Source organism: Leeuwenhoekiella obamensis (assembly GCF_055391795.1).
Genome location: NZ_AP029251.1, coordinates 3,062,165 through 3,119,835, shown reverse-complemented (window position 1 = coordinate 3,119,835; position 57,671 = coordinate 3,062,165). Strand labels below are relative to the sequence as shown.

The following is a 57,671-nucleotide window of genomic DNA, read 5'->3' as shown; positions in this document are numbered from 1 at the left end:
TCATTCTACCAGAATCAAAACCTAGACCAACAAGTTGTTCTGTAATACCAGTTGCAGCTCTCTCTCCTGCTCTACCACCACCAAATTGCTTCTCACCTATATGGATCAAACCATTTAAAAAAGTACCGTTTGTAAGTACAACAGTTTTACCGCGTACTTCAAGACCAAGAGCAGTTCTTACCCCTACAACAGCATCTCCTTCTACCAATAATCCATTAACCATCTCTTGATAAAAATCAAGATTAGGAGTATTCTCTAACATCAATCGCCACTCTTCCGCAAAGCGCATTCTATCACTTTGCACTCTAGGACTCCACATTGCCGGACCCTTAGATTTGTTTAGCATCTTGAATTGGATTGCGGTTTTGTCAGAAACGATTCCGCTGTAGCCACCAAGGGCATCAATTTCACGAACGATCTGTCCTTTTGCAATTCCTCCCATAGCAGGGTTACAAGACATCTGAGCAATGGTTTGTAGATTCATAGTAACCAACAGCGTCTTGCTTCCCATATTCGCAGCAGCAGCAGCAGCCTCGCAACCAGCGTGACCCGCACCTACCACAATCACATCATATGTATCTTTAAAAAAACTCATTGTTCCACGTGAAACATTAAAAGAATTATACAATCATTTTCTTGAAAACGGGCGCAAAGATAAAATAATGTAAGCGCCTTAAAAAACTAAGATTGAATACTTAAATATTCATTCTCTTTAGCACGCATTAACTGCGCTTCTTCTTCAGATTTGTCTTTGTATCCACACAAATGCAAAACGCCGTGAACTAAAACTCTCTTCAATTCATGAAGAAAATCTACAGAAAATTCAGCCGCATTTTCCTCTACTCTATCTGTACTGATATAAATTTCACCGGCGATTATATTGTCTTGACTGTAGTCAAAAGTTATAATATCTGTGTAAGTATCATGATCTAAAAACTTCTGATTTATATCCAGAAGATATTCGTCAGAACAAAAAACATAACCTAATTCACCTACTTGAAAACCTTCTGCAGAAGCTACCTTCTCCAACCAATCTGAAATAATTGCTTCGTTAGGAACCTCAAAGTCATTCTGACTACTAAACTCAATCATCTTTTTTACTAAAATACTGTTGAACCTTAAGTTTAAAATTACTCTGTAAAGGAAGATTATCTCGATTCAGAATTTCTTTATTATTGAAATACTCGGCGGCTTGTGGACTGAAATCTACAGGCTCATCTTCATAAACGTCATAATTAGTTCTCGCAGTTCTATTATTATCTTCTCCTTGTTCGTTTTCGGCATCTTTTAATTTCATTAATTGATGCTGAATATTATTCAATCTATTTCTACTCTCAGAATTAAGCCCATTCTCTAAAAGATCATTTTCCGCCTGTTCCATTTCTTGTAACAAATTACCAGCCTCTTCTCTTAGATCATTATCCTCAATATAATCTTCTAATTGCTTTCTGATCTCTTGTTGCTGCTTATATATTTCAAACAGTTCTTCCATTTGTTGTTCAGAGATTCCGTCGCCACTATTACCTGCAGAACCTTGACCATCTTTACCTTGTTGACCAGTTTTGTTTCCGGGAGAATCTCCTCCTTCTTTATCACCTTTTCCTTTACCAGAATTGTTCTCATCTGATTCCTTTTCGGCTTGAGCGCCTTTACCTAATTTATCATTAATTTCTTGTTGGGACATTATGATATCACTCAACTGCTGACCTTGACCTTGGCCAGACTGACCCGGTGTAGGTTTACCAGAACCACTCTTACCCATCTGCATCATCTGGTTGTTCATGTTGTCTAAAACATCAGACAATAATTCTGCCAACGTGTTTGCGCCGGTGACCACATATTGCTGTCTCCCAACACCCGGTCCAACACGATTTTCAGAAAGATCTTCGATGGCCTTGTTAATATAGAAATCAACATTAGTCAACTGTGAATTTATGATCTCTTCTATGTCGGGTTGGCGTAAAGAAAGCGCAAATAAACTATCGTCTATATGCTCAAAATTCTCTTTAAGTTCACCTTGCTGAATTAAATTTGAAGAATACTTAGGATTGCGATTGTCCATCGTTTTGAACTTATCCATAAGTTTCTCTTCTTGAAAAGAAAACTCTAAAAGATTATCCAAAATCTGACGAAGCATATTCGCATCTTCCTGCAATTTCTTACCACTAGATTGCATCATTTGAGCAGACATCTGACTGCTAAGTTTCTTCATTTTTGCGCCAGCCTGCTTTTGCTTTTTCTGTGCGTCCTGCTGTTGCTGTTGAGAAGAATCTTGTTGTTCACTATCCTCAAGCATTTCTTCAGCATCACGTTGATCCTCTTTAATTGATTCTTGTAACGGAACATCTTCTGGAATTTCCATAGGTGCTGAAAGATCCTCGCTCTCTTTCTTAAGTTCGTTTAATTCCTTTTCTAACTTCTTAAATTCTTCATTGATCATCTTCTGCTCTAATGAAGAATTTTTCTCTTTATCATTTGCAAGATCCTCTTGCTTCTGACCTAAATCTTTCATGTCTTTACCTATGCGCTCAATTTTTTTCTGTAGGTAAAAACGCTTAGTCAATTCTACAAGTTGTTTTAAACTGCGTTTAGAATTACTGTTCTGTTTTGACAATTCATCAAGCTTCTCACTAAGCTCTTCTTTGTTCATTTTATCTTGTAATTCCTTCAAATCTTCTAACAACTCTTCACGTTGTTTTAAAACATCTTCATTTTCTATAAGACGTTCTTGAAGAATATCATTTGTGATATCCTTTTGATCTGGTTGTTTATTAAAATCTTCTAGATTCTTACGCAAGTTTTGAGAAAACTCACGCATCATTTTATCTTGTTGTTTTTGTCTTTCGAGAAAAGATTTCAGCCTTTGTCTATCGTTATAATTAAGGTCTGACTTCTCCTTCTGAAGATCCTTGAGTTTATCAAGTTCTAGAGATTGTTTGTCAAACTTCTTTACAGATTGATCTAGGCCAGAAATAGATTTTTGTTGTTGCTGCAATTGCTGTTGCTGCAACTCATCTTGCGATAATTTCTTGTAATTAAATGTCTCACTCCTACTCGTCTTAAATCCATGAATAGCATCATTATCTGCAACCTGAAAATAATACGAATAAGAAACACCTTCTTGAAGCGGTAAATTGCCAGGAAATGCGTTTACAAAATTATAAACAGTTGATTTAGTGATATCTATACTCTCTGATATAGTATTTTGTTTATCATTTTCAGGGAAATAAACCAACTTTAAACTTCTAAGTCCGTAATCGTCATATACTTTGCCATAGTGATAGTTTTGTAAACCATCCACGGTATCCTTTTTCATTTCGATTTCTATCTCAGGAAATGCATCGGCAATAGTTCTTACTTCATAATTCAGCGATTCGTAACGCTGCAAAGATTCGTTGCTTGTAGTAATACTGTATGGCGTGTTTTTGTAAACATTTCGCGAAAGCGTAAAACCAATATTTTCTTTTGTAAAAGCCAGCGTTGTATCTCTAGAGATCCACTCAATATTTGAAGTTTCGAGAGCTTCTAATTCCCAACTGATTTTCGTGCCTTCGGGTACAATGATATTACCAGAATTTTCAACAGTCTCATTCAATTTACCAGTGTGCGCAGGATAATTTAAATGCATTAAAAAACTAGAAACAAACGGCGTCTTGATTACCTTAAGCGTATACGGTCTGGAAGTTACATCATTTGCAGTGAAATAAAATTCCATGTCATTTTCAGGACGCTCAATGGTGTATGTAAATCTCCCGGTGCTATTCTTTTTCATAAAGAATTGGCTTTCGCCAAAATGAATCTGAGCACCATCAGGAATTTGTGAACCTTCAGTATTTACTTCTATGGTAAACTTCTGCCCTTCTAAAGCGGTTAAACTATCTGTAACCACAAAAAACGAAAATGGCGCTGGTAGTTCATAAGCCGTTTTATAATTCACAACGCGATCATAACTGTTACCAAAAGCAGTAGAATCTGTCGAAAAATTAACGATCAAAAAAATAATTACTGGGATCAACAACCATTTTAAATACTTACCATTCTTCTTATAATTTACAGCCAGAGAAAATGGGATAGGCTCTAGTTCTTTGCTTCGCTGTTTAATACTTGCAAGAGCAAGATCAGAATTGGCATTGCTTTGCAATTGCAGCGTGTTGATCAATTTATCACTCACCTCAGGAAAATGATCACCTATCATCACAGATGCCTGATTGATGTCAATACCTTTAGTAAGTTTAAAAAGTCTGGCAAGCGGCAAGCAAATAAATCGCACAAAAAGCAAAGTCTCTACAGCCACATAAGACCAGAACAAAACAGCGCGGCCAGCAGGATTAAGCCAAAGAAAATATTCAATAACAAGTGTTATCAAAAAGTAACTAACACCTATTGCAACAAAAAATATGAGACCACGCAACAATTCGTTAGTGTAATACTTGCGTATAAATCCCTCAATTTTTTGCTCCAGCCTACTCATTTATAATAACTTCTATGTACGATTACAGTTACAGAACTAAAACTACAAATTAATAGTATACCACTGCACTGCAAATTTAGTCTTAACAAACCACCTATTTATTACAAGCTTACCACAAAACTTTATCTTTGCACTCTTAATAAAAACAAGATTATGGCTCAGGATGTAAGAGTGCGATTTGCCCCCAGCCCTACGGGACCACTTCACATAGGTGGCGTACGTACTGCTTTATACAACTACCTTTTTGCAAAAAAACTAGGCGGAACATTTGTGTTGCGTATAGAAGATACAGATCAAAATAGATATGTAGAAGGTGCAGAACAATACATAATTGATGCACTAAACTGGTGCAACATTCCTTATGACGAGGGTCCTGGTAAAGAAGGTGGTTATGGTCCTTATCGCCAGAGTGAGCGCAAGAATAAGTATAAGGCTTTCGCCGAAAAGCTGATAGAAACAAACAATGCTTACTATGCATTTGACACGGCAGAATCGCTAGATGAAAAACGCAAAGAAGCAGAAGAAAAAGGTGAAACCTTTATATACAATTGGCATAATCGAAACACGCTAGACAATTCATTAAATCTTTCTCAAGAAGAAACACAACAAAGAATTGACACTGGCGAAGAATATGTGATACGTTTTAAATCACCACAAAACGAAAGACTTTTTCTACAAGACATCATCCGCGGATCTATGGAAATAGATACAAACATCCTTGATGATAAAGTACTTTTTAAAGCAGATGGTATGCCTACATATCATTTAGCAAACATTGTTGATGATCATTTAATGGAGATCTCTCATGTAATTCGTGGTGAAGAATGGTTACCATCCATGGCTTTGCATGTTCTTTTATACAGAGCTTTTGGTTGGGATGCGCCACAATTTGCTCATCTTCCGTTGATCATGAAGCCAGTGGGAAAAGGAAAATTAAGCAAACGTGATGGTGATAAAATGGGATTCCCTGTTTTTCCATTGCAATGGAAAGATCCTAAAACCGGCGATATTTCTACAGGTTACAGAGAAGATGGCTATTTACCACAAGCCGTTGTTAACTTCCTTGCATTCTTAGGTTGGAATCCAGGAACTGAAAAAGAAGTGTACACTTTAGCAGAACTTGTACAAGACTTTGATCTTGAAAAAGTACATAAAGGCGGAGCAAAATTTGATCCTGAAAAGACAAAATGGTTCCAGCAGCAGCATCTGCAAATGCTAGACGAACCTACGATCACTAAAGCATTCTTAGATTATCTTGAAGAAAAAGACATCACAGAATCTGATACGTATGTGGCTAAAGTGGTTCACCTAATTAAAGAAAGAGCAGTTTTTGTAGCAGATCTTTGGGATAGCGGTAATTTCTTTTTTGAGCGACCTACAACATACGATGATAAAGCTGCAAAAAAAGCCTGGAAAGAAGATACCGGTGATCTTATGACAGAACTTACTGAGGTTATTAACAACATCGATGATTTTTCTGCAGAAAATTTAGCAGCCGTTGTAAAACCATGGATCCAAGAAAAAGGTGTTGGTTTTGGTAAAGTAATGCAACCTTTAAGACTAAGCCTTGTGGGCGAAATGAAAGGTCCAGATGTTTTTGAGATCATGTCATTAATTGGCAAATCAAAAACGCTTGAACGTTTACGTTTTGCGATCCAGACATTGTAGCTTTCGCCGAAAGGCATAAAAATATAAAACCTCACAGCATTAACGTTGTGAGGTTTTTTTATGTAACAAAATCTGTTTTTCACATACATATACGGTAGATTTTTACTTAAATTGATTATCAATCTATAAACCATCATAACCATGACAGAATATTTATTATACGTAGTTGCATTTTTTGCGATCGTCTTGTTGTTCTCCTCTTTCTTTATCGTGAAACAACAAACGGCTGCAGTAATTGAACGCTTAGGAAAATTTACAAGCGTGAGAAATTCTGGTCTGCAAATGAAAATACCGATCATAGATCGCGTTGCCGGCCGTGTGAATCTTAGAATCCAACAGTTGGACGTAATTGTTGAAACAAAAACAAAAGATGATGTATTTGTTAGACTTAAAATTTCGGTGCAATTCCAGGTGGTTAAACTTGCAGTTTATGATGCTTTTTATAAACTAGAAAGTCCACAAGATCAAATCACTTCTTACGTTTTTGACGTGGTGCGTGCAGAAGTGCCAAAGATGAAACTTGATGACGTTTTTGAACGTAAAGATGATATCGCAATTGCTGTAAAAGGCGAACTTAATGAAGCGATGACGGATTATGGTTATGACATCATTAAAACGCTTGTAACAGACATTGATCCTGATATGCAGGTAAAAGCTGCTATGAACCGTATTAATGCCGCTGAGCGCGAAAAAGTAGCTGCTGAGTATGAAGCAGAGGCAGAACGTATTAAGATCGTTGCAAAAGCGCGTGCAGAGGCCGAGAGTAAGCGTTTACAAGGTCAAGGTATCGCAGATCAGCGTCGTGAGATCGCTCGTGGTCTTGAAGAAAGTGTTGATGTTCTTAACAACGTAGGTATTAATTCTCAAGAAGCTTCTGCTTTGATCGTTGTTACACAGCATTATGATACGCTGCAAAGCATCGGTGAAGAAACAAATACTAATCTTATTTTGTTACCTAACAATCCACAAGCTGGTAGCGACATGCTAAACAATATGATCGCAAGTTTTGTAGCTTCTAATAAGATAGGTGAAGAAATGAAAAAGCAAAACGAGAAAAACGGTATCGCACCAAAGAAAAAATCACCTAAATCTAGAGGTGGTTATGACGATGATGTGAATATTGATGATACTATATAAAATAAGAAAAGCGGCCTTGTAGGGCCGCTTTTTTGCTTTTGGCTTTAAGCCAAAAAACTATTTCTTCTCTTCTAACTTAGCATCTGCCTCTTTAGTTTTATTTACCTTTTTAACACGAGTAACGCCTAAGATGGTATTTACCGCCTTTACTACAAATGCACGTTCTGCGATAGAACCGGTAAGATTTGCAATAAATGCCACTGGAGACAGTGTTTTTTTAATTTCATGAACATCTAGTTTGATCTGCTCTCTATCAATTTGATTTTGAAGCTTCTTGATCTGTAGATCTCTATCTATTTCTTCAAAATTACTATAAGACTTCATGCTGTGATTCTGTAGATTGTTCAATATGATTTAATTGTTGCTCCTTTTTCTTAACGCTGTTAAGTTCATCATTCATTTTAAAGAATGACTCAGAGGTTTTCTCAAGGATAAGCTTTTGAATAAATGGTTTTCCTACAGCCATAAAGATGATAAGAACAACAAAGTAAAAAGCAGCTACAATAAAGAATCCTGCGCTTTCATTATCCATCGCTTCACCGATCATGATCGCTGCAGCAATTGATAAAAAGGCAAGAAAAATCAAAAAAATGACGCCCATGATAACCATGTTCGTCACATTTATAACTGATTTTACACCCTTTTTAAATATGAACAGTTTGTAGTATTCTACAGTGCTGTCTATATATGTTTTAACATCGTTAGAAAGAGTGTCAATCTTATCTGATACTTTTTGAAAAGCCATTAACTATAGTTCTATTCGGTTTATACAGAAGCTGGTTTTGGTTTTACAGTTTCAGTTTTAACCTCTTGCTCTGCTTTGTGGGCTAACTTAGCGTTCTTTTCTCTTAGTTCTTCAAGTTTCTTCTCCATCGCTAAGATCACATCGTCAGCTTTTTCGCTAGCAGCGCTAAGAGTAGCTTCTAATTTTTTATCAAAGGTTTTCTTTGCATGAGAAGCAGACTCGCTTAAACTTTGAGAAGTTTCTTTAACCTGCTGGTCAAATTTCTTCTTAGCATCCTTTGCTCCTTTTGCAATTTTCTTTCTTGTTTTATCTCCACTTTCTGGAGCGTATAATAAACCTAGTCCTGCACCTATTGCAGCACCAGTGATTAAAGCTAAAATTGTATTTCCTGTTTTAGACATGGTGATTGTTTTTTAAAATGAGTAACCGTTTAATTGAATCTCAAAGATATGGGAGTACTCTGGCAATCTCCGTTAATAACCGGTTAATAAAATGATTATCAACCTTAAATAAATGCTAAAACTCTACAATTAAAACCTGATCTACAGAGAATCTAACGATTCTATCAACAAGTGATTACCAGATTCTTTGATCTTGCTAAAAAATTCTTCTACCTCAGGAGCATGTTTATCTGCTTTATCCAGGCTTATTAAAACCTTTAAAGTTTCAAGCGTGGCAAGTAAGGTTCCTACCTTTTTAGCCGAAGTTTCAAATAAAGGTTGTAATTCTTCATAATCTACCTCTTTTGCCCAGTTCTGGATGTTTGCGATGGCATTTAAGCGCTTTTCATCAGGAAGTTGACCTAGCTTCTTCCCTACTTTCTTTATTTCGCTTAAAGCGGAAATATTGTGCTGAGGAGCTTGCTTTTTTGGTTGCTGCTTAGGAGCCTCGCTTTTTGAAGCCATTTTTGCCCAAGTATCACGAAGACCCACCGTACGATTGAAAACTAACTTATCTGCAGTGCTGTCTTTATCAACATTAAAATAACCCATACGTTGAAACTGAAACTCTTCCATAGGTTTTGCTTCTGCCAGCGATGGTTCAAGATAACCGGTGATCACTTCTAGAGAATTAGGATTTAAGAAATCCATATAATCTTTTTCTTTATCACCATCTGGTGCTTCATGGCTAAAGAGACGATCATACAATCTTACTTCTGCCTCTACTGCATGTTTTGTACTCACCCAATGCAGCGTTCCCTTTACCTTGCGCATGCTAGCTTCTGTACCACTACCGCTACGAGAATCTGGATCATAAGTACAATGAATGGTTGTGATATTACCATTCTCATCTTTCTCTACAGACTCACCTTTAATGATGTATGCATTCTTTAAACGCACTTCTTTACCTAGCGTTAAACGGAAGTATTTTCTATTTGCTTCTTCTTTAAAATCGTCTCGCTCTATGTACAATTCTTTGCTAAAAGGAACTTGTCTGAATCCTGCAGCATCATCTTCAGGATTATTTTCTGCTTCTAGCCACTCTTCTTCTCCTTCTGGATAATTATCTATTACTAGTTTTACAGGATCTAGAACAGCCATAACTCGTGGTGCCGTCTTGTTAAGATCTTCACGCACATGAAACTCTAATAAAGAAACATCTATAACATTATCACGTTTTGCAACGCCCACTGCATCTATAAAGTTTCTTATTGCCGTAGGTGTATATCCTCTTCTTCTTATACCAGAAATAGTAGGCATTCTAGGATCGTCCCAACCGGTTACAATACCTTCTTGCACAAGTTTTAAAAGCTTGCGCTTACTCATTATCGTATAACTCAAGTTAAGACGAGCAAACTCGCGTTGTTTTGGCTTTAAGCCACCTTCATAAACTTCATCTTTAAACCAATCATACAATTCGCGATGCGGTTTAAATTCTAGCGAGCATAAACTGTGACTCACTTGTTCTACATAATCGCTCTCACCATGCGCCCAGTCATACATTGGGTAAACGCACCATTCATTACCTGTGCGGTGATGTGCTTTATGCATAACGCGATACATTATAGGATCACGCATCAACATATTAGGAGATTGCATATCTATTTTTGCACGAAGCACGTGAACTCCTTCTGGAAAATCACCATTCTTCATTTGCTCAAAAAGCTCTAGATTTTCTTCTAAGCTGCGATCGCGAAAAGGACTATTACTTCCTGGCTCTGTAGGTGTTCCCTTTTGTTCTGCCATGGCTTCGCTAGATTGAGAATCTACATAAGCCTTACCTTCTTTGATCAATTTAATAGCCCAGTCATACAACTTCTGGAAATAATCTGAAGAGTAACAAACCTTATCCCATTTAAATCCTAACCAGGCGATATCTTCCTGGATAGCATCTACATATTCTTGTTCTTCTTTACTAGGGTTTGTATCGTCAAAACGTAAATTAACCGGCGCATTATACTTCTCACCTAGCCCAAAGTTTATACAAATAGCCTTACAATGGCCTATGTGTAAATACCCATTAGGTTCTGGTGGAAATCTAAAACGTAGATCATCTACTTTATAATCGTTTGAAAGATCTTCTTCTACAATCTGCTCTAAGAAATTAAGAGGCTTATATTCTTCTGCCATAACTTGTTGTTATAAGCGGTAAAATTACTAAAAATAGCCTTGGACGAACACCGCATTAATAGCTATTTATTTAGAAGTCTAATAGCGTTATCTTTGCCCCTCATGGGAACAATAAAACTTAACGATATCAGGGTTTATGCCTATCATGGTTGCCTGATAGAAGAAGGTCAAATAGGCTCTGAATACAGAGTTGATCTTACCGTAAAAGCAGATTTACACGAGCCATCTATCACAGATAATCTAGAAGATACTGTAGATTATGTGCATCTTAATAAAATAGTGAAAGAAGAAATGGCGATACGCAGCAAATTGTTAGAAACTGTTTGTAGACGTGTATTAGACAGGGCTTTCGCCGAAATAGACCAGCTTACAGAAGCGACTGTAGAGGTAAGTAAAATCAATCCGCCGATAGGTGGAGATGTGGGTTCTGTGAGCGTATCTATGAGCAAAAGTAGATAAGGGCTTTGATAACCGAAGAATTTGCGTAAATTTGCCCACCTAATAAAAAGGGTGTCGTGGCCGAGTGGCTAGGCAGTGGTCTGCAACACCACGTACAGCGGTTCGAATCCGCTCGACACCTCAAAAAAAGAAAGCTTCCTTTATCGGGAAGCTTTTTTTGTTTTAAACAGAATCGTCTGTTATGTGAATTTTTTGATATTCGCTGAGCTCTGGTGTTACTTCTTCTAACTTGTCTTCAAGTTTATTGAGCTCTGAAGGAAACAATCCTTTAAAAATAAATATCGCTCCAAAAACGATCATCGCTATGCTTATTCCTTTTTTGAAAATCATGATACGTTTTGGCGTAAGCCTACTCCTTAAACGCTTTGCTAATAATATTTTAAAGACATCTATGGTAAGATAGGTTAATAAAATAAAGGCAAAGAAAAAGAAAATACGTTCTGGATCCATGTCTAATGTAGGTCCTGCAAAAAGCAACATTCCTAACCAAAAACCCAGTACACCGATGTTAATAAAGTTGAGCAAAAAGCCCTTAAGCATCATGCCTAGATAATTGCGCTTACTCATAATTACCGTGGGATGTTGTGTATCGTCTACCGGTAATTTATTTGCTTTGAGATAAGAGATTATGCCATAAGTAGCGAGTAACATACCGCCAAAAATGAATAATCCTGGATCATCTTTAATGTTTACAAGTATCCTATTTGTACTAAAATAAGCGATGCAGATGAAGCAAATATCTGCAGTAATAACGCCAATATCAAAGATCAAAGCAGCTCTAAAACCCTTTAATGCAGCAGTTTCTAGCAGAACGAAGAAAACGGGTCCTACCATAAACGCTAATAAAAAACCTAAAGGAATTGCAGCTGAAAGATCCTGAAGCATGCGAGAAATTAAGTATTTCTCACAAAGTTAGCTAAAATGTGTTCAATATTAACGCATCTCTTTAACCTTCCCGCCAATGAATTTATTTTGACGTATCTCTTGCGGATGACCATAAACATAAACATCACCGCCAGCACGAATCTTAATATCGGCTAGTTTTGAAGCGTTAATATCTGCTTCTCCCCCAGCCTGAATTCTAATATTTGTGGTTTCGGTTTCAAAATCCTTACCCATAAAAATACCGCCGGTGTTTAGCTCTATGTTTTGTGTTGTTGCATTACCATTTGCTTGTATCATGCCACCGGTAACAGCTCTAAGATTTACTTCTTTTACATTAAGACCAGCATTTACACGAGCGCCTTCTTGCGTGCGAATCTCGATCTCATCTTGTTCTATAAGTTCGTTTGCAATAATTAGTGAACCTTCGTTGCCATCTATGATATCAAGACCTTTATAATGCACTTCTACAAAGGTTTTATCACCGTCAAAACTGTTTTCAATTTCCATTCTGATCTTTAGAATACCATCTTTGTTAACAATGACGATATCATCTATATCCTGACCAGATAGAACGACTTTATTCTCATCGCTCTTTACAAGTTTAACGGTCATTCTATCATACACTTTAACTTCATTAAAATCTCCTACTTCTTGAGTTCTGGGATTTTGGGCTATAGCCAAAGTTGTAATAAAAAATATAAGTAGTGCAAATGGTTTCATGGTAAGATCTTTAAATCGTTTAATGTAATGACAATGAAAATATTGCAGTGTTACAGCAGTTTTAAAGAATCAGTTTTCTACTTCTTGTTTTGTTCCTACTAAAGTGAAGTCTAGATGTTTCTTCACAAGATCTGCTTCTTTCACTTTTACATACACTTCATCTCCTAACGTGATGACATGTTTTGTATTGCGTCCCACAATGGCAAACTGTTCTGGATCAAAATCGTAATGATCGCCTTTGATTTCGCGTAAGCGTATCATGCCCTCACATTTATTATCAATGATCTCAACATAAATTCCCCACTCTGTAACTCCAGAAATTACCCCCAAGAAAGTCTCATCTTTATGGTCTTGCATAAACTTAACTTGCATGTATTTTATAGAGTCTCTTTCGGCGCTTGTAGCGAAATATTCTTGATCGCTACTGTGTTTACATTTATCTGAATATTCTTCTTCGTTTGCAGATTTACCACCATCAAGATAATGTTGTAAAAGTCTGTGAACCATTACATCTGGATATCTACGAATGGGCGAAGTAAAGTGTGTATAATAATCAAAAGCTAGCCCATAATGGCCTATGTTATCTGTGCTATACACCGCTTTACTCATCGTTCTTACGGCAAGTGTATCTATAAGGTTTTGCTCTTTTTTACCTACAACTTCTGTAAGTAAATTGTTCAGCGAACTGGTTACAGATTTTCGGTCTTTTAAATTCATTTTGTACCCAAAACGACCAGCAATATTTTGAAGCGCTGCTAATTTTTCGTCATTAGGTTCATCGTGAATACGATAAACAAATGTCTTTTTAGGATCTTGTTTACCAATGAATTCTGCTACTTTTCTGTTTGCGAGAAGCATGAACTCTTCTATGAGTTTATTAGCGTCTTTTGAAGTTTTGAAGTACACTCCGGTAGGCTCATTGTTGTCATCCAGATTGAATTTTACTTCAACTTTGTCAAAGGAGATCGCACCGTGCGCCATGCGTTCATTACGCAGGATTTTTGCCAATCTATCAAGTTCTAAAGTAGCTTCAACAATGGCGGGATCTGCTTCATATTCTTTCCCCGTAAGGGAAATATCTGCAGGAATAATACCATTACCAGACTCAATGATTTGCTGTGCTTCTTCATAAGCAAAACGCGCGTCGCTGTAGGTTACCGTTCTACCAAACCATTGATCTTTAACCTTAGCGTTTTTCTTATCTATCTCAAAAACAGCAGAGAAAGTATATTTTTCTTCATTGGGTCGCAGTGAACAAGCATTGTTTGAAAGTACTTCTGGCAGCATAGGCACTACTCTATCTACAAGATAAATTGATGTTGCTCGCTCATAAGCCTCATCATCTAGAATACTTCCTGGCTGTAAATAATGCGAAACATCTGCAATGTGAATTCCTACTTCGTAGTTACCATTTTCAAGGGTTTTAAAACTCAATGCATCATCAAAGTCTTTAGCATCTGCAGGGTCAATGGTAAAGGTTAGCGTATCACGCATATCTCTACGTTTTGCAATTTCTTCTGGTTGTATCGTAGTATCCAGATTATTTGCAAATTTCTCTACCTCATGCGGAAACTCTGTAGGCAAGCCATATTGCGCTAAGATGGAGAAAATTTCAGTATTATGTTCGCCAGGTTTACCTAGCACTTTTAAAACTTTACCGAAGGGTGAATCGGCCTTTTCTGGCCAGTCTTCAATTTTTACTAATACTTTATCACCATCTTCTGCATCGCCTATTTTCTTGATAGGGACAAAAATGTCTGTGTACATTTTACCCTCGTTAGACGTATTAACAAAAGCAAAATTCTTCTGTATTTGTATTACACCTACAAACTCTTCTGTTTTGCGTTTAAGAACTTTAACTACCTCACCTTCATGCTTCTTGCTACGGCGTTGTTTGTAAATAAAGACTTCTACCTCATCACCATTAAGCGCTCTATTCATGCCAGAAGCGGGAATGTAAATATCATTTTCCATCCCTTCTACGATCACATAACCTCCACCTCTTGAAGAAACATCCATGATCCCTTTGTGATAATTGCGATTATCCTCAAAGCTATATTGACCTCTACCTTTTTCTTCAATTTGTTTTTTTGCAGCCAGTTGAGTGAGTTCTTTTACGATCTGGTTACGACTATTAGGATCGTTAACCTGAAGCTTTGCAGCGATCTGTTTATGGTTAAAACTCTTCCCAGCATCCTTCTGTAAGATTTGAAGGATCTTTTTTGAGAGACCTGCAATTTTACTAGTAGCCCTTCTTCTTTTCTTTCTTGGCATTAAGTTCTTTATATATTTTGGGTTAAAATTAGTTGTATTCCTTGAGAAGCGATCGTTTTAAGAGTTAAGTTTTGCTTATAAGATATTTTGGCTGTAGCCAAAACGTTAAAACATTTAACACTTAAAGATTTGATTATCTTAAATCTTTCTTAATTTTGCAGTATCAAAAGCATCTTAGTTTTTGATTTGCAACACTTTGAAAGAGATGAAATTCACTCTCAACAGATCGAAGTTTTTTACACTACTCTTCGTTATGATCTTCATAACAGGACTTCTGCTTGTCATACTACACATCAACAGCTCTTTTGACAAAGCGACACTTCATTACATTCCTACAGTTAAGACTATCTAAGGCTTCACAACGTTTTTCAGTTTTACACACTTATTACAGTTTTCAACAGTATTAATAATATACATTTTTTCTTTTTAAAAATTTTAAATAAAAATGATGACTATTATAGCTTGTGAATAGCGGTATAACTTTGTGCAGTAAAATTTGTTTTTTGCCTTATCACCTTTTACTAACACTTATTCACAATTCTTTAAGAGTTATTAGAAAATGAAAATGAGCTAATTATATTTCTTGATTAACAATTGTTAATAACCCTAATTGACGGTTTATTATTGAAAACTTACTTATCAACGTTATTAAAAATTGACTTGTTCATTGCTTAAATCTGTGTAAGAATTTTGTTGAATTTACTTTTTGATATCTCATAAAATAAACCAGATTGTAAATTTTTCTGAGAAATCAAATTTTCATTTTCACTTTTTGATGACCAGTTATTCACACCCATGTTAACTACTTGTTGACTACTCTAAAATTTGACTGTCTTTTTCACTTAAAACATTAACTACGCAGATAACGATACGTACCTTTGTATATATAAACAATTCACGTTATGAAAATAGCTATAGGTAATGATCACGCCGGTGTAGAGTACAAAGAAGCGATTGTAAAACACCTAGAAGATAAAGGTCACGAAGTTACAAACTTTGGTACAGATACTTTAGAAAGTGCAGATTATGCAGACTTTATTCATCCAGTGGCCACAGCCGTTGAAGATAAAAAAGTAGATTTAGGTATCATTATATGTGGTAGTGGTAACGGTGCGAATATGACAGCAAATAAACATCAAGCCATTCGATCTGCATTATGCTGGACAAAAGAGATCACTGCCTTAGCTCGTGAACATAATGATGCAAACATATTAAGTATACCAGCGCGTTTTACTGCAAAAGAACAAGTGCTTGAGATGGTAGATACGTTCTTAACAACAGAATTTGCTGGCGGGCGTCATGAACGTCGTCTCAATAAAATACCTTGCATGTAAATGGGTCACGACCATCATCATCATCACGGTATAGGACACTCTCATGGTCATGATCGCAGTGGTAAGAATCTATTATTTTCAATAGGTCTTAATATAATTATCACTGCATCTCAGATTGTTGGGGGATTAATTTCTGGTAGTTTATCATTACTATCAGACGCGTTGCATAATTTTAGTGATGTTCTATCGCTTATCGTGAGTTATATCGCTGTCATATTTTCAAAAAAGGCGGCTTCGCCGCATAGAACATTTGGTTACAAACGTGCCGAGATCATCGCTGCCTTCGTGAACGCTGCAACTTTAATGATAGTTGCGGTAATATTAATAAAGGAAGCAATTACAAGATTCTCAGAACCACAAGCAATTGAGTCTTCTCTTGTGATCTGGTTATCAATATTAGGTATCGCTGCAAATGGTTTAAGTGTTTTATTACTTAAGGCAGACAGTAAATCTAATATGAATATGAAGTCAGCTTATCTGCACTTATTAACAGATATGATGGCTTCTGTAGCTGTACTCATTGGTGGATTGTTGATGAAGTTTTTTCAGATTTACTGGATAGACAGTTTATTAACCGTTGGTATTGCTATCTATTTAATAATCATGGGTTACGGACTTTTAAAATCTTCATTTAAAGTCCTCATGTTATTCACACCAGATGATATTGAAATTGAAAAAATAGTGGAAAGCGTAAAAACCATTCCCGGTTTAAAGAATATGCACCACATACACATCTGGCAACTTAACGAAGACGAGATTCATCTAGAGGCACACGTAGATTTTCAAAATGATATCTTGCTTTCAGAATTTGATGAAAAACTGGTAGAAATAGAGAACAAGGTGAAGGAATTTGGTATCAACCATATCAATATTCAACCAGAATTTGAGAAGCCAGATAATAAAGAAGTTATCGTACAAGATTAATGGAATTTGTAGTAAAAACTTATGATGAGCTCACAAAAGATGAGCTTTATGATCTACTTCAGTTGCGTGCTGAGGTTTTTGTGGTAGAACAAGATTGCCCATATCAAGATGTTGATGGCAAGGATAAAAAAGCGCTGCATGTTTTGGCTTACGCCAAAGATACGCTAGCTGCCTACACGCGCATTTTTGCACCCGGCGATTATTTTGAAAGGTCTAGCATAGGCCGCGTCGTGGTCAAAGAATCACAGCGTAAGAATAAATTTGGCTACAGCCTAATGAACAAATCCATTGAGGTTATCAACAATCATTATGGTAATGTTGAAATTGAAATTTCAGCTCAGGAATATTTAAAAATATTCTACACATCTTTAGGGTTTGATCAAGTGGGAGAAGGCTATCTTGAAGATAATATCCCGCATATTAGGATGATAAGAAATAAATAAAAAATCCCGGCTTAGGCCGGGATCTATATATAATTTTAAAAAGCTTTTTAGTTAAATCTTTATCAGCTTCTTATCTTCTAGATTTATAGCACTTAACATCTCGTTAGTGAATTTGTAATGACCACGAGTAGTCACGATCTTAAATCTAAACTTCTTCATATCACTTAAAATATCTAGAAACATCCACTTTGATTTCAACAAATTGGGTTTCTTAGATTTTAAGCTAACTTCAAAAATATGTTTCTCGCCATCTCGATCGGCAACAATATCTGGCGTAATGGTAACTTTGCTGCCGCGTTTGATATACGATTTTGGAGTCTCGAAGCCGTCAACATCTGCTCTGATGTTTTCATATCCCCTCTCCTCCAAATACGCTATCGTCTCGGTCAAAAAATCTGTGTTCTTTTCTGTATCCTTATCAATAGTAACCATAAATCCCAAGATAGAGAATTGATTTTCTAATAGTTATAATATTAAGTTAAAGCCCTTGTAATCAAAGTTAAAATCAATATCTTCTCCTTTTTTCTTTTTCAATTTAAGGTTTAAGGATTTTCTTATATCGCGCAGGATCATTTAGCACATCTACACCTTCTGCGATCTCTTTGTTGTTTTGCAATTGATACTTATACAAACCATCACGGTAGAAATAGCGTTTTATAAGTTCGTCGCTAATAATGCCTGTGATTTCTTCTTCTTTCTCATCTAATTCAGCCTTTTTAAGCGCATCTATTTTACTTGTCAATGCACTGTAATCACTACTTATTTCAGATTTTAATCCATCTTTTTCAGCATTGATCAAAGCTTCTTCTAGCGATTTTTCAGTTGCGGTTTTGTAATCAAAAGAAGTAGTATTTAAATAATTCTTAAACGCTTCGTAGTCGCTTTCGCGAAAGCTAAACTGATCTAAACTCTCTAGTGAATGGTTGTAGTAATACTGCGTAGCATAATCAAAAATCGCTCGCTCGCCAAGCAATGCCTGTGTAACAGCGCTTAGTTTTGCAGATTCAACTTCAATATCTGGGAAAATTCCGCCGCCGTCATACACCTTGCGTCCATTTGCAGTGTTGAACTCGTTATAATCTTCAACATCTGTGCGCACAGCGTTGCCTTGCTCATCGCGATGCCAATAATCCAAAGCTTGGATACAACGACCGCTAGGCGTGTAATAACGCGAGATCGTGATCTTAGCCTGTGTACCGTAGGTCAATTTCTTAGGTCTTTGTACTAAACCTTTACCAAAGCTTCTCGCACCCACGATCACCGCGCGATCATAATCTTGCAGCGATCCAGAAACGATCTCACTAGCTGATGCGCTGCGACCGTTTATTAAAACCACTAACGGAATGTTCTCATCCAGCGGTTCATTCTCTGTATAATATTCACGGTTGTATTTCTCGATCACAGATTTTGTAGTTGTGATGAGTTTGCCTTTCGGCAAAAAGAGATTGCTTACGTTAATTGCTTCTGTGAGTAAACCACCGGGATTGCCGCGCAGGTCTAGAATTATTTTTTTTGCCCCTTGATCTTTTAATTCTTTTACGGCAGCTGCAGTTTCTGATGATGCTTTTTTGTTGAATTTTGAAAGAACAACGTATCCTATGTCATTTCGTGTAAGCGCAAAAAACGGCACAGCGTTTACATCAATTTCTTCTCTTTTTAAGGTTGTGGTTTGAGATTTACCTTGTCTTAGATATGTAACACTTACTGAAGTTCCCGGAGCTCCTTGAAGCAAATCTCCCGCATCTTCTTCAAAATCTGATAAGGTTACATCGCCAACTTTTATAATCTCGTCTCCGGCCTTTAAACCGGCATTGTCTGCAGGATAATTTTTGTAAACCTCCACAAGCGTGATCTTACCCTCTTTTGTGTGTACAGATGCGCCAATGCCGGTGTATTCGCCAGTATTATTTATTCTGGCGTCTTCTACCTCCTGCTCTGTCCAGTAATTTGTATACGGATCCAGATCATCTAGCATTCCCTTGATCGCGCTATCCATAAGTTGCGCTGGGTTTACCTCATCAACATAATTCATGTTGATCTCTTTAAAGAGCGTTGTGAAGATCTCTATTTGTTTTGCGATCTCAAAAAAATCGCTTTTAAAACTTACAGTGGTAAAAAGCAATACACCAGCGGCAAGTATTGTAATTATTCTCTTTTTCATGCGGGGCTATTTTTATGCATTTTGTTTTTTGCGCTTACGCCAAATTCTGAATAGAAAGATAGCAAGAAACAACAAGATAAAGAACGGCCATAAATAAACCAGACCCACGAAGAATGTTGAAAGACCATTCCACCCGCCTTTAAAAGCATTGCTTAGTTCGCTGCCATAAGAAACAGAAGTGTTTGTCTGAATGATCTCTCTATAAAAATAAATGTTGATCGTGCTGTATGAAACTTGACTTCGCAGGTAGTTCAATCGTCCTTGGCGCGCTTCAATTTCTTCTCTGATCTTAGAAAGCTCTGCCTCTATCTCAAGGATTTCTTTAACATTTTTTGCTTTATCAAGTAAAGCGATGTAACGATTTTCAAGTTCTCTTTTGGCTTTAAGCCTAGCTTCAAGATCTACAAATTCTTCTGTAACGTCTTGACGGCTTATTGTTTTTTCGTCAAAATATTCAACGCCATCTGCAATCGCATCTAGCAACTGCTGAAAGTTTGTAGTAGGAACACGCACTTGCAAACGGTGATATGTAGAATTGTAGCTTTTACCAGAATTATCATCCTGTATGTATCCTTTTGTAGCGCTTACCGCATCAAGAATTCGCTTTTGCGTCGCGCTGAGGTCTGCCGTTTCAAATCTTAGATTAGCTGTTTTAATGATCTTTTGCTCAATGGCTTGTGCATTGTTTTCTTGATCAGGAACTGGTGGCGGCGGAGTATTCATTTCCATTTTTGCAATAGGCGCAGACTCCATTATTGCAACATCACTCTCGCTGCTGCCTGATGAGCAAGCGAGAAACATGGTCATAAAAAACCAGCTAAAAATTTTCATATTGGCGTGTTTAGGTTATTGTTCTTCTAGTAGAGACTGCGCTTCATTGAAACGTGTAGCAATTTTTTGCATTGCTTTTTCAATTTCGCTATAAGGCAATTCTTCTCTACCTGTATAGATAAACATAAACGCAAAAGTTGCGCCATTTGTTTGAAAATCGATCTTATTTTTTCGGTAAGCTTCTCGCATGAGGCGTTTTATACGGTTGCGAGTAACGGCAAGTTTGTAATTTCTTTTTGAGACAGATACGCCAGCTTGTATGTTTATGTGCAATTCTGTGAGTGGCGCTTCCGCGAAAATAAGCAGCAATGGATAGCCTTTTACCTTCTTACCATTTGCAAAAAGGTGTTCTATGAGTTTCTGGCTTTTAAGCTTTTCTTGCTTAGGAAATCCCTGTGTTTTCAAAGTTGTGGAATGTGTGGGCAAATATAGGGTAATAAAAAAAGCCCCTGCTATGGCAAGGGCTTTTTGAGACTTTTGGCGAAAGCCAAATAATTATTTTGCTTCCCAGCTGTTGTTGTCTTTATTGATGTCTGCAAGATATTGCTTCTTGTCAATGATCATGCTTTTTACCTCTGCTAGAGGTTTATCAATTGTCAACGTATATGTAGGATATGCCCATGGCCAGTCTGCTTCTACAGTTCGCTCACCAGTTGCTGGCTTCTCACCACGCATAGCGCGCAATGGGATGTAGTATAAGTCTTCGCTACCATCTGCATTTGTTACATAAAGATCTATAGGCATAGGCATAAGCCCGATGCGCTCTAACGTAACTTGGGTTTTACCATCTACTTCTTCTACACTCTTAATACCATAATCTATGGTGTTTGTAGTTTGCGTCCAGTCCACAAGATACCAGTCTAACTGTAATCCTGAAACCTTCTCTGCTTCACGTTTAAAGTCGTTAGGCGTAGGGTGTTTAAAATGCCAGTCGTTATAATAACGCTTTAAGGTTTTTGCAAGGTTCTCCTCGCCTATCACATAACCTAATTGCGCTAAGAAAACAGCACCTTTAGAGTATGCAGAAGCCCCATAAGCAGCGTTAAATTGATAACGGTCTGCATAGGTAGTTTGCGGTTGCTCTACTCCACTTGTTGCAAGACGAAAATAGCTACCATAACTACCACCATGTGGATTTTCTTTACCATCACCCATGATCTGGTTTTCAGCTTCTGTTGAGATGTATGTGGTAAAACCTTCATCCATCCACTCGTGCTTAGCCTCGTTTGTAGCCATCAAGAATTGAAACCAAGTGTGTGCAAATTCGTGAGCTGTTACACCTACTAAACTTCCATAGCTGCGCTCACCAGTGATCAAAGTACACATTGCATACTCCATACCACCGTCACCACCTTGAATAACGCTGTATTGTTTGTAAGGATACGGCCCTACATGTTTATTGTAGAACGCTAGAAGCTCAGCAGTTTTTGGCTGAAGTTTCTTCCAGTTTTCTTTGATCTTAGGATTGTCTTTGTAGAAAAAGTGTAGCGTTACACCATTTTCTCCAGGATACGTATCGTGAATAAATTCTGGATCTGCTGCCCATGTAAAGTCATGCACGTTAGGCGCTTTAAAGTGCCATGTGTACTTTCCTTTTTTAGGTTTCTTAGGCTTTGAACCTTCTTCACCATAACCATGACCTATGTCGTCAGGATTTTGAAGATATCCTGTACCACCCAATGTGTAGTCAGAATCTATAGTGATCTTAACATCAAAGTCTCCCCAAACGCCGTGAAACTCACGAGCGATATATGGATCTGCATGCCAACCTTCAAAGTCATACTCAGCTAACTTAGGATACCATTGTGTCATGCTAAGCGCTACGCCTTCTGCGTTGTTGCGACCACTACGACGAATTTGAACAGGAACTTGCCCGTTAAATTCCATGTTGAATTTTGTGCTTTTTCCTGGTAAAATAGGCTCATCTAATTGTACTTCAAGTACAGTACCTTCTACATGATAGTCTAGTTTTTTACCGTCTTGCTCAAGGCTGTTTACCTTAAGAAAACCTATCTCATCTGGACTTAATTTGCTGATACGATCTCTTACACGACCATCAGGATCTTTAATGTTCAAAGAACGCACATCCATCTCGCTTCCTGGTTGAAAAGCGTTAAAATACAGATGATAAAAAACCTGATGTAAGGTGTCAGGAGAATTGTTTGTATACTCTAATTCCTGCGTACCTGTGTAGTTGTAATCTTCGACGTTCATGTCAACTTCCATGGTATAATCCACGTGTTGTTGCCAGTAGTCTTTATTGTTTTGGGCTTTCGCCGAAAGGCTAATCGCGCAAAGCGTAAGAATGCTTAAAAATAATCTCATTGTTTATTATTGATTTTGAGCTGAAAGTTCAGCCATTTTAAAGGCGTTATACATATTTACCATTTTTCCAGATTTTGAGATCTCTGAGAATTTGCGTGTAGTATCTGGGTCTCCGCCCAAAATTACTGTCATGTTAGACGTTGTACCACTTTGCATCAAGATCTCTTTGATCTGCTTAGCGCTAAATTGTGGAAAATACCCACGAAGCATCGCCGCAACACCGGCAACTTCTGGCGCAGCCATTGATGTACCTTGTAAGAATCTGTATTTATTTTCTGGAGTTGTAGACCAGATCTCCATTCCTGGTGCAAATACATCTACGTTAGATTTACCGTAGTTAGAAAATGGAGCAACAAGGTCACCGCTATAAACATCGTTAAGTGCACCTATGGTAATCACATTGTCCGCAAATTCTATGTTATCTGCTAATTGATCATTAGGGTAAACAGTTTTACCACCATCTAGATCATACGCCTCGTTACCTGCAGCATTTACGATAAGCACATCTTTTTTAGCAGCATATTTGATCGCATCATAAACCCACTCTGGATTTTGAGAATAGTATTTACCAAAGCTTGTGTTGATCACTTTTGCACCGTTATCTACTGCATAACGTAGAGCAAGAGCGATGTCTTTGTCACGCTCATCACCATCTGGTACTGCGCGCACGGTCATGATCTTAACGTTATTTGCTACACCATTTGCGCCTATACCATTGTTGCGTTCTGCAGCGATAATACCAGCTACGTGTGTACCGTGTAACGCACCTTCTGGAGTAGGACCTACAACATTATTGTTACCATAATCTGTATCGTTAATATCATCTGGATCATCGCCTACAACGTCGCGGTAATGACCATCAAGATTAAGATTATCATTCACACGGCTAGTAAGATCTACAATACCTTCGTTAATAGACTCAAGAAACTCTGGAATGCTATCTTCATACTCAAACATCTGCATTAAGCCGTTTTTTGCCTGTTGCATCATGGGCTCTGTGAATTGCTGAGCGGCAAGTTCTTCTTTTGTGTAATCTTCTTTACCTAGTTTAGAAGAAACCATCTGGTGTGCTTGCTCTACAAATTGTACGATTTGCTGGTACTGCTGTAGTTGCTGAGAATATTTTTCATAATCCTCATCATATTCTTTTCTAGCTCGCTTATATGTAGCGAACATTTCTTTTTGTTTTGCAGGGATTTGATCTAAAGTCTTCCCTTTAAAAATAGGTTCATACTTCTGTATGATCCTAGACATCTCCAGCTGTTCTGCTTCAACATCTCCTAAGAAATTCCAGCCGTGAACATCATCGATGTAACCATTTTTATCATCGTCAATTCCGTTATTAGGAATCTCATCTTCATTGGTCCAAAGTACACCATCAAGGTCTTCGTGGTTAATATCTACACCACTATCAACAACGCCTACAATTACGGTTCGACCTTTTTTATTTTTAATGATTTCGGCGTAAGCCTTATCAACACTCATCCCAGGAATTGTGTCCTGCACAAGATCCTGAAAGTCCCAGGATTTTAATTGATCTTCACTAAGTTCTGCAACTTTAGTAGGAACAGCATCTACATTTTCTGTTTGTACCTGCACTAAGGGCGCGCTGGTATTACAGCTATGTAATGCAAAAGCAGCAAGTAATGCTGCTGGGATCATTCTTTTCATATAATCTATTCGTTGTTTAATTAATAATGTCTTCTATCTCAAAGCGTTCTTTGAGACGCACGCCTTTTTCTGTGTTTTGCACAGTGATTATTGGGTTGTGTGCATCGTGCTCTAGCCAAAGGTAATACCCTTCTTCTGCAGCTTTAGATAGAAATTTTTCTTTTTCGTTTAACGTAAGCAAAGGTCTGGTGTCATACCCCATCACGTATGGTAATGGTAAGTGACCTGCTGTAGGAAGCAAGTCTGCAGCAAAAACGATGGTCTTGCCTTTGTACGTAATATGCGGGATCATTTGCTTATCTGTATGACCATCAACAAATAGAATGCCGAAATCGAGTTCGCTGCTACTTACAAAGTCTGTTGAAGGTTTTGATACAAAATGCAATTGTCCACTTTCTTCAATGGGTAGAATATTTTCTTTTAGGAAAGATGCTTTTTCTCTGGCATTAGGGTTTACAGCCCAATCCCAGTGATCTTTGTTGCTCCAGTATTTTGCGTTTTTAAAAACGGTTTGTGGAGTTTTCCCGTCTTTTTTCCACTCTACGGCACCGCCGCTGTGGTCAAAATGTAAGTGGGTGAGAAAGACATCTGTAATATCTTCTGGCGAAAACCCTTTCGCTTTAAGCGAACTCTTAAGATCAAAATCTCCCCAAAGTGAGTAATAGCCAAAAAATTTATCACTCTGTTTATCGCCCATGCCGGTGTCTAGCAGTATGAGTCTGTCGCCGTCTTCTATAAGCAGGCAACGTGCGGCGATATCTATTAAGTTGTTATTATCAGCGGGATTTGTTCTGGACCAGAGTGATTTAGGTGCCACTCCGAACATGGCTCCACCGTCCAGTTTAAAATTTCCCGCTTCAATGGCGTGAATGTGCATAAATAAGAATCAGGTCTTGCAAGTTACTAAAAGCGTTAAAAATGGGTTTTTCGGTCGTAAGATATTAAGCTATATTTAACAAGGAAATATGAATGGCTAATTTTTGCCTTACGGCAGAAATACTTAACATAGCACAAATTTTGCATGCATGCTTGAACTAGGAGGAATAATTATATTGGGGATTTTGGCGCAATGGGCAGCCTGGAAGTTTAAAATTCCTGCAATCTTACCGCTTATTTTAGTGGGCCTTCTTGTGGGGCCACTTTCATCACTTTATACAGAAGATGGTACAAAATGGATAGAGCCTATTTGGGATGGCGATGCTGGGATCTTTCCTGGTGAACGTCTTTTTAATTTTGTCTCGCTTGCCATAGGTATAATTCTCTTTGAAGGCGGATTAACCCTGCGTATTAGCGAAGTAAGAAACACAGCACCGGTGATCACAAAATTGATCACGATAGGTTCTGTCGTGACGTTTTTTGGTGGGGCATGCGCTGCTTATTACATCTTTGATCTAGACTGGAGAATTGCCTTTCTATTTTCTGCTTTGATCATTGTTACCGGGCCTACGGTTATCACGCCTATTTTGAGAAACATTCCGCTTAAGAAAGATATTTCAGCGATCTTAAAATGGGAAGGTATTCTTATTGATCCAATAGGTGCACTTGTTGCCGTACTTGTTTTTGAATTTATAAGCGTTGGCGCAGGATCTGAATTCACGCTTACTGCGCTTGAAGAATTTGGTAAGATCGTACTCTTTGGGTTTACCTTCGGGTTCACTTTTGCGCACGGTTTAGCTTTCGCTATAAAGCGAAATGTAATCCCGCATTATTTATTAAATGTTTCAACACTTGCTGCAGTTCTGGGAGTTTTCTTGCTCTCAGATATCTTTGCGCACGAAAGTGGACTACTTTCTGTCGTGGTGATGGGTATGGTGATGGGAAATATCAAATTGCCTAACATCAAAGAATTACTTTACTTCAAAGAATCATTGAGCGTTCTGCTTATTTCTATTCTGTTTATTCTGCTTGCTGCAAACATCAACATTGATGATCTGTATCTTATTTATAACTGGAACGCGGTTATACTTTTTGCAGTTGTGGTTTTCATTTTAAGACCAGTAGGTGTTTTCTTAAGCGCCATGGGCAGCGGCCTTACAACCAGCGAAAAGATCTTTGTGAGTTGGGTAGGTCCTCGCGGTATTGTAGCTGCGGGTATCGCTTCGCTTTTTGGTCTTAAGCTTGCCAGCGAAAATGTAGAAGGTGCAGAATATATCACGCCATTAGTATTTATGATCGTGTTAGGTACTGTATTGCTTAATGCTACGACAGCAAGATTAGTAGCACGTATCGTAGGTGTATTCTTGACAAAATCTGAAGGTATTGTGATGATAGGCGCTTCACGTGCTTCAAGAATTATAGGCGAATATTTACAACGCAACGATCGCCATGTTGTGCTTGTAGATAGTAATACACAAAACATCCAGAAAGCAAAAGAGCGTGGCCTAGAAGCTATTGATGAAAGTATTTATAGCGATAGCTTACTTAACAATATTGAGTTGAATGACGTAGGGTATCTCATGGCTTTAACCGGCAACGGAGATATTAATAAATACGCTATAGATCGCTTCAGAGAGATCTTTGGTGAGAATGGATCGTTTAGATTGATCACACCAGAAGAGATGAACAATCCAACAGCAAATCCTAAGGAAGGTTTATTTTCTCCTACAGATGATTTTATCCGTTTAACAGAGGTTGCAAGAAGTTATCCTTCTATTCAAGAGATCGATCTGGATAGTAAAGAAAAATTTGTTGCGCTTATTGAATACACGCGCAAAGATCCAGATACTATACCGGTATTCTTAAAAATGCAAGATGGAGATCTTCAAATACTTAAATCTAATATTGAAGAACTAGAAGTTGACACTTTTGAAGGTACAAAACTTGTTTATCTAGGTAAGCCTATCGATCTAGAAGATGTAAACTTTAAAGCGCCTGCTACAGACGATTAAAAGTAAATGCAAGAAGTAATCATTGCACAATGGCCGTGATTACTTCTTGTCTTTTTTTGGCGAAAGCCAATCTGAAATTACCAGAATAATACCCAGGATCGTCCCGCCGGCCAAAATATAAACCGCCGTGTCGTTGTATTTAAGATCTGTTAATTGTGAGATGGCGCCGCATATAAAAATGAGGACAAGCCCTATAATTTGAATTCTATTCATCTTAATCGTTCAGTTTAAGAACGGCCATAAATGCCTCTTGCGGGATTTCAACATTACCCACAGCACGCATGCGTTTCTTACCTTTTTTCTGCTTCTCTAGCAGTTTACGCTTACGCGAAATATCACCACCGTAACATTTTGCGGTAACATCTTTTCTAAGCGCTTTTACGGTCTCACGAGCGATGATCTTTGCTCCTATCGCAGCCTGAATAGGAATATCAAATTGTTGACGCGGGATAAGCTGTCTTAGCTTCTCACACATTTTCTTACCTATGTCGTAAGCATTGTCTTTATGTAAGAGTGCAGATAATGCATCTACGTTATTACCATTAAGAAGTACATCAACCTTTACAAGATGAGATTTACGCATCCCTATAGGCGAGTAATCAAAAGAAGCATACCCTTTACTCACCGTTTTAAGACGGTCGTAAAAGTCAAAAACGATCTCAGCCAGCGGCATGTCAAAAATAAGTTCAACACGCTCTGGAGTCAAATAGGTTTGATTCACGATCTGCCCGCGCTTCTCGATACAAAGCGACATTACAGGTCCTACAAAGTCTGCTTTTGTTATGATCGAAGCCTTGATATAAGGCTCTTCTACACGATCCATAATAGATGGATCTGGCAAGTCAGATGGGTTATTTACTAAAATCGCTTCATCAGGATTCTTAATAGAATATGAATGATAAGACACGTTAGGAACCGTGGTGATCACCGTCATATCAAATTCACGCTCAAGACGTTCTTGTACGATCTCAAGGTGAAGCATTCCTAAGAATCCACATCTAAACCCAAAGCCTAGCGCCGCAGAACTTTCTGGTTGAAAAACCAGAGAAGCATCATTTAACTGCAGTTTCTCCATTGAGGCACGCAGCTCTTCATAATCTTCTGTATCTACCGGATAAATACCAGCAAATACCATAGGTTTTACGTCCTCAAAACCAGAGATCGCATTCTTTGTAGGTTCAGCTTTATCTGTGATCGTATCACCCACTTTTACTTCGCGAGCGTCTTTAATACCAGTGATGAGGTAACCCACATCACCAGCTTTAATTTCTTTTTTAGGATGCTGTTTTAATTTTAGCGTTCCTACTTCATCAGCAAAATAAGATTTACCAGTGTTGATGAATTTAATATTCTGTCCTTTTGTGATCTTACCGTTAATAACTCTAAAGTAAGTCTCAACTCCTCTAAATGGGTTGTAAACCGAGTCAAAAATAAGTGCCTGTAAAGGTTCATCCAGATTTCCCTTAGGAGCAGGGATACGATCTATAATTGCGTTAAGAATTTCTTGAATTCCTAGACCTGTTTTTGCACTAGCAGGAATCACATCTTCTGGGTCGCAGCCCAAAAGATCTACAATATCATCAGTAACTTCTTCAGGATTAGCACTAGGAAGATCTACTTTGTTAAGTACTGGGATGATCTCTAGATCATTTTCAAGCGCTAGATAAAGGTTAGAAATAGTTTGCGCCTGAATGCTTTGAGCGGCATCTACAATAAGCAAAGCTCCTTCACAAGCAGCGATACTTCTAGATACTTCGTAAGAAAAATCTACGTGTCCAGGAGTATCGATCAGGTTAAGAACAAACGGTTCACCATTATGAATATAATCCATCTGAATTGCGCGAGACTTAATGGTAATACCTCTTTCGCGCTCTAGATCCATACTATCCAGTAACTGGTCTTGCTTTTCTCTCTCAGTTACAGAACCTGTAAAATCCAGAAGTCTATCTGCCAGTGTACTCTTACCGTGATCAATATGCGCTATTATGCAAAAGTTTCTAATGTTCTTCATAGTCAATCAAAATGGCCTAGGTGCCAAAGCGCAAATATACGGTTTAGAAATACCATAAACTAAAATTTCTAAAGCACTAGGAACTTGCGTATCTCGATAAATTTTATCATTTTGGCGGTTAATACTCTGTAAGTATTAACGTATTTTTAACGCCCAAATGAAAATCCAACTTCAATTTTTTATCCTTATGCTGTTTGTGGCTTCCTATGGGCAGGAAGGCGCTATTGCCGGTAAGGTAGTTGATCAAAACGATCAACCAGTGGGGTATACAAATCTTCTTTTGCTTAAAGCAAAAGATTCTACCTTTATTAAAGGCAGTCTTACAGAAGAAGATGGAAAATTCACTTTTGAAAATATTGAATCACAAGAAGTTATAATTAAGGCTTCATTTGTGGGATATAAGGAGTTTTATACGCAACCGTTTCATATAAATGAAAACAAGAGCGACATTCTCATTAAGCTTGATGAAGATACTCAACAACTAGATGAGATCACACTCACGGCAAAAAAACCTTTTATTTCTCGCAAGGTTGACAGGATGGTTTTTAATGTAGAAAACACCGTTGTATCCACGGGGACGACCTATGATATTTTAAGAAGAACGCCTGGTGTAGTTGTGAATCAAGGGCAGATCTTAGTAAAAAATAATCCGGCGGCGGTGTATATCAACGATCGCAAAGTATATCTCAATAGTCTAGAATTACAACAATTACTTGAAGGTTATGCCGGCGTTAATGTAAAATCTGTAGAAGTAATTGTAAATCCGCCAGCAGGCTACGATGCAGAAGGCGGTTCTGTGATCAATATTGTTACTTCAAAAAATGTTTCTATAGGTTATAAAGGAAGTTTAAACGCTTCAAACACCGTGGGAATTGTACCAAAATACGCCGTAGGTACAAGTCAATACTACAAAAACAACTGGGTGGATGTGTATGCTAATTATACATTCAATTCTAGATATGATGCAAAAACTGATGATGGTTTTGTGCAGTTTTATTATCCAGATGGTAGTGAGAAAGCCACTTGGCAAGATATGTTTCATAAAGATGTGCGCACCTTTTCGCATAGTTTTAATACGATTATGGATTTCGCTTTAAGCGAAAAAGAAACATTGAGTTTTAGTGCAAATCTTTTACACACGCCAAAGGCTGATGCAGACATACACGGAAGAACCGAAATTTATAACGCAAACGGGAATCTTGATTCTTTGTACACCACAAAGAGTTTTCTAGAAAATGATTCTAATAATGTTCTCCTTAATCTTAACTACAAGAAAAATCTGGGTGAGAATGGAGCAACGCTTACGGTAAATGCAGATTATATTAATTTCAGAACAGATCAATCACAGTCAGTAAGAACAAAGTATTACAATGCTAGCGGCAATATGATCAATGCAAATGCCTTTAGCACGTTGCCTAGTCAAGATTCTGAGATCTATACCGGCCAGATAGATTATGATGGTAAAATTGGTGATTGGGGTTTTGAGGCTGGAGCCAAATATTCTGGTATTACCTCAAACAGCAAACAAGAGTTTCTTAATGAAACCGGTTCTGTAGATCAACAGTCTGCGACGCTTGATGATAATTTTGATTATACTGAAAATATCTACGCTTCATATTTCAGTTTTTCAAAAGAATGGGAAAAATGGAGTTTTAAATCGGGTCTGCGCGGTGAGTACACAGATGCAAATGGAGATTCTCGCACACTGGGTGTTGTAAATACACAGAATTATTTTCAGCTTTTTCCTACGGCATATTTATTACACATGCCATCAGAGAATCACAGTTTTAGGCTAGATTACAGCAGGAGAATTTCTAGACCACGTTTTCAAACTTTAAATCCGTATCGTTATTTTCTTAACGAGAATAACTTTAAAGAGGGAGATCCTAACATTCAACCAGCGATCGCAAACAAGGTAAACTTTAATTATACGTTTAGGAACAAGCTTTCTTTTGACCTGTATTATGAGCGGGTAGATGATAATATTAATATGCTACCATATCAAGATAATATAAACCTCAATTTAAGGTCTATAAACACAAATCTTATTTATGAGCATCAATATAGTCTTGATGTAGCCTATTATGATTTTATCACAAACTGGTGGTCAATTTATGCGCTTACTTCTGCTTTTAGAATGGAGAATGAATTTAATCGCATTGATCAGCCGGCAGAAACTGTAAAGACTAAAGTAAATGGACTTTTTAACCAACTGTACAATCACTTTGATCTGGATAAAGAAAGAGGCTTAAGTCTTGAAGTCACCACTTACTTAATGACCAATCTTGCATTAGGTTCTTATACACAAGACAAGCCACAATTTGGTTTAAACTTAGGAATTCGCAAAACCTTCTTTGATGATAGAGTGATCTTCACATTCAATTCTGAAGATATTTTTAATACAATGGCCATTCCTTTAAGTTCAAGATATCTGGATCAGAATAATTCTTACATGGCTAGACCAGAGAATCAAAAGGTGAGTTTTAGCCTTACTTACAAATTCGGTAACTTCAAACTTAACGACAACAGCCGCAGCACAGGAGCCGAAGAAGAGGCACGTTTAGAACAAAATTAAGCGGTAAATGTTCTTTTGGCTTAAAGCCAAAATGATATTGCGTATTTTTGCAAAAAATTATCTGCTTTGGCAAAAATAGGAGACATTGATGTAGGAGAATTTCCGTTGTTGCTTGCACCTATGGAAGATGTGAGTGATCCACCATTTCGTGCGCTTTGCAAAGAGCAAGGTGCAGATGTCGTTTACACAGAATTTATCTCGAGTGAAGGTCTGATTCGTGATGCTGCAAAAAGCGTTATGAAGTTAGATATTTATGAGAAAGAGCGTCCTGTAGGGATTCAGATCTTTGGTGCAAATCTTGAAAGTATGCTTCAAAGCGTCGAGATCGTTGAAGCGTCTAAGCCAGATATTATTGATATTAACTTTGGTTGTCCGGTAAAGAAAGTAGTTTCTAAAGGCGCCGGCGCCGGAATTTTAAAAGATATTGACCTTATGGTTTCGCTTACAGAAGCCATGGTTAAACACACAAAACTTCCTATTACTGTAAAAACCCGTTTAGGTTGGGATCACGACTCTATTAAGATCGTTGAGGTTGCAGAACGTTTACAGGATGTGGGTTGTAAGGCGATCTCAATTCATGGGCGTACGCGCGCACAGATGTATAAAGGTAGCGCAAACTGGGCGCCAATTGCTGAGGTTAAGAATAACCCTAGAATGCATATTCCTGTTTTTGGTAACGGTGATGTAGATTCGCCAGAGCGTGCTATTGAGATGCGTGATCAATACGGTCTAGATGGTGCGATGATAGGTCGCGCAAGCATAGGCTACCCGTGGTTTTTTAAAGAGGTAAAACACTTTATGAAAACAGGAGAGCATCTTGCTCCACCCAATATGCAAGAACGCGTTGATGCGGCGCGCAGACACCTTAAAATGTCAATAGACTGGAAAGGGGAGAAGCTAGGTGTATTTGAAACGCGCCGTCACTATACTAACTATTTCCGTGGGATTCCTCATTTTAAGGATTACCGTATGAAAATGGTTACCAGTGACGACGCGGTAGATGTCTTTGCAGTTTTTGACGAAGTAGAAGAAAAGTTTGCAGATCACGTATTCTCCTGAAACACGCCAGTGCCAGGAATGTGATTCTCACCTTGCTTTTTCTGAAACTTCAATTTCTCTGATCTTCCTTTTTTAAAGATCTTATTGCTGGCTTTTTTGCCTCTGCGTAGTGCTTTTTGCTCTTCGTATGGTAAAGCAATGATGTCTTTACATTCGTCAGAACAGCAATTGTTCATTGCCTCTTTACACTCATCACATTGTATAAAAAGTAGGTGACAACCTTCGTTAGCACAGTTTGTGTGATTATCGCAAGGTTTACCACACTGGTGACAATGTGCGATCACTTCGTCGCTAATTTTCTCAGCACGGCGGTGATCAAAAACAAAGTTTTTACCACGAAATTTATTCTCAAGTCCTTTTTCATTCACCTGGCGAGTGTACTCTATGATACCACCTTCTAGCTGAAAAACATTCTTGAAACCTTTGTGACGATAATAAGCGCTGGCTTTTTCACAACGAATACCACCGGTACAATACATCACAAGTTTTTTATCCTCCTTATGATCTTTAAGATCTTCTTCAATAATATCTAGCGAATCACGGAAAGTGTCCACATCTGGAGTAACCGCATTCTTAAAATGACCTATCTCACTTTCATAATGATTACGCATATCTACAAGTACCGTGTTCTCATCCTCAATAAGCGCATTAAAGGTTTCGGCATCTACGTGAACTCCTTTTTGAGTAACATCAAAGGTGTCATCATCAAGACCATCTGCAACGATCTTATGACGCACTTTTACTTTAAGTTTTAAAAAGGATTTAGAATCTTGTTCTACTGCGATATTTAAGCGTACATCTTCAAGAAAATAAATTCCGTCAAGAAAATTCTTGAACTCTTCAAAACGCTTTGCAGGAACTGAGAGTTGTGCGTTGATCCCTTCATGGGCAACGTAGATCCTGCCTAGGACTTCCATAGCGTCCCAAGCTAAAAATAGGTGATTTCTGAACAAGTGCGGATTGCCAATCTTGGCATACTGATAGAAAGACAGTGTTAATCTGTCATCGCCGGCCTCATCAATAAGCGCGGCTCTTTCTTTCGCACTTAACTTATTGTACAGTTGCATGCTATACTAATTTTTAAGATTAAAAGTGGCGCAAAAGTAATACTTATAAGTAGATGGTCAAAGTTTGCCTTTCGGCGAAAGCCAGAAAACAAAAATGCCCTCAGGAGTTCTAAGGGCATTTTTACTTGAACGGCTAATTCAATGTTATTATTAATTTCTCTTAATAAGAAGAAATCGCTAACCGCCGTCCAACTTTAGTGAGCAACTGAAAAAAGTACACTTCTGTTTCAATTGATCAAAAAATTCAAGATTTTTATAGATCATAGCATACTACTTTTACAAAGTAGATGCTGTATGTGTTAGAAGGTTGCGTTTATGGATGTTAAATTTTGGCGCAAACCATAAAAGGAAATATTCCTACAATTAGGAAATAATCCTGCGTGATGCATTGTAAATCATTAAAAGATGTGCTACCTTGCACACTTATAGAAGTATTGAAATAAGACAGTAAATAAATATGAGCAGCGAAAAAGAAGCTAAATTAAAAGCACTGAAACTCACCCTTGATAAACTGGATAAAACCTACGGTAAGGGTACGGTGATGAAAATGGGTGACAATGCCATTGTAGAAGTTGAGGCGATAAGCACAGGTTCTCTGGGATTAGACGTTGCTCTGGGTGTGGGCGGTTATCCTAAAGGGAGAGTTATCGAGATTTACGGTCCTGAATCTTCTGGTAAAACCACGCTTACATTACATGCGATCGCACAAGCTCAGAAAGCTGGCGGTATTGCTGCTTTTATAGATGCAGAGCATGCTTTTGATAGATTTTATGCAGAGAAGCTAGATGTAGATATTGAGAATCTTATTATTTCTCAACCAGATAATGGTGAGCAGGCGTTAGAGATCGCAGATAATTTAATACGCTCAGGAGCAATTGATATAGTTGTTGTTGACTCGGTTGCTGCGCTTACGCCAAAAAGCGAAATAGAAGGAGAGATGGGAGATTCTAAAATGGGTCTTCATGCACGTTTAATGTCGCAAGCATTAAGAAAACTTACTTCGTCAATTAGTAAAACAAACTGTACCGTAATATTCATTAACCAGCTTCGTGAGAAGATCGGGGTAATGTTTGGTAACCCTGAAACTACTACTGGTGGTAATGCATTGAAGTTCTATGCATCGGTAAGATTAGACATACGTCGTTCTACGCAAATTAAAAATAGCAATGGCGAGGTTATGGGTAACAAGACCCGTGTTAAGGTTATAAAGAATAAAGTAGCGCCACCATTCCGTCAGGCAGAGTTTGATATCATGTATGGTGAAGGGATTTCTAAAGTAGGAGAGATCATTGACCTAGGTGTAGACTATGAGATCGTTAAAAAGAGCGGATCATGGTTTAGTTATGAAGACACAAAACTTGGTCAAGGGCGTGATGCTGTGAAGTCATTATTGCTTGATAATCCTGATCTTATGGAAGAGCTAGAAGGAAAAATCAGAGAAGCTATTAAGATAGCGAACAGCTAGAGAAAAAAAATTTCTTTTAAAACGCAACCTTTTTCATCGATGCGCATCTACTTATAAAAGTATGATGTACAAGATGAAAAAGGTTTTTTTATTTTTAGGAATAGCGGCATTGCTAGCCAGCTGTTCTGTTGATGATGACACGATTGATTTTAGGTTTGAGGCTATGCCGGTGGCTGAGGTAGAGTTTCCAGACAGTTTAGTAATAGGAGACAGATACCAAATCCCGGTAAAATACGTTAGCCCATCTACCTGTCACTATTTTGAAGGGTATGACTATACAAGACAAGACAGTACAAGATTTGTATATGTTGTAAACCGTGTGTTAGAAAGAAATGACTGTGAGACTACTACTGATACTGTAGAGACAAATCTTAACCTTGAGGTGCTTTATAATTACACCTATGTATTTAAGTTCTTCAAAGGATATGATGAGAACGATGAACCAGAATATTTAACAGTAGAAGTTCCGGTAAAGTCAGACAATTAAAACTATAATTTGGGTCTAGAACAACTTATTGATGAATGCAAGAAGAAAAGACCCAAGGCACAAGAAGAGCTGTATAAGCGCTATGCAAATACGCTATTTACTGTAGCCTTGAAGTATTCTCGTGACCGGGCGCAAGCAGAAGATAACTTGCAGGACGCATTCATTACAATATTTGAAAAACTAGATCAATACAAGTTTAAAGGCTCTTTTGAAGGCTGGCTCAAGCGCATCACGATCAATACTGCGCTGCAGAAATATAGAAAGCAAGATACGCTTGAGCTGGTCAATGAAGAGAACGTTAAAGAAGTTACTGTAGAAGTTGATGAAGATGATCTTAAAGTAGATTTTTTACTCAAGATCATTCAGGAGTTGCCAGATAGATACAGGCTGGTTTTTAACCTGTATGTCATGGATGGCTACGCCCACAAAGAGATCGCAAAAATGCTGAAGATCTCACAAGGAACTTCAAAATCAAATTTGGCCAGAGCCAGATCTATTTTAAAAGACAAGATCAACGCTTTGCAAAACGATAATATTAAATCTTCAACCCTGTGAAGGAGGAGAAAAACATAGATAGATTATTTCAAGAGAAGTTCAAGGACTTTGAGGCTGCTCCTAGCGATGCGGTGTGGCAAAATATTCTTGCAGCTCAGCAAAAGAAAAAATCACGCGTTATCCCGCTGTGGTGGCGTGTTGCCGGTGTTGCGGCTCTTATCGCTGTGCTTTTTGGTCTGGCAAATATGTTCTTCACAAATCAAGATCCACAACAAGTTACACCAGCGCTTGTAGATCAAGATACGCCTGTAAAGACAGATCTTAGTGATACTTCAGATGTGGTGAATACTCAGGTTGTAATTGGTAATGATCAAGAGAAAGAAGAATCAAAAGCAACTCAATCAAAATCGAACAATAACTTACCAAATCCTAAAGTTACTGCTACAAAAAACAACACTGCAATTGTAACAACGGTAGACAAAAACGCTACTAACAATAACGCTTCCGCGAAAAAGACGCCGATAGAAAAGGTAGATGCAAACACGCAAAATGCTGTTGCGCAAAACCAAAATATTGGTGGTCTGGAAACTTTTGGCGAAAGCCAAAACAACAAGAATAACGCGCTGCAAAATGTAGATCAAACTACAATTACCGCTGTTGCAGAAAATGAAAAACAGCAGGAAAATGAGGAGGAAAAAACCTTGCCAGAGCTTGTAGATGAACTTAACAAAGAGCGTGAAGCGGTTGCAGAGAATGAACCAGAAGAAAAGGCAAAACGCTGGGGAATCGCGCCTAATCTTGCGCCGGTGTATTATGGAAGTTTTGGCGGTAATGGTATTGCGGCAGAGTTTAATGAAAACTCAAATCAAGGAGATGTAAACCTAAGTTATGGTGTGCAGGTGAGTTATGCGGTTAACGATAAACTTACCATTCGCTCTGGGGTTAATAAAGTAGATCTAAGTTACCGCACGGGCAATGTGGCGTTTACTCCGGGATTTTCGGCGCATGCGATAAGCAGTATAGATTATAAAAAGGATAACAGCATTGAGGTCGTTAATGCCCGTTCTAGTGAAGCCTTGTTGAACATGGCAAGTATTGGCACGTTCTCTGAAGTAGGGCAGACCAGCACAATAAGCGGCGGCGTGATAGGACAGCGAGTAGGTTATCTAGAAGTTCCACTAGAATTGCAATATGCTGTGCTTGATAAAAAAATAGGGATTAACGTGATAGGCGGTGTGAGCACACTGTTTTTAAATAACAACGAAATTAAACTGATAGACGGCGATCAAAGCAGCCTATTAGGAGAATCTAACAGTCTTAATAACACCAGTTTTTCTACAAACGTAGGTCTGGGACTAGATTATAAAATGACTGAGAATATTAAACTAAATCTTGAACCAATTTTTAAATACCAGCTTAATGCTTATAAAAACGCCGTAAGTGACTTTAAGCCTTATTATATGGGGCTTTACACCGGTGTAAGTATTAAGTTTTAACGACTCTAAGAGTTCATGAGGTGTTAATTGCTAGCTTCATGAATTCTCGTGAAAAAGGAGAATATCAACAATTAGGTTAGTTTTTTAGTTGGTTAGGTTATTGCAAATGCAATGATGAAGAAAAGCCGCCTTGGGTTAGGGCGGTTTTTCTATTTTTTATGGTCTGCTTTTAATTCTTCGAGGATCACATCGCGTGTTTGCTGGCGTAGCGACTTTCGGTCTTCAATACTTTCGCCGTCTGGCGAAATAAACTCAAGAACCTTGACGCGCATTTTACCCGGTCCACCGGAAAAGAAATCATAAGAAAAGCGTTTTTTATTATCGTAAAAAACCATTGGAACAACCGGAATGTTGTGCTCTGCCGCAAGCCTGAACGCTCCATCTTTGAAACTATCTAGTAAGATGCGTCTATCATTAGGCACGCCTCCTTCGGGAAAAATACAAATGCTTAAACCTTGTTGCAGACGTTGCTGGGCACTTTCAAAAACGGCTCTTCGACTGTGTACATTTCCGCGGTCTACAAGTATGCAAGTCTTTTTATAGAAGTAACCAAATATGGGAAACTTCGCTAATTCTTTCTTTCCTACAAAGACAAAAGGATTTTTCACCACGTGTAGCATCAACATAATGTCTGTCATAGATGTATGGTTTGCGACATACATATAACTTTTTCCTTTTTCAGTTTTTTGCAGGCGCTTGATCTTTGGCATAAAGCCCATACCATAAAGAATAATTCTCGCCCAGATTCTCGCTAAGCGAAAGAAAAAAGGATACCATTTATCTCTACTTACAGAAATTACAAGCAGCGGAAATAGAATAAGTATTGGCACAATGATCAAGATGTAAAACCATATGCGGTAAAGAAGTAGAAAAAATTTGCGAATGATCTTCATTACAATTTGTGCTATACCAGATTTATTTGCTTTGACAGCGGTTCAAAAATAGGCATTTCTCAGAGAGTTGTTTTTTTAAAAAAGATAACTTTGTAGCAAAATAATTTTCTAATGTCAAGAATACTTACCGGCGTACAAAGTACAGGAACTCCACATTTAGGAAACCTACTAGGCGCTATTATACCTGCGATAAAAATGGCTAACGAGCCAGAAAACGAATCTTTTCTTTTCATCGCAGATATGCACTCACTTACCCAGATCAAAAACGGGGAAGAGCTAAGACAAAACACGTATAGCACAGCAGCCGTATGGCTTGCTTGCGGGCTTGACATTAGTAAAACAGTTTTTTATCGTCAAAGCGATATTCCACAAGTTACAGAATTGACTTGGTATTTAAGCTGTTTTTTCCCGTATCAACGCTTAACGCTTGCGCATAGTTTTAAGGATAAAGCAGACAGGCTAGAGGATGTAAACTCAGGTTTGTTCACATATCCTATGCTTATGGCAGCAGATATCTTGCTTTATGATGCAGAGATCGTTCCTGTGGGTAAAGACCAAGCGCAACATATAGAAATGACCAGAGATGTGGCCTCTAGATTTCATGCGCAAATGGGAGAGACTTTTGTGATCCCAGAGGTTAAGCATAATGAAGAAACAATGTACATTCCTGGTACAGATGGCGCAAAAATGAGCAAGAGTAAAGGAAATACCATCAATATTTTCTTAACAGATAAACAATTGCGCAAGCAGATCATGAGCATCCAGACAGATAGCACACCGCTAGAAGAGCCTAAGGATCCGGATGTTTGCAACGTCTTTACGCTGTATAAGTTTGTCGCTTCCGCGGAAGAGCTTGCAGAAATGCGCAAAAACTATGAGCAAGGTGGTTATGGTTATGGCCATGCAAAAACTGCGCTTTATGATAAGATCAGAGAAAAGTTTGAAAAAGAGCGCGCGTTGTACAATGAGTACATGGCAGATCTTAGCAAGATAGATGAAGCTCTAGCAGTAGGAGCAGAGAAGGCTAGTGCCGTGGCAAATGATGTGCTTCAAAGAGTGCGTGTAAAAGTGGGTTATTAAACTAACTCAAACATTCTGCCGGGTAACGGTCGTATAACACCTTTAAGTTCCATGTTGAGTAAAACACTTGCTACTTTAAAAATAGGCAAGCCACAACCTCTTGCGATAAAGTCTAGTTGATCTTTCTCATTTTCTTTAAGGTAATTATAGATCTTGCGTTCATCATCGTCAAGTTCAACAAAGAGTAGTTTTTGTACAGATTTAGCAGGTTTGTCAACATCCCAGCCCAAAATATACACAAGATCTGCCGCGGAAGTAAGCAGATTTGCTTTTGTGGCTTTTATAAGATTATTACAGCCTAGACTCAGTTGATCATTGGGTCGCCCAGGAACTGCAAAAACATCTCTGTTGTAAGAATTAGCAAAATCTGCTGTTACAAGGCTTCCTCCTTTTGCAGCACTTTCAATCACGATTGTGGCTTCACTTATGCCAGCGATAATACGGTTGCGTTGTAAGAAGTTCTTTCGGTCAAACTTGTCACTACTCCAGAAGTCTGTCATAATCCCGCCATTTGCTTCTACATCTTTAAGGTATTTTTTGTGAGTCTTAGGATAGATCTGATTTAAACCATGAGCAACAACCCCCACGGTTTGTAAACCATGCGCCACAGCCGCAGTGTGAGCAGCGATATCAACACCATACGCAAACCCCGAAATGATCACAGGATCAAGCGGAGCAAGATCTTCAATGAGTTTGTTTGTAAAATGCACACCATGAGAAGTTACTTTTCTTGTGCCTACAATAGAGATTACTTTGCGATCTTTAAGATCGATCTTTCCTCTAGAGAATAGTAAAACTGGCGCATCTACACATTTTTTTAAATGATTAGGATAATGGCCATCTGTAAATGCGGCGCATTCAATATTGTTTTCTCTTATGAAGTTGAGTTCTTTTTCAGCTTCTATTTTATGCTCGTCGTTGTAAAACTCTTTGATCCTAATTTCTCCAATACCTTCTATTTCCATAAGATCACGCTTTTTTTGCTTTAAAACCTCTTGTGCAGTTTCAAAGCGAGCGAGCAATCTTTTGATCATAACATCACCCAGATTCGGGACGTGTTGTAGTGTGAGTAGGGCATGCAGTTCGGCGTTATTCATAATCTAAGTAATTGTATATAAATATATTAGAAATTGTTAATAAATAGAAAATACTTTGGCGTAAGCCGCATTACATTTTTTATATTTTTATGTTATGCAACTAGACAATTACATCAGCGACTTATTATATAGATATGAGTGCGTTACCGTTCCGGGATTTGGCGCATTTTTAGCTCAGCGCGTTTCTGCTAGGCTAGATGAGAACCTTCAGGTGTTTTTTCCGCCTAAGAAGAAGCTTTCTTTTAATAGTCATATAAAGGAGAATGATGGTCTTCTTGCAAACTACATTTCGTCGTCAGAGCAAATCACTTATCCTGATGCGCTTAAAGAGATCGAGAAGTTCACACAGATCGTGCTTTACAAAATAGAGCAGGAGGGAAGCTATACTTTTAATAAGATAGGTGCGCTTTCGCGAAATGAAAACGGAGTTCTTCTATTTGAACCAGAAGAAAACGTAAACTTCTTAACGCAATCCTTCGGGCTTGCCTCTTATGCTGCAAAACCAGTAGCAAGAGAAGAATACAAAAAACAAGTTGCTACGCTTGAAGAAAAAGCGCCTATTTCTATCACTCCAGAAAGAAAAGGTTCGCCGCTATGGGTGCGTTATGCAGCCGTTGGGATGCTTGCAATAGGCATCGCGGGTATGTTAGGCTATAAGCACGTTAAGGGCATTGAGAGTCACAATTTCGCTGCAAAGCAAGAAGCCGAGTCTAAACTGGAGCAAAAGATCCAGAATGCAACCTTTATAATTGACAATCCATTTCCTGCGGTTGAGGTTAATGCTTTTAAACCAAAAGGTAAATACCACGTTGTTGCTGGAGCTTTTAGAGTAGAAGAAAATGCTGAAAAGCGTGTTGAAGAACTTAGAGAAAAAGGCTTTAAAGCGCGCAACATTGGCGAGAACCGTTACGGTTTACATCAAGTGGTTTATGGCAGTTATGAAGATAAATCAGAAGCTGTGCAAGAACTACGCGACGTGCGTAAAAATGAAAATACAGCAGCCTGGATGCTAGTTCAGGAAATAGAATAATTCTTCTTTTACATTTTTGTTAGCTTCATAAGTTAAATAGGATTGTTAATTTTGCAGTCCTAAAATCGCCTATGGAAGCTAAAACCCCAAAAGAATCACGCGCAGTACAAACAGATCTTGTATTGCCTAACGAGACAAACCCGCTAAACAATATGTTTGGTGGAGAATTGCTAGCGCGTATGGATCGTGTTGCAAGTATCGCTGCACGTCGTCACTCTCGCCGTCTTACCGTTACTGCATCTGTAAATCACGTGGCATTTAACAAAGCGATTCCGCTGGGAAGTGTGGTGACTGTAGAAGCTTCGATCACACGTGCATTTAGAACCTCTATGGAAGTTTATCTGGATGTCTGGATAGAAGATCGTGAGAGCGGTCAAAAAACAAAAGCAAACGAAGCGATCTATACCTTTGTTGCCGTTGATGAAACCGCAGTTCCTGTAGAGATCCCTGCGATCAAACCAGAAACAGAACTTGAGATCTCAAGATATGAAGCTGCCTTACGGCGAAAACAACTTAGCCTTGTGCTAGCCGGTAAAATGGATGCACAAGACGCAACTGAGTTAAAAGCGCTTTTCTTTAAAGAGTAAGCTTACATATTAAAAACCCAATCTGCTGGGTTTTGACGTTCAGCGTCTTTAAACACAAGGAATTTTAAGATCGTTTTTCCATTAAAAGGATTCACGGCAACTTCGCCTATTTCCTGTTTGATGGAAACATCTTGTCCTACTTTTACTTTTAGACTTTTTAGGTTTTGATAAACAGTAAGATAATTACCGTGGCGAATTAGCACTGCATAACCACCACCTTTTATCACTTGTATTTGAAAAACAGTACCATTAAAAGCAGCTCTTGCCATGCTGCCAGGATCTGTTTGTATTTCAACGCCACTGTTATAAGTGGTAATATTTGGTAGCGTAGGGTGTCTACTGGTTCCAAATTTCTTTATAACAGTTCCTGTTTCAACGGGCCAAGGTAATTTTCCTTTGTTTGAAATAAAGTTAGTCGCAAGTGCTTTTGCCTCTGGTGTTAGCGCAAAAGTTTTCATGTTCTCGATCTCTTTATTACCGCCGCTCACTTTTTTGTTAGAAGCTGCAATTGCCTCACGAATTAACTTATCAATTTCCTTATCGATCTTATCTGCTTCGCGTTGTTTATCTCTTATTTGAGAAGCATACGTAGACTCTTTTCCACGTATGATCTCCATAAGTTTATCTTGCTGCTCTTTTTCGGTCTTAAGCTTTTCGCGGGCAACGCGATTCTCTGCGATGAGTTTTTCTTTATCCTTCTTTTGATCCAGTAATTTTCTGTTTGTCTCTTGCAGTAATATGGTGCGATCTTTAATATCTTCTCCTTGCTCTTTGCGATAATCGCTGTACTGTTTCATGTACTGTATGCGCTTGTATGCCTGCAAGAAATTCTCTGACGAAAGCAAGAACATTATACGACTCTGGCTACTTTTACTTTTATACGATTTGCGCACCATCGCGGCATAATCTTCCTTAAGTTTTTCAAGCTCTTTGCGCAGCGAGGAGATCTTATTTGTATTCTCGTTAATATCCTGCGTAAGTAAGTTAACTTGACTATTAGTTACCTTTATCAGATTTTCGCGCACAGCGATCTTACTATTAAGATCTTCTACTTGATTAAGAACATTTTTCTCCTCTTTTTTATTGGTTTGACGCAGCTTATTAATACGCTCTATTTGCGAGATCAGTTCTCTGCGCTTTTGCTCTAATTGTTGCTTACGGTCAAACTGAGCTTGAGCGCAAAAATTAGCTGCAAATAATAAAAAGGTAACTATGTAAAAGGTTCTCTTCAAGCCTATAATTTTATTTCTTCATATCCATCAGGAATGGAAAATGGAAAACTCACATTCACGTTTATATCAACGTTTCTGTACTCAATGTCAATTTCTGTGATCTCTGATGCTTCTCTCGCTTTAAGCGAAATAGTATTTGGCAAAAGGCCTTGTTCATAAGCAGTGAAATCACCGTACAAAACCATGAGTTCGCGATTTTCTTGGTCTTGTTTTATGCGTTGTTGCTCTAGCGTAAACTCTCCAGCTTTAATAAAGAAAAACAGATCAAAAAGTGCCTGTTGCTTCTTTGGTTCTATTTTATACTTGGCGCCTTCAGCGGTGGCGAGGTATTGACCGTTTCTAAGATCATATATCGGCTCTCCTAGCAATAAAGACTGTACCTGCTCAAAGTTTAATGAAGTGCCTAGAAACTCGCTTAAAAGGGCGAAATCACCATCAAAGTATGTTCCACCTATTGATTCGTAATACTGCACACGGTTAGGAGTTATTTTGGCTTTAGCCAAAGTGATACCCAGCAAAGAACCGCTTAACCAAATGGTCTTGTCTTTTTCCATTCTTAAATTAAGCGTCACATTCTGCGATTTGTCTGGCCCTTTGTAGCGCACTTTAAGTCGGCTGGCTAAGGTTTCAAAATCAAAATGCGTGGCATAACTCGCTTTTATTACTTTGGCTGTAGCCAAATCTTCTGCCGAAGAAACACCCGTTTTTGTGGTTTTACAACCGGTTAAAAACAAAGCACAAAGTATGTATGGAAAAAAATTCTTCATCATTTATTGGGTAAGTTGGCTTGCTTTTTTCTTGTAATCTGCCGCCTTTGTAGCGTCTCCTTTTAATTCATAAGCACGAGCCAACTGATTATAAAAATCAGCCTGCATTTTATTGTTCTCAATGACAAAATCTACGCCCATCTCTAGATAGTCTATAGCTTCATCAGGTTTTTGCAAACCATTGTACGCCACACCCGCTGAAAGATAAAAAAGCGGTTGCGCCGGGAATAAGATCATGGCTTCTTCGCTAATTTCTGCAGCTTTATTAAAATCTTGAACATCTAGTAATAACAACGCCAGATTCTTAAGAACGGTAGGATCTGTGCTGTTATTTTTATAAGCGTCTAGATAGACTTCTAGCGCTTTAGACTTGTCGTTTTTCTTGAGGTAAAATTCAGCTAGTTCTGAGTTGAGGTTAAGATCTTCTTTTTCTTGAAAAAGACTAATTGCATTTTCTAACTCAGTTTCATACTCAGGATTTTTCTCTGTAAACAGTAAAAAATCGTTGAGAAGAGAATGCTTTGTCTCTGGCTCAATAGACTCGCTTTTTAAAACCTTCTGCATAGAAGCGATCGCTTTATCTACAGCGCCGCTCTCAAGATTAAATTTATAAAGTGCAATGTGCACCGCTTCAGAATTAGGGTTGAGCTTGAGCAATTGCTGTGCAGTTTCGTAAGCTTTCTGCGTTTCTCCCTCGGCAGAATATACATAGATCAATTTTAAAAAATCCTGTTCGTTAGGATTTTTCGCTATACGCGAAAGCAAATCTTTCTCAAGCAAACCATCTTCGCTCTGTGTATAGATCTGGTCGCGTATCATATTGCGATAAGCATCTTTACCCAACTTTTCATCTAGTTCATCAAGTAAAGAAAGTGCTTTCTCAAATTTGCGCGTACGCACATAAATGCGCGCCATATCTTCTTTATACTGCAGATCAAATTTTGCTAATTGCGAAAGTACATTAAGCGCTTTTTCAAAATCTTGTTGCGCATAATACACTTCATACAGACTTTCAAGAATATCTTCTTGATTAGGTTTTAGCTCAAGCGCTTTGAGATAGCTTTGTTCAGCTTCTAGGGTTTGACCCAAAGATGCTAGATTCTTACCTTTTTCAAAATATAGAATAGATTCTTTTGGTTTGATCTTTATGCACTTGTCTAACGCTGTGATGGCAAGCTCATAATTCTCGATGCCTTTTTGCTTTAAAGCTTCAAAAAACAGTTCCTGGAATTCGTCAGAGACATTGCCTAGATCGTCAACATTTACATCCTGCAAGACATTATCTTCCTGTGCAACGCCTTTTGGCGAAAGCCATATCAAAAAGAAAATTGCTAGCAGTATGCGCATAAAGGTTCTATTCTAAAACGGAGTAATCTCCTATGCTAATTTCGGTAAAATTACCATCAAATTTTGCGTAATTACCTATCATCGCATTCTTTAACTTTGCGTTTAGAATCACGCTTTTATTTTGAATCAAACTGTGCTCTACAGTTGAATCTTTAATGACAGTTTCACGCCCCACAGAAACATAAGGTCCCACGGTACTGTTTGTAATTACTGCGCCTGGCGCAATGTAACACGGTGGGATGATAGATGCATTCTCAAGCTTAGCTTCTTTAGAAACCAATGTTTCTTCGCCTTCATTCTTTAAGAAATCTAGCATGCGGCCGTTAGTTTCTACAGTTACATTTTTGTTCCCGCAGTCCATCCACTCATCGATCTGGCCGGGTTTAAAGATGTAATCTTTTGCCATCATTTGCTTTATACCGTCGTTGATCTGGTACTCGCCAACGTGGGTAAGATTTGCGTCAAGAACGGCTTGCAATTCATTTTTAAGAACGGCAGCATCTTTAAAATAATAGATCCCTATCACGGCAAGATCAGTTACAAACTCTTTGGGTTTTTCAACTAATCCTGTGATGTTGTTCTTCTCGTTAAGCGATACCACGCCATACGCGCTAGGATTTTCTACTTGTTTTACCCAAAGAACACCATCTGCTTCTTTGTCTAACTGAAAATCTGCTCTAAAAAGCGTATCTGCATATGCGATCACACAAGGACCTTCTAGAGAATCGTGTGCACACATGATCGCATGACCTGTGCCTAGCGGTTTGTCTTGGTAATAAATACTTCCTTTTGCGTTTAAGTCTTTGGCTATAGCCAAAAGATCTTTCTCAACTTGCTCACCAAAATCTTCACCGATCACAAAAGCAACTTCCTCAATGGGTTCTTCAAGAACTTTTGCGATATCCTGTACAAGACGTTGCACAATGGGTTTTCCCGCAATAGGAATAAGCGGTTTAGGAACGGTTAAGGTATGGGGGCGAAGTCGCGAACCACGACCTGCCATTGGGACAATAATTCTCATATGTTTACTTTTCGCGAAAGCGAAAATGAATTTAATTCTACTTTATTTTGTGCCGGTACTGCCAAAGCCGCCAGCACCACGACTGGTATCGCTCAGCACTTCAACTTCTTCCCACTGGGCTTGCTCGTGCTTAGCGATCACAAGTTGGGCAACACGCTCACCACTCTCTACAGTAAACGGCTCGTTGCTTAGGTTTACAAGAATAACGCCAATATCGCCGCGATAGTCTGCATCAACGGTTCCAGGAGCGTTAAGAACGGTAATTCCTTTTTTTGCAGCCAGACCACTACGCGGGCGCACCTGCGCTTCATAACCCACAGGAAGTTCAATAAAAAGTCCCGTTGGGATTATTGCGCGCTCAAGTGGTTTAAGCACTACAGGTTCGTCAATATTCGCTCTTAGGTCAACACCTGCAGAAGCCACAGTTTCGTATTGCGGCAATGGGTGTTTTGACTTATTAATTATCTTGATTTTCATATTATAAATTTCTCTTTAAAATAGCTTTAAGCTCTTGCCTTTCGGCGAAAAATACGATGCCTGCAAAGCTAAGAAGCAAAACGGCACTTACCACATAATTTCCGCGGAAGCGATAAAAGGAAACACCAGCAATTGCAACAGCCATGAATAGATACAGTAAAATGCGTTTAAGATCGTATGGGATGGCATAATATTTCTTGCCATAGAGGTAAGAAATTAACATCATAAAACCGTAAGCTACGAGCGTGGCGTAAGCAGAAGCCATAAACCCGATCACCGGAATAAAAACAACATTAAGTATAATGGTTAGTATCGCACCAATAATCGAGAAGTACATTCCGTAACTCGTTTTGTCTGTGAGCTTGTACCAAACGGCAAGATTGTGATAAATTCCCAGGCAAAGATTAGCCAGAAGAACAACAGGCACAATTTCTAGCGCCTTCCAGTACGATGGATTTTTAATGAGCATTTCTTTAAACGGATCGATAAACGCAACGATGATGATCAGTCCGCCGGCACCAACGATCACAAAATACTTCATGATCGTAGCATAGGTGATCGGTGCGTTTTTATTTTTTGCATGATTAAAGAAAAACGGTTCTGCGCCTAATCTAAACGCCTGGATGAAAATGGTCATAAAAACGGCCAACTTATAACATCCAGAATACGCGCCCATGATATCTTTATCAAGCATATTGCCTATAAGAAGTTTGTCTAAATTTTCGTTCACAACAAATGCAAGACCAGCAACCATCACAGGCCAGCCGTACTTCCATAATTGCCCGAAAATTGCTTTATCAAAGGTGAGTTTTACTTTGAAGAATTCTGGTAGTAGGACAAGCAGTGTAAACAAACTCGCAGCTGCGTTTGCGATAAAAATGTATTGTACAAGATCTAAAGGATCATAAAAGTCAAATTCCCAACCGAACTTGGGTATCGCCCACAAGAAGAAAAAATTCAGTAATACGTAGATCGCAAGGTTCACTAATTTTACGCCGGCGAACTTTAATGCCTTTCCACGCGCTCTTAAATACGCAAATGGGGCAACTACAAGCGTGTCTAGTAAAACCACTGCAAAAAGCCACCAGAAGTATTTAACGGGAAGCTCAAGCCCATCAACAATGGGATCTTTAAGTAAAGCAAGAAGCGCGGCACAAAACAGGGTAGTGGTCGTTAGCGCGATCAAAACCGTACTGTACACGCGTGATTTGTTTTCGCTCTTAGCGAAAAATCTAAAAAACGCAGTCTCCATCCCGTAAGTGAGCAAAATATTGAGAAACGCGGCACCCACATAAAACGAAGTGTTCACAGCGTAGCCGTCAGTAGGCAAAGCGTCTGTATGAAGCCCCAGCAAAATAATGTTCATAATGCGTGGCAAAACCGTTGCCAGCCCATAAACGGCAGTATCTTTTACAAAACGCTTGAGTGTGCTCAAAAAAGTGGTGAATTTAGCTTCAAAATTAAGGTTTTTAACTCAGCCTTTGCGTTATGAAGTTGTTGAGGTCTTATGGCTTTCGCCAAAAGTTCTATTCCCGTGTGATTTCATCAATAATGTAGTACCATTCTTTGCCAGATTCATTGTACACGAGAAGCGCTTGCGTGGCATTTATTCCTACCGGCGATTCCTCAGGAAGCTGCGGAATTGTATTTTGTGACTCGGCACTCATATCGTTTGAAAGTATGATGTCACTAGGTTTGATAATGAATTCTGCGATATATTTTCCTTCTTTTTCTACGATGGCACATTTTCTTTTGTTGTAATACAGGGCTAGAAGTTCAACATCTTCTGGCATTTCTGTAACATCGAGATGTACCATGATTTTGGTTTGATCACCTTTGGCGAAAGCCTTATTAATTTTAAATGGCGGCTCTTTAACAAGCTGATCATGACTTGCACAAGCGGTAAAAATACTCGCCAAGAAGATCGAAAGGAGAAAGACTTTATTTTTCATCGCAGGATGTTTTTATAAAGATAACGTGGGCGATGATCAAAAATTTAGAATAAAAGCATAAAAAATCCCACGCATTTGCGTGGGATTCTATAATTGTAAGACTTTAAGATCTTATCCGTTAAGCGCTTCTGCACCACCTACGATCTCTAGGATCTCGTTTGTAATTGCAGCTTGACGGGCTTTGTTATACGTTAATGTTAACTGATCTTTAAGCTCTTTTGCGTTATCTGTTGCTTTGTGCATCGCTGTCATACGCGCACCATGCTCACTAGCTACAGAATCTCTAATTCCTTTAAAGAATTGTGTTTTAAGCGCCTTAGGTATAAGTTGCTTAACGATCTCTTCTTTAGAAGGCTCAAAAATGTAATCTACATTTTTAGGAGTTTCTGCATCTTCAAATTGCTCTTTTAAAGGAACGATAGGTAAAAATTGTTCTCTTGTAACAATTTGAGTAGCTGCGTTTTTAAACTTATTGTAAATAAGATCTACTTGATCGTATTGACCTTCGCTAAAAAGTTGCATTGCCTTTTCTGCAATAACCTCTACATTTTCAAATGTAAGATCATCGTATACTGCGTTCTCATTTTGAATTACAGTATAGGTTTTCTTTAAAAGGTCGTCTGCTTTTTTACCAATGGTTAGGAAATGCACTTCTTTACCAGCATAAGTTACTTCTGCTAGTTTCTTTGCTTCTTTAACGATGTTACTGTTAAATGCTCCTGCAAGACCACGGTTAGACGAGATCGCAACTACAAGTACCTTTTTAACCTCACGGTTTTCAGCATACTGACTACCGCTGTCTCCTTCCAGAGTAGCGCTAAGGCTTTGTAGCAACTCGGTCAACTTATCCGAATATGGTCGCATAGCAGTGATGGCATCTTGGGCTTTTTTAAGCTTTGCAGCAGAAACCATTTTCATGGCACTGGTGATCTGCATGGTAGAGCCCACAGACGAAATCCTGCTTCTTATTTCCTTTAAGTTTGCCATTCTAGTTAATTATGAGTGTATCAGAATCTTACTTGATCTAATTACTCAATTAATACTTCGCTGAAATATCTTTAGCTACAGCTGTTAAAGTATCTGTTACTTCTTCAGTAAGCTTACCTGCTTTAAGCGTGTCAAGAACGTCTCTGTGCTTAGCATTTAAGAACTCAATATAGTTGTTCTCAAATTCTTTTACTTTATCTACAGGTACATTTCTTAGCAAGTTCTTAGATCCTGCGTAGATGATAGCGATTTGCTCTTCTACTGGATAAGGATCGTTTTGTGCTTGCTTAAGGATCTCTACGTTACGCTTACCTTTTTCAATTACGTTCATAGTAGCAGCGTCAAGATCAGAACCAAATTTGGCAAAAGCCTCAAGTTCACGATACTGAGCTTGGTCTAGTTTTAGTGTACCAGCTACTTTTTTCATTGATTTGATCTGTGCAGATCCACCCACACGAGATACAGAGATACCTACGTTAATTGCAGGACGTACACCAGAGTTGAAAAGATCAGACTCTAAGAAGATCTGCCCATCTGTAATAGAAATTACGTTAGTAGGGATATATGCAGAAACGTCACCCGCCTGAGTCTCGATAATAGGAAGTGCAGTTAAAGAACCACCACCTTTTACGATAGGCTTAAGACTTTCTGGCAAGTCATTCATTTCTTTTGCGATATCGTCATCAGCGATCACTTTTGCAGCACGCTCAAGAAGACGTGAGTGCAAGAAGAAAACGTCACCAGGATATGCCTCACGGCCTGGAGGACGACGAAGAAGTAATGATACCTCACGGTAAGCAACTGCTTGCTTAGAAAGGTCATCATAAATAATAAGTGCAGGACGACCAGTATCACGGAAGTACTCACCTATTGCAGCTCCTGCGAATGGAGCATATACCTGCATAGGAGCAGGATCTGATGCGTTTGCAGCAACGATAGTTGTGTAAGCAAGAGCACCTTTTTCTTCAAGGGTCTTTGCTATACCAGCTACAGTAGAAGCCTTCTGGCCTACAGCAACGTAGATACAGTAAACAGGCTCACCTGCATCATAAAATTCTTTCTGGTTAATGATGGTATCGATACAAACTGTTGTTTTACCAGTTTGACGGTCACCGATCACAAGCTCACGCTGTCCACGACCTACAGGGATCATGGCATCGATAGACTTAATACCAGTTTGTAATGGCTCGTTTACCGGCTGACGATAGATTACCCCAGGAGCTTTGCGCTCTAGTGGCATTTCATAAAGCTCACCTTCTAATGGTCCTTTACCATCTATAGGGTTACCTAGTGTGTCAACAACACGACCTACGATACCTTCACCTACTTTTACAGATGCGATACGTTGTGTACGTTTTACTGTTGCTCCTTCAGTAACGTGCTTTGATGGGCCTAGAAGTACAACACCTACGTTGTCTTCTTCAAGGTTAAGAACGATACCTTCAAGACCACCTTCAAATTCTACAAGCTCACCATACTGAGCGTTAGATAGTCCATATACACGGGCTATACCATCACCCACGGTCAATACGGTTCCTACTTCGTTTAATGAAGCTGATGCCTCAAAACCGGTAAGTTGTTTTTTTAGGATTGCCGAAACTTCAGCTGGTTTAACTTCTGCCATTTTATTTAAATATATTTTGGGCGAAAGCCCTATAACTAGTTATATACTTTTGCTTAATTTTTGTTCTACCTTCTCGAGTTGACTTGCAATACTTGCATCATATTGAATATCGCCAACGGTTAGGATAAATCCTCCTAAGATAGCTGGATCAATGGTATGTTCAAGTTTTGCTTTGCTGGTTTTAGCCAGTTCTTCAACCTTTGCAAGGATTTTGTCTTCAAGACTTTTTGTTAGCTCTACGGCAGTAGTCACTTTTGCAACTACAATACCTTGGCTCTCGTTATACATCTCAATATAACTTTGAGCTGTTTTATCAAGAATAGCTGCTCTTTTGTTTGCTACAAGAACATCTATAAGATTAAGAGTTTCTTGAGAAGCGCCGCTAAAAACCTGATGTAAAGCTTGACGTTTATCTTCATCCTTAATTACAGGACTTTTAAGAGCAACGCGCAATTCTTTGCTAGACTCTAATGTTGCAACTACTGCTCTCATGTCATGATACACCGCTTCTTGCTTATCGCTTTGTGTGGCGTTAGCGAGTACGGCTTTTGCATATCTTACTGCTGCTCTAGACATAATAGTAGATTAGTTTAAAGTTGCGTCGTTAAGCATTTTATCAACAAGCTGGTGTTGCTTTTCTTTGTCAGAAAGCTCAGCTTTGATCACTTTTTCTGCAATCTCTACAGAAAGTTCAGCTACTTTACCCTTAAGTTCAGCTACTGCAGCACGTTTTTCTTGCTCGATAGCTTCTTGTGCTTGAGTGATAATTTTATTTGCTTGCGATTTTGCTTCAGCTTCTGCGTCAGCGATCATTTTAGTTTTCATCTCGCGAGCATCTTTAAGCATTGCTTCACGCTCTGCTCTTGCTTCTTGTAATGCCTTCTCGTTATCTGCTTTAAGATTTTGCATCTCAAGACGTGCTTTGTCTGCAGCATCTAAAGCATCTTGAATACCTTGCTCACGCTCATTAAGAGAGTTAAGGATAGGTTTCCAAGCAAATTTCTTCATCAATAAGATGAGAATAATCAAGACAACAGCTTGCATTATAAACAAGCCAGGAGAAAAATCATTTAATAACTGATCCATCTTTGTATTTAATGTTTTAAATAAAACAACTCCTGTAACCAACCGTTACAGGAATTGCTTAGTTGTTTAAGATTGAATTAACCTTGACCTAAGATCAACGCACCGAAAGCAAGACCTTCTAAAAGTGCACCGATGATAATCATCGCAGTTTGAATCTTACCAGCTGCTTCTGGTTGACGAGCGATACCTTCCATCGCTTTACCACCAATCTGACCTAGTCCGATACCACCACCGATAACGATTAATCCAGCTCCAATTAAATTGTACATAACAATTGATTTAAAAATTAAACAAAACTTTCTCTTACATCCTCTACATCATCGATCTCATTGCCATCAGCATCGTGTTCATGGTGATGATCGTGTTCTGCAACCGCCATCCCAATAAATAAAGCTGAAAGCATTGTGAAGATAAATGCCTGTAAGAATGCAACTAATAATTCTATAAGCGAGATAAATAAGGTAAGTACAAGAGAAAGTCCTGTAGAACCAACTGCGCCAAATTGTTCTTTCATAGTGATCGTCAAAGCGATCAATCCCATTACTACTACGTGACCCGCAGTGATGTTTGCAAAAAGTCGAATAAGCAGCGAAAAAGGTTTTGTAAGTATTCCTAATATTTCAATAGGAATCAACATAATTTTCATAACCACTGGTACATCTGGCATCCAGAAAATGTGTTTCCAGTAATCTTTATTACCGCTAAATTGAACGATAAAGAATGTGAATAATGCTAAACAAACAGTAACTGCAATTTGTCCTGTGATATTAAATCCAAATGGAGTCATACCTAATAGGTTTGAAACCCAGATAAAGAAGAATACAGTAAGCAAGAAGCTCATGTATTTACGGTATTTTTTCTCTCCGATGTTTGGACGAGCGATTTCGTCTCTTACGTAGATCACTAATGGTTCTAGTGCACGACCAAAACCTTTAGGAATACTGCGTTTTTTATATTGCTTTCCTAGGCCACCAAACCAGAAAATAAGAAGAAGACCTATTATAAGCATACCAAAGACACTCTTAGTAATAGAAAGATCTAAAGGAGTATGCGCATTTGCAGGATGATGGTGCTCATCCATAACAACTTCTTCAGCACCTTCTTCTAACTCATATATCTTATCATGAAGATTTACAAAGCGGCTGCCACCAGCTTCTACGATCACTTCACCGTTAGTATCATGGTGAAATTTAGAAGACATAAAAGCAACAGGACCATTGCTTGACCATACAATTACAGGAAGAGCAAAACCAATGCTGTGGCGCTCACCAGCATCATCAGTATAAGAAAAAAGGTGAAAGTCGTGAGAATCTTTCAAGTGGTGATTTTGATAATCTGTGATCTCCTCTTGAGTATTAATACGTCCTTCGTCATTAGCTTCCGCTACACTATGCTCTTGAGCTGATAGAAGCGTTCCAGAGAATAGAAAGCCTATAATGGCTAGAAAATGAATGGGTAAAGCAGATATTTTCATTATGGTTTTTTAAAAAAACAGGCTTGCTGAAATTTGGTGCAAAACTAATAATTTTATTCACAACTGCACCCTTTTTATTACAAAATAGATTTAAGGTTGCTTTTTTAAGATTTTGACCATCACAGCTACTTCATAAATAAGGAAGAGCGCTATGGGTATCAGCATACTAAGTCTTTCCGTACGGCTGTAGATGTTTTCAGAGAAAAGATATTCTTTAAAAACCGCTGATAGTAGAACGATTTTAACAAGAATGGCTCCTAAAAAAAATAATCCTAATTTGTTGAAAAGTTCTGGCATCGTCTCATGAAGAGCGATAAAACTCAATGAAATTATTAAACAGGCAATCGCACAAAAAATATAGAAATTCGCTAAAGTAAAAGGAAGATCAATATTTAATTGAGAAAGTATGAATTGATGCAGGAAGTAAGCAACAACTGCAATGATCACAATTAAAATTGAAGTTGTAATGAGGCGTTTTGTAAGATTCATTTGTCAAGATCTTTCACCGCTTTTATTACAGAATACATAGAGACAAAAACGGCAATAAGTGTAATAGTAGTTTCTAAAAAAGTAAGTGCGAATTTTTCATCAAGCCACGCGCCTAGAAGATTGCCCAAAAATATTGTGGCACCCATTTGTATGGCGATGGTTGAAAATTTTGCCCAGGTCTTAAGCTGGTTGTTTGGCTTTTTCTCCTTCATTTTCTCCCGCTTTTTTCATCGTCACATTGCCCATTTCGCATGAAGCGTTAAAAACAGCTCCCGGCTCTACAGATAATTTTTTAGTTTGCACTTCACCCTCAATAACCGCAGAAGATTTTAAAGTCAACAAGCCAGAAACAAAAAGTTTACCCGTAAACTTCCCCTCAATATCTGCATCAGGACAATTTAAAACACCATTGATCGCGCCGGCTTTTCCTATCACGACTTTACCTTTTACAGTAATATTTCCTTCTATCGTGCCGTCTAGACGCAAACCGTCAGCAGAAGTAATATCGCCTACGATTTTAGAACCTTCGCTTATGCGGTTTTGTTTGTGACCAGGATCAATGCCTATTGCTCTGTCTTTTTTCATGAATTAATTTGTTAGCTCATTAAGATATGCATCCCAATTCTTGTGGATTTGCACAACTCTATAATTAGCAGATGTAATGGTTGCAGGGAGATATTCCCATTTAAGTTCTTTGTCTGTTTTTAGCCTTTCGGCGAAAGCCATAGCGCCATTCTTGCTTTCAAAACCGTGAATGACGATCAAAGTGTTGTTCTTGTTGTAGCTGTCTAACGAAGCAAAATAACTACTGTAATTGTTACTAGCGATAAAGCCGTTGATGCGTTCTAGATCTGCATTTAAAGTGTCTGCGTTAGCGTCAAAGGTGTAAACTAACTTCCAATTCTTTGCAGCTGTAGAAGGATCAAAAGTGCTATCAGCAAGTTGTGGCAGCACGTCGTCTACCATTTTTTGTGCTTTTTTACCTTCGGCAGAGTTGGGATAGGTTAACGCAACATAATTCAATGCCTTTTCAAAAGCTTCATAACCTTCAAATCTTCCCAGCGCATTTGCCTTTAGCAACTCAAACTTGGGAACAAAAGGATCACCAGCAAATTGATCAATGTACACATCGCTCTGCGAGATTACTGCAGCATAATTCTCTTTTTCAAATTCGCGGTAGAGCGTGTTATAAATCGCTTCAGGACTGTTCTGGTCGCGTTCTAGATGTGCGTCAGGATTTTTAATGATCTCTGCATATCTACTTTCAGCATAGTTTGCAAGTATGTCTTGCTTGTATTTTTCGGCTTGCGCCAAATCGCCTTCTTCACTATAAATTTGATACAAATTATATTTCGCCGGAAGGATCAATCGCTCCTGCGGTTGCTGTTGTAAAAGAGATTCTAATCGCTGTGCGGCAAGGCTGTTTTCTCTAAACTTCTCTTTGTAGATCAAGCCCAATTGATAGTATGCAAAATTGCGATCTTGGGCTAAGCTGTCTAGCAAATTTTGATCTGATGGAATATTTGAAAGATACGTCGCCACATCATATCGCGCATCACCGGCAAGGCTTTGCGAATTTTGAGGAGCATTGATCGTGCCGCTTATCTGCGTATTTAAAGATGCCGAAATTCTCCAGTTGTCTTCAAGTGCGCGGTTGCCCCATCTTCTTTCAAAGTCAAGTTTTCCTTGTGCTACAAGCGCAGGATCATAAAAATAAAAGTTACCTCCAGGAGCTGGCGGTGTTAAGGTGTTTTGTGGTTTAAAGAACTGATTGTTGGTGATGGTTCCTTTGGCTTTAGCCAAACTATCTTGAACATCTTTTTCTTTAAGTTGTGTGATGTATTCTGTAAAATACGCCTCACGCTCAGCGTCTGTCATTCCCGAAAGTCGCAAAATGCTATCGTTGCGCTGCGCTGTGGTTTCATATAAGATCACATCGTTAAGATTCTCTCTCTTTTTTGTGATCAATCTTTTTTCGCGGCTGCGCTCCTGCATCACATTAAGTGTGCTGTCATAATAGGCACCTGCGGTTTGATATTCTGCATTGTTAAAAAAGATCTCGGCCAGACTGTTGTAGTTGCGAGAAACGAGCACTTTGTCTCTGGATTTCTTCTTTAATGATTTATTGTAAAAGGAGATCGCGCTATCTACATTTTCAGTTTTGAGATAGAACTCTGCCATCTGGTTGTAGATGAGATCAAGATATGGGCGATTTTCCCGATTTTTTTCAAGGTCCGTGAGTGTCTCGTAAAATGCGTTTTTATCTTCAGCCTCGTAGTTAAAGTTTCGCGCCTTAGCGATATATGCGTTTATCATGTATCGACGTGGCGATTTGCGATTAAGGTCTATGACTTTGTCGTAGCTGTC

55 protein-coding genes and 1 tRNA gene (2 of these 56 running past the window's edge) are annotated in these 57,671 nt (G+C 38.4%); 17 read left to right on the top strand and 39 right to left on the bottom strand.

The window, feature by feature from the left end:
• The 3 genes from mnmG to ACZ5L8_RS13825 all read right to left on the bottom strand — a co-directional run.
• A protein-coding gene (gene mnmG, locus ACZ5L8_RS13835) for a tRNA uridine-5-carboxymethylaminomethyl(34) synthesis enzyme MnmG (RefSeq protein WP_464438270.1) crosses the window boundary here: on the bottom strand, positions 1-595 show its beginning. The gene continues 1,283 nt to the left of window position 1, outside the view; the window shows 595 of its 1,878 coding nt (coding positions 1-595); its start codon is at positions 593-595; the stop codon falls past the left edge of the window.
• A gap of 86 nt (positions 596-681) precedes the next feature.
• Positions 682-1,092 carry an rRNA maturation RNase YbeY gene (gene ybeY / locus ACZ5L8_RS13830; RefSeq protein ID WP_464438269.1) on the bottom strand — a complete coding sequence of 137 codons (411 nt, stop codon included), beginning with the start codon at positions 1,090-1,092 and terminating at the stop codon, positions 682-684.
• Positions 1,085-4,471: a hypothetical protein gene (locus ACZ5L8_RS13825; RefSeq protein ID WP_464438268.1), complete on the bottom strand. Its 3,387-nt coding sequence runs from the start codon at positions 4,469-4,471 to the stop codon at positions 1,085-1,087. The genes ybeY and ACZ5L8_RS13825 overlap by 8 nt, the downstream gene beginning before the upstream one ends.
• A gap of 153 nt (positions 4,472-4,624) precedes the next feature.
• Here ACZ5L8_RS13825 and gltX point away from each other — a divergent pair, with 153 nt between their 5' ends.
• Together gltX and ACZ5L8_RS13815 are read left to right on the top strand one after the other, a co-directional pair.
• Complete coding sequence (gltX, locus tag ACZ5L8_RS13820; RefSeq protein WP_464438267.1) at positions 4,625-6,139, top strand: glutamate--tRNA ligase; 1,515 nt, start codon at positions 4,625-4,627, stop codon at positions 6,137-6,139.
• Between the two features lie 141 nt (positions 6,140-6,280).
• The gene (locus ACZ5L8_RS13815) at positions 6,281-7,276 is read left to right on the top strand and encodes an SPFH domain-containing protein (protein WP_464438266.1); all 996 of its coding nucleotides are present in this window, start codon (positions 6,281-6,283) and stop codon (positions 7,274-7,276) included.
• A 57-nt stretch (positions 7,277-7,333) separates the two neighbouring features.
• Here ACZ5L8_RS13815 and ACZ5L8_RS13810 read toward each other — a convergent pair whose 3' ends face one another.
• The 4 genes from ACZ5L8_RS13810 to ACZ5L8_RS13795 all read right to left on the bottom strand — a co-directional run bounded on the left by ACZ5L8_RS13810 (position 7,334) and on the right by ACZ5L8_RS13795 (position 10,591).
• Complete coding sequence (locus ACZ5L8_RS13810) at positions 7,334-7,600, bottom strand: DUF6327 family protein (RefSeq protein ID WP_462600065.1); 267 nt, start codon at positions 7,598-7,600, stop codon at positions 7,334-7,336.
• Positions 7,587-8,021: a phage holin family protein gene (locus ACZ5L8_RS13805; RefSeq protein ID WP_464438265.1), complete on the bottom strand. Its 435-nt coding sequence runs from the start codon at positions 8,019-8,021 to the stop codon at positions 7,587-7,589. Before ACZ5L8_RS13805 ends, ACZ5L8_RS13810 begins: the two co-directional genes overlap by 14 nt.
• 20 nt (positions 8,022-8,041) lie before the next feature.
• Positions 8,042-8,422: a YtxH domain-containing protein gene (locus ACZ5L8_RS13800; protein WP_462600067.1), complete on the bottom strand. Its 381-nt coding sequence runs from the start codon at positions 8,420-8,422 to the stop codon at positions 8,042-8,044.
• Positions 8,423-8,563: 141 nt separating this feature from the next.
• Positions 8,564-10,591, bottom strand: a complete 2,028-nt coding sequence (locus ACZ5L8_RS13795; RefSeq protein ID WP_464438264.1) for a glutamine--tRNA ligase/YqeY domain fusion protein — start codon at positions 10,589-10,591, stop codon at positions 8,564-8,566.
• Positions 10,592-10,693: 102 nt separating this feature from the next.
• Between ACZ5L8_RS13795 and folB the strand changes: the two genes are divergently transcribed.
• Positions 10,694-11,050 (top strand): dihydroneopterin aldolase, encoded by a 357-nt coding sequence (folB, locus tag ACZ5L8_RS13790; protein ID WP_464438263.1) that lies wholly within the window; start codon positions 10,694-10,696, stop codon positions 11,048-11,050.
• A 50-nt stretch (positions 11,051-11,100) separates the two neighbouring features.
• A tRNA-Cys gene (locus tag ACZ5L8_RS13785) sits at positions 11,101-11,171 on the top strand.
• Positions 11,172-11,212: 41 nt separating this feature from the next.
• Here the strand turns inward: ACZ5L8_RS13785 and ACZ5L8_RS13780 are convergent.
• The 3 genes from ACZ5L8_RS13780 to rnr all read right to left on the bottom strand — a co-directional run bounded on the left by ACZ5L8_RS13780 (position 11,213) and on the right by rnr (position 14,929).
• On the bottom strand, positions 11,213-11,935 hold the full coding sequence (locus ACZ5L8_RS13780) for a LysE family translocator (RefSeq protein ID WP_464438262.1): 723 nt from the start codon (positions 11,933-11,935) through the stop codon (positions 11,213-11,215).
• Between the two features lie 48 nt (positions 11,936-11,983).
• Positions 11,984-12,655, bottom strand: a complete 672-nt coding sequence (locus tag ACZ5L8_RS13775; RefSeq protein ID WP_464438261.1) for a head GIN domain-containing protein — start codon at positions 12,653-12,655, stop codon at positions 11,984-11,986.
• A 69-nt stretch (positions 12,656-12,724) separates the two neighbouring features.
• Positions 12,725-14,929 (bottom strand): ribonuclease R, encoded by a 2,205-nt coding sequence (rnr, locus tag ACZ5L8_RS13770; protein WP_464438260.1) that lies wholly within the window; start codon positions 14,927-14,929, stop codon positions 12,725-12,727.
• Positions 14,930-15,831: 902 nt separating this feature from the next.
• Here rnr and rpiB point away from each other — a divergent pair.
• The 3 genes from rpiB to ACZ5L8_RS13755 are packed head-to-tail and all read left to right on the top strand — an operon-like array spanning position 15,832 to position 17,630.
• Complete coding sequence (rpiB, locus tag ACZ5L8_RS13765; protein ID WP_464438259.1) at positions 15,832-16,263, top strand: ribose 5-phosphate isomerase B; 432 nt, start codon at positions 15,832-15,834, stop codon at positions 16,261-16,263.
• The gene (locus tag ACZ5L8_RS13760; RefSeq protein WP_464438258.1) at positions 16,264-17,187 is read left to right on the top strand and encodes a cation diffusion facilitator family transporter; all 924 of its coding nucleotides are present in this window, start codon (positions 16,264-16,266) and stop codon (positions 17,185-17,187) included.
• Positions 17,187-17,630 (top strand): GNAT family N-acetyltransferase, encoded by a 444-nt coding sequence (locus ACZ5L8_RS13755; protein WP_464438257.1) that lies wholly within the window; start codon positions 17,187-17,189, stop codon positions 17,628-17,630. The genes ACZ5L8_RS13760 and ACZ5L8_RS13755 overlap by 1 nt, the downstream gene beginning before the upstream one ends.
• A 51-nt stretch (positions 17,631-17,681) precedes the next feature.
• Here the strand turns inward: ACZ5L8_RS13755 and ACZ5L8_RS13750 are convergent, their stop codons facing one another.
• The 7 genes from ACZ5L8_RS13750 to ACZ5L8_RS13720 form a co-directional block, all read right to left on the bottom strand.
• Complete coding sequence (locus tag ACZ5L8_RS13750; RefSeq protein ID WP_464440962.1) at positions 17,682-18,062, bottom strand: hypothetical protein; 381 nt, start codon at positions 18,060-18,062, stop codon at positions 17,682-17,684.
• 103 nt (positions 18,063-18,165) lie between these two features.
• Positions 18,166-19,791, bottom strand: coding sequence for a S41 family peptidase (locus tag ACZ5L8_RS13745; protein WP_464438256.1), 1,626 nt, complete (start codon positions 19,789-19,791; stop codon positions 18,166-18,168).
• 12 nt (positions 19,792-19,803) lie between these two features.
• Complete coding sequence (locus ACZ5L8_RS13740; RefSeq protein WP_464438255.1) at positions 19,804-20,622, bottom strand: DUF4349 domain-containing protein; 819 nt, start codon at positions 20,620-20,622, stop codon at positions 19,804-19,806.
• A 15-nt stretch (positions 20,623-20,637) separates the two neighbouring features.
• The gene (gene rnpA / locus ACZ5L8_RS13735) at positions 20,638-21,027 is read right to left on the bottom strand and encodes a ribonuclease P protein component (protein ID WP_464438254.1); all 390 of its coding nucleotides are present in this window, start codon (positions 21,025-21,027) and stop codon (positions 20,638-20,640) included.
• Positions 21,028-21,117: 90 nt separating this feature from the next.
• Complete coding sequence (locus tag ACZ5L8_RS13730) at positions 21,118-22,947, bottom strand: M1 family metallopeptidase (RefSeq protein ID WP_464438253.1); 1,830 nt, start codon at positions 22,945-22,947, stop codon at positions 21,118-21,120.
• 6 nt (positions 22,948-22,953) lie between these two features.
• Positions 22,954-24,618 (bottom strand): S8 family peptidase, encoded by a 1,665-nt coding sequence (locus tag ACZ5L8_RS13725; protein ID WP_464438252.1) that lies wholly within the window; start codon positions 24,616-24,618, stop codon positions 22,954-22,956.
• A gap of 16 nt (positions 24,619-24,634) precedes the next feature.
• Complete coding sequence (locus tag ACZ5L8_RS13720; RefSeq protein ID WP_464438251.1) at positions 24,635-25,495, bottom strand: MBL fold metallo-hydrolase; 861 nt, start codon at positions 25,493-25,495, stop codon at positions 24,635-24,637.
• A gap of 148 nt (positions 25,496-25,643) precedes the next feature.
• On the opposite strand from ACZ5L8_RS13720, the gene ACZ5L8_RS13715 reads away from it, so the two are divergent.
• Positions 25,644-27,506 carry a cation:proton antiporter gene (locus tag ACZ5L8_RS13715; RefSeq protein ID WP_464438250.1) on the top strand — a complete coding sequence of 621 codons (1,863 nt, stop codon included), beginning with the start codon at positions 25,644-25,646 and terminating at the stop codon, positions 27,504-27,506.
• 39 nt (positions 27,507-27,545) lie between these two features.
• Here ACZ5L8_RS13715 and ACZ5L8_RS13710 read toward each other — a convergent pair whose 3' ends face one another.
• Both ACZ5L8_RS13710 and lepA read right to left on the bottom strand, forming a co-directional pair.
• Positions 27,546-27,719, bottom strand: coding sequence for a hypothetical protein (locus tag ACZ5L8_RS13710; RefSeq protein WP_462600085.1), 174 nt, complete (start codon positions 27,717-27,719; stop codon positions 27,546-27,548).
• A 1-nt stretch (position 27,720) separates the two neighbouring features.
• A complete protein-coding gene (lepA, locus tag ACZ5L8_RS13705) occupies positions 27,721-29,517 on the bottom strand; it encodes a translation elongation factor 4 (protein ID WP_464438249.1) in 1,797 nt (598 codons plus the stop codon).
• A gap of 157 nt (positions 29,518-29,674) precedes the next feature.
• On the opposite strand from lepA, the gene ACZ5L8_RS13700 reads away from it, so the two are divergent.
• A complete protein-coding gene (locus ACZ5L8_RS13700) occupies positions 29,675-32,092 on the top strand; it encodes an outer membrane beta-barrel family protein (RefSeq protein ID WP_464438248.1) in 2,418 nt (805 codons plus the stop codon).
• Between the two features lie 66 nt (positions 32,093-32,158).
• Positions 32,159-33,151, top strand: a complete 993-nt coding sequence (dusB, locus tag ACZ5L8_RS13695) for a tRNA dihydrouridine synthase DusB (RefSeq protein WP_462600088.1) — start codon at positions 32,159-32,161, stop codon at positions 33,149-33,151.
• Here dusB and trhO read toward each other — a convergent pair.
• Positions 33,136-34,218: an oxygen-dependent tRNA uridine(34) hydroxylase TrhO gene (gene trhO, locus ACZ5L8_RS13690; RefSeq protein ID WP_464438247.1), complete on the bottom strand. Its 1,083-nt coding sequence runs from the start codon at positions 34,216-34,218 to the stop codon at positions 33,136-33,138. The genes dusB and trhO overlap by 16 nt on opposite strands.
• Before the next feature lie 457 nt (positions 34,219-34,675).
• Between trhO and recA the strand changes: the two genes are divergently transcribed.
• The 4 genes from recA to ACZ5L8_RS13670 all read left to right on the top strand — a co-directional run bounded on the left by recA (position 34,676) and on the right by ACZ5L8_RS13670 (position 38,161).
• Positions 34,676-35,683: a recombinase RecA gene (gene recA, locus ACZ5L8_RS13685; protein WP_462600090.1), complete on the top strand. Its 1,008-nt coding sequence runs from the start codon at positions 34,676-34,678 to the stop codon at positions 35,681-35,683.
• Between the two features lie 73 nt (positions 35,684-35,756).
• On the top strand, positions 35,757-36,170 hold the full coding sequence (locus ACZ5L8_RS13680) for a membrane lipoprotein lipid attachment site-containing protein (RefSeq protein ID WP_462600091.1): 414 nt from the start codon (positions 35,757-35,759) through the stop codon (positions 36,168-36,170).
• A gap of 9 nt (positions 36,171-36,179) precedes the next feature.
• Entirely contained in the window at positions 36,180-36,725 is a 546-nt protein-coding gene (locus ACZ5L8_RS13675; RefSeq protein WP_462600092.1) for an RNA polymerase sigma factor, read from the top strand.
• Positions 36,722-38,161, top strand: coding sequence for a hypothetical protein (locus ACZ5L8_RS13670; protein ID WP_464438246.1), 1,440 nt, complete (start codon positions 36,722-36,724; stop codon positions 38,159-38,161). Before ACZ5L8_RS13675 ends, ACZ5L8_RS13670 begins: the two co-directional genes overlap by 4 nt.
• Before the next feature lie 149 nt (positions 38,162-38,310).
• On the opposite strand, the gene ACZ5L8_RS13665 is transcribed toward ACZ5L8_RS13670, so the two are convergent.
• Positions 38,311-39,054, bottom strand: coding sequence for a lysophospholipid acyltransferase family protein (locus ACZ5L8_RS13665; protein WP_464438245.1), 744 nt, complete (start codon positions 39,052-39,054; stop codon positions 38,311-38,313).
• 111 nt (positions 39,055-39,165) lie between these two features.
• On the opposite strand from ACZ5L8_RS13665, the gene trpS reads away from it, so the two are divergent.
• Positions 39,166-40,134 carry a tryptophan--tRNA ligase gene (gene trpS, locus ACZ5L8_RS13660; RefSeq protein WP_464438244.1) on the top strand — a complete coding sequence of 323 codons (969 nt, stop codon included), beginning with the start codon at positions 39,166-39,168 and terminating at the stop codon, positions 40,132-40,134.
• Here trpS and dprA read toward each other — a convergent pair.
• Complete coding sequence (dprA, locus tag ACZ5L8_RS13655) at positions 40,131-41,231, bottom strand: DNA-processing protein DprA (RefSeq protein WP_464438243.1); 1,101 nt, start codon at positions 41,229-41,231, stop codon at positions 40,131-40,133. The two genes, trpS and dprA, sit on opposite strands and share 4 nt — an antisense overlap.
• A 94-nt stretch (positions 41,232-41,325) precedes the next feature.
• Here dprA and ACZ5L8_RS13650 point away from each other — a divergent pair, with 94 nt between their 5' ends.
• Positions 41,326-42,261 (top strand): HU domain-containing protein, encoded by a 936-nt coding sequence (locus ACZ5L8_RS13650; RefSeq protein ID WP_464438242.1) that lies wholly within the window; start codon positions 41,326-41,328, stop codon positions 42,259-42,261.
• 71 nt (positions 42,262-42,332) lie between these two features.
• The gene (locus ACZ5L8_RS13645; protein WP_462600098.1) at positions 42,333-42,848 is read left to right on the top strand and encodes an acyl-CoA thioesterase; all 516 of its coding nucleotides are present in this window, start codon (positions 42,333-42,335) and stop codon (positions 42,846-42,848) included.
• Between the two features lie 2 nt (positions 42,849-42,850).
• Here the strand turns inward: ACZ5L8_RS13645 and ACZ5L8_RS13640 are convergent, their stop codons facing one another.
• The 17 genes from ACZ5L8_RS13640 to porW form a co-directional block, all read right to left on the bottom strand.
• Positions 42,851-44,080, bottom strand: a complete 1,230-nt coding sequence (locus ACZ5L8_RS13640; RefSeq protein ID WP_464438241.1) for a murein hydrolase activator EnvC family protein — start codon at positions 44,078-44,080, stop codon at positions 42,851-42,853.
• Between the two features lie 2 nt (positions 44,081-44,082).
• Positions 44,083-44,850, bottom strand: a complete 768-nt coding sequence (gene lolB1 / locus ACZ5L8_RS13635) for a lipoprotein insertase outer membrane protein LolB1 (protein ID WP_464438240.1) — start codon at positions 44,848-44,850, stop codon at positions 44,083-44,085.
• Positions 44,851-46,194 carry a tetratricopeptide repeat protein gene (locus ACZ5L8_RS13630; RefSeq protein WP_464438239.1) on the bottom strand — a complete coding sequence of 448 codons (1,344 nt, stop codon included), beginning with the start codon at positions 46,192-46,194 and terminating at the stop codon, positions 44,851-44,853. It abuts the gene before it with no gap.
• Between the two features lie 7 nt (positions 46,195-46,201).
• Entirely contained in the window at positions 46,202-47,215 is a 1,014-nt protein-coding gene (locus ACZ5L8_RS13625; protein WP_464438238.1) for a sugar nucleotidyltransferase, read from the bottom strand.
• A 42-nt stretch (positions 47,216-47,257) separates the two neighbouring features.
• Positions 47,258-47,692, bottom strand: a complete 435-nt coding sequence (gene dut, locus ACZ5L8_RS13620; protein WP_464438237.1) for a dUTP diphosphatase — start codon at positions 47,690-47,692, stop codon at positions 47,258-47,260.
• 1 nt (position 47,693) lies between these two features.
• Positions 47,694-49,127, bottom strand: coding sequence for an oligosaccharide flippase family protein (locus tag ACZ5L8_RS13615; protein ID WP_464438236.1), 1,434 nt, complete (start codon positions 49,125-49,127; stop codon positions 47,694-47,696).
• A 91-nt stretch (positions 49,128-49,218) separates the two neighbouring features.
• Positions 49,219-49,644 carry a hypothetical protein gene (locus ACZ5L8_RS13610; protein WP_464438235.1) on the bottom strand — a complete coding sequence of 142 codons (426 nt, stop codon included), beginning with the start codon at positions 49,642-49,644 and terminating at the stop codon, positions 49,219-49,221.
• Between the two features lie 111 nt (positions 49,645-49,755).
• Entirely contained in the window at positions 49,756-50,631 is an 876-nt protein-coding gene (atpG, locus tag ACZ5L8_RS13605; protein WP_464438234.1) for an ATP synthase F1 subunit gamma, read from the bottom strand.
• 49 nt (positions 50,632-50,680) lie between these two features.
• Positions 50,681-52,255, bottom strand: a complete 1,575-nt coding sequence (gene atpA / locus ACZ5L8_RS13600) for a F0F1 ATP synthase subunit alpha (RefSeq protein ID WP_462600107.1) — start codon at positions 52,253-52,255, stop codon at positions 50,681-50,683.
• Positions 52,256-52,294: 39 nt separating this feature from the next.
• Entirely contained in the window at positions 52,295-52,831 is a 537-nt protein-coding gene (gene atpH, locus ACZ5L8_RS13595; protein WP_464438233.1) for an ATP synthase F1 subunit delta, read from the bottom strand.
• Between the two features lie 9 nt (positions 52,832-52,840).
• Entirely contained in the window at positions 52,841-53,341 is a 501-nt protein-coding gene (locus tag ACZ5L8_RS13590) for a F0F1 ATP synthase subunit B (protein ID WP_464438232.1), read from the bottom strand.
• 77 nt (positions 53,342-53,418) lie between these two features.
• On the bottom strand, positions 53,419-53,610 hold the full coding sequence (gene atpE, locus ACZ5L8_RS13585) for an ATP synthase F0 subunit C (protein ID WP_459210286.1): 192 nt from the start codon (positions 53,608-53,610) through the stop codon (positions 53,419-53,421).
• A 17-nt stretch (positions 53,611-53,627) separates the two neighbouring features.
• Complete coding sequence (gene atpB / locus ACZ5L8_RS13580; RefSeq protein WP_464438231.1) at positions 53,628-54,815, bottom strand: F0F1 ATP synthase subunit A; 1,188 nt, start codon at positions 54,813-54,815, stop codon at positions 53,628-53,630.
• Between the two features lie 90 nt (positions 54,816-54,905).
• Positions 54,906-55,304 (bottom strand): DUF6168 family protein, encoded by a 399-nt coding sequence (locus tag ACZ5L8_RS13575; protein ID WP_464438230.1) that lies wholly within the window; start codon positions 55,302-55,304, stop codon positions 54,906-54,908.
• Positions 55,301-55,516 (bottom strand): AtpZ/AtpI family protein, encoded by a 216-nt coding sequence (locus tag ACZ5L8_RS13570; protein ID WP_464438229.1) that lies wholly within the window; start codon positions 55,514-55,516, stop codon positions 55,301-55,303. The genes ACZ5L8_RS13575 and ACZ5L8_RS13570 overlap by 4 nt, the downstream gene beginning before the upstream one ends.
• A complete protein-coding gene (locus ACZ5L8_RS13565) occupies positions 55,485-55,889 on the bottom strand; it encodes a bactofilin family protein (RefSeq protein WP_464438228.1) in 405 nt (134 codons plus the stop codon). Before ACZ5L8_RS13565 ends, ACZ5L8_RS13570 begins: the two co-directional genes overlap by 32 nt.
• A gap of 3 nt (positions 55,890-55,892) precedes the next feature.
• A protein-coding gene (gene porW / locus ACZ5L8_RS13560) for a type IX secretion system periplasmic lipoprotein PorW/SprE (RefSeq protein ID WP_464438227.1) crosses the window boundary here: on the bottom strand, positions 55,893-57,671 show its 3' portion. The gene runs 747 nt beyond the window's last position; the window shows 1,779 of its 2,526 coding nt (coding positions 748-2,526); the start codon falls outside the window, past its right edge; it ends in the stop codon at positions 55,893-55,895.

Bases quoted from the DNA above. Each gene is read 5' to 3' on its own strand.
- ybeY (WP_464438269.1), bottom strand. From the start codon at position 1,092: ATGATTGAGTTTAGTAGTCAGAATGACTTTGAGGTTCCTAACGAAGCA.
- ACZ5L8_RS13825 (WP_464438268.1), bottom strand. From the start codon at position 4,471: ATGAGTAGGCTGGAGCAAAAAATTGAGGGATTTATACGCAAGTATTAC.
- gltX (WP_464438267.1), top strand. From the start codon at position 4,625: ATGGCTCAGGATGTAAGAGTGCGATTTGCCCCCAGCCCTACGGGACCA.
- ACZ5L8_RS13815 (WP_464438266.1), top strand. From the start codon at position 6,281: ATGACAGAATATTTATTATACGTAGTTGCATTTTTTGCGATCGTCTTG.
- ACZ5L8_RS13810 (WP_462600065.1), bottom strand. From the start codon at position 7,600: ATGAAGTCTTATAGTAATTTTGAAGAAATAGATAGAGATCTACAGATC.
- ACZ5L8_RS13805 (WP_464438265.1), bottom strand. From the start codon at position 8,021: ATGGCTTTTCAAAAAGTATCAGATAAGATTGACACTCTTTCTAACGAT.
- ACZ5L8_RS13800 (WP_462600067.1), bottom strand. From the start codon at position 8,422: ATGTCTAAAACAGGAAATACAATTTTAGCTTTAATCACTGGTGCTGCA.
- ACZ5L8_RS13795 (WP_464438264.1), bottom strand. From the start codon at position 10,591: ATGGCAGAAGAATATAAGCCTCTTAATTTCTTAGAGCAGATTGTAGAA.
- folB (WP_464438263.1), top strand. From the start codon at position 10,694: ATGGGAACAATAAAACTTAACGATATCAGGGTTTATGCCTATCATGGT.
- ACZ5L8_RS13780 (WP_464438262.1), bottom strand. From the start codon at position 11,935: ATGCTTCAGGATCTTTCAGCTGCAATTCCTTTAGGTTTTTTATTAGCG.
- ACZ5L8_RS13775 (WP_464438261.1), bottom strand. From the start codon at position 12,655: ATGAAACCATTTGCACTACTTATATTTTTTATTACAACTTTGGCTATA.
- rnr (WP_464438260.1), bottom strand. From the start codon at position 14,929: ATGCCAAGAAAGAAAAGAAGAAGGGCTACTAGTAAAATTGCAGGTCTC.
- rpiB (WP_464438259.1), top strand. From the start codon at position 15,832: ATGAAAATAGCTATAGGTAATGATCACGCCGGTGTAGAGTACAAAGAA.
- ACZ5L8_RS13760 (WP_464438258.1), top strand. From the start codon at position 16,264: ATGGGTCACGACCATCATCATCATCACGGTATAGGACACTCTCATGGT.
- ACZ5L8_RS13755 (WP_464438257.1), top strand. From the start codon at position 17,187: ATGGAATTTGTAGTAAAAACTTATGATGAGCTCACAAAAGATGAGCTT.
- ACZ5L8_RS13750 (WP_464440962.1), bottom strand. From the start codon at position 18,062: ATGGTTACTATTGATAAGGATACAGAAAAGAACACAGATTTTTTGACC.
- ACZ5L8_RS13745 (WP_464438256.1), bottom strand. From the start codon at position 19,791: ATGAAAAAGAGAATAATTACAATACTTGCCGCTGGTGTATTGCTTTTT.
- ACZ5L8_RS13740 (WP_464438255.1), bottom strand. From the start codon at position 20,622: ATGAAAATTTTTAGCTGGTTTTTTATGACCATGTTTCTCGCTTGCTCA.
- ACZ5L8_RS13730 (WP_464438253.1), bottom strand. From the start codon at position 22,947: ATGAGATTATTTTTAAGCATTCTTACGCTTTGCGCGATTAGCCTTTCG.
- ACZ5L8_RS13725 (WP_464438252.1), bottom strand. From the start codon at position 24,618: ATGAAAAGAATGATCCCAGCAGCATTACTTGCTGCTTTTGCATTACAT.
- ACZ5L8_RS13720 (WP_464438251.1), bottom strand. From the start codon at position 25,495: ATGCACATTCACGCCATTGAAGCGGGAAATTTTAAACTGGACGGTGGA.
- ACZ5L8_RS13715 (WP_464438250.1), top strand. From the start codon at position 25,644: ATGCTTGAACTAGGAGGAATAATTATATTGGGGATTTTGGCGCAATGG.
- ACZ5L8_RS13710 (WP_462600085.1), bottom strand. From the start codon at position 27,719: ATGAATAGAATTCAAATTATAGGGCTTGTCCTCATTTTTATATGCGGC.
- lepA (WP_464438249.1), bottom strand. From the start codon at position 29,517: ATGAAGAACATTAGAAACTTTTGCATAATAGCGCATATTGATCACGGT.
- ACZ5L8_RS13700 (WP_464438248.1), top strand. From the start codon at position 29,675: ATGAAAATCCAACTTCAATTTTTTATCCTTATGCTGTTTGTGGCTTCC.
- trhO (WP_464438247.1), bottom strand. From the start codon at position 34,218: ATGCAACTGTACAATAAGTTAAGTGCGAAAGAAAGAGCCGCGCTTATT.
- recA (WP_462600090.1), top strand. From the start codon at position 34,676: ATGAGCAGCGAAAAAGAAGCTAAATTAAAAGCACTGAAACTCACCCTT.
- ACZ5L8_RS13680 (WP_462600091.1), top strand. From the start codon at position 35,757: ATGAAAAAGGTTTTTTTATTTTTAGGAATAGCGGCATTGCTAGCCAGC.
- ACZ5L8_RS13665 (WP_464438245.1), bottom strand. From the start codon at position 39,054: ATGAAGATCATTCGCAAATTTTTTCTACTTCTTTACCGCATATGGTTT.
- trpS (WP_464438244.1), top strand. From the start codon at position 39,166: ATGTCAAGAATACTTACCGGCGTACAAAGTACAGGAACTCCACATTTA.
- dprA (WP_464438243.1), bottom strand. From the start codon at position 41,231: ATGAATAACGCCGAACTGCATGCCCTACTCACACTACAACACGTCCCG.
- ACZ5L8_RS13650 (WP_464438242.1), top strand. From the start codon at position 41,326: ATGCAACTAGACAATTACATCAGCGACTTATTATATAGATATGAGTGC.
- ACZ5L8_RS13645 (WP_462600098.1), top strand. From the start codon at position 42,333: ATGGAAGCTAAAACCCCAAAAGAATCACGCGCAGTACAAACAGATCTT.
- lolB1 (WP_464438240.1), bottom strand. From the start codon at position 44,850: ATGATGAAGAATTTTTTTCCATACATACTTTGTGCTTTGTTTTTAACC.
- ACZ5L8_RS13630 (WP_464438239.1), bottom strand. From the start codon at position 46,194: ATGCGCATACTGCTAGCAATTTTCTTTTTGATATGGCTTTCGCCAAAA.
- ACZ5L8_RS13625 (WP_464438238.1), bottom strand. From the start codon at position 47,215: ATGAGAATTATTGTCCCAATGGCAGGTCGTGGTTCGCGACTTCGCCCC.
- dut (WP_464438237.1), bottom strand. From the start codon at position 47,692: ATGAAAATCAAGATAATTAATAAGTCAAAACACCCATTGCCGCAATAC.
- ACZ5L8_RS13610 (WP_464438235.1), bottom strand. From the start codon at position 49,644: ATGAAAAATAAAGTCTTTCTCCTTTCGATCTTCTTGGCGAGTATTTTT.
- atpG (WP_464438234.1), bottom strand. From the start codon at position 50,631: ATGGCAAACTTAAAGGAAATAAGAAGCAGGATTTCGTCTGTGGGCTCT.
- atpA (WP_462600107.1), bottom strand. From the start codon at position 52,255: ATGGCAGAAGTTAAACCAGCTGAAGTTTCGGCAATCCTAAAAAAACAA.
- atpH (WP_464438233.1), bottom strand. From the start codon at position 52,831: ATGTCTAGAGCAGCAGTAAGATATGCAAAAGCCGTACTCGCTAACGCC.
- ACZ5L8_RS13590 (WP_464438232.1), bottom strand. From the start codon at position 53,341: ATGGATCAGTTATTAAATGATTTTTCTCCTGGCTTGTTTATAATGCAA.
- atpE (WP_459210286.1), bottom strand. From the start codon at position 53,610: ATGTACAATTTAATTGGAGCTGGATTAATCGTTATCGGTGGTGGTATC.
- atpB (WP_464438231.1), bottom strand. From the start codon at position 54,815: ATGAAAATATCTGCTTTACCCATTCATTTTCTAGCCATTATAGGCTTT.
- ACZ5L8_RS13575 (WP_464438230.1), bottom strand. From the start codon at position 55,304: ATGAATCTTACAAAACGCCTCATTACAACTTCAATTTTAATTGTGATC.
- ACZ5L8_RS13570 (WP_464438229.1), bottom strand. From the start codon at position 55,516: ATGAAGGAGAAAAAGCCAAACAACCAGCTTAAGACCTGGGCAAAATTT.
- ACZ5L8_RS13565 (WP_464438228.1), bottom strand. From the start codon at position 55,889: ATGAAAAAAGACAGAGCAATAGGCATTGATCCTGGTCACAAACAAAAC.